This is a genomic window from Ruegeria hyattellae (assembly GCF_041537925.1).
In the GTDB taxonomy this organism is placed as follows: Bacteria; Pseudomonadota; Alphaproteobacteria; order Rhodobacterales; family Rhodobacteraceae; genus Ruegeria_C.
Genome location: NZ_JBGOSH010000002.1, coordinates 171,483 through 228,546, shown reverse-complemented (window position 1 = coordinate 228,546; position 57,064 = coordinate 171,483). Strand labels below are relative to the sequence as shown.

At 59.1% G+C, this 57,064-nt stretch carries 50 protein-coding genes, 5 pseudogenes and 1 riboswitch (2 of these 56 only partly in view); of the genes and pseudogenes, 24 read left to right on the top strand and 31 right to left on the bottom strand.

The annotated features are described in order from the left end of the window. The 6 genes in view from deoC to AB1E33_RS04990 are tightly spaced (at most 37 nt apart) and all read right to left on the bottom strand, a layout consistent with a single transcriptional unit that may run on beyond the window. A protein-coding gene (deoC, locus tag AB1E33_RS05015) for a deoxyribose-phosphate aldolase (RefSeq protein WP_372576617.1) crosses the window boundary here: on the bottom strand, positions 1 to 842 show its 5' portion. It extends 154 nt beyond the left edge of the window; only the first 842 of its 996 coding nucleotides appear in the window; it begins with the start codon at positions 840 to 842; its stop codon lies beyond the left edge, outside the window. A 17-nt stretch (positions 843 to 859) separates the two neighbouring features. Further along, positions 860 to 2,062, bottom strand: coding sequence for a phosphopentomutase (locus tag AB1E33_RS05010; RefSeq protein WP_372576162.1), 1,203 nt, complete (start codon positions 2,060 to 2,062; stop codon positions 860 to 862). Continuing rightward, complete coding sequence (locus tag AB1E33_RS05005; RefSeq protein WP_372576161.1) at positions 2,059 to 3,045, bottom strand: sugar-binding transcriptional regulator; 987 nt, start codon at positions 3,043 to 3,045, stop codon at positions 2,059 to 2,061. Before AB1E33_RS05005 ends, AB1E33_RS05010 begins: the two co-directional genes overlap by 4 nt. 37 nt (positions 3,046 to 3,082) lie before the next feature. Next, complete coding sequence (locus AB1E33_RS05000) at positions 3,083 to 4,048, bottom strand: ABC transporter permease (protein ID WP_372576160.1); 966 nt, start codon at positions 4,046 to 4,048, stop codon at positions 3,083 to 3,085. After that, positions 4,048 to 5,142 (bottom strand): ABC transporter permease, encoded by a 1,095-nt coding sequence (locus AB1E33_RS04995; RefSeq protein WP_372576159.1) that lies wholly within the window; start codon positions 5,140 to 5,142, stop codon positions 4,048 to 4,050. Before AB1E33_RS04995 ends, AB1E33_RS05000 begins: the two co-directional genes overlap by 1 nt. Further along, positions 5,139 to 6,686 (bottom strand): ABC transporter ATP-binding protein, encoded by a 1,548-nt coding sequence (locus AB1E33_RS04990; protein WP_372576158.1) that lies wholly within the window; start codon positions 6,684 to 6,686, stop codon positions 5,139 to 5,141. The genes AB1E33_RS04995 and AB1E33_RS04990 overlap by 4 nt, the downstream gene beginning before the upstream one ends. 286 nt (positions 6,687 to 6,972) lie before the next feature. Here AB1E33_RS04990 and AB1E33_RS04985 point away from each other — a divergent pair, with 286 nt between their 5' ends. After that, complete coding sequence (locus tag AB1E33_RS04985; protein ID WP_372576157.1) at positions 6,973 to 8,250, top strand: MFS transporter; 1,278 nt, start codon at positions 6,973 to 6,975, stop codon at positions 8,248 to 8,250. A 175-nt stretch (positions 8,251 to 8,425) separates the two neighbouring features. Here AB1E33_RS04985 and AB1E33_RS04980 read toward each other — a convergent pair whose 3' ends face one another. Continuing rightward, a complete protein-coding gene (locus tag AB1E33_RS04980; protein WP_372576156.1) occupies positions 8,426 to 8,623 on the bottom strand; it encodes a hypothetical protein in 198 nt (65 codons plus the stop codon). A gap of 39 nt (positions 8,624 to 8,662) precedes the next feature. Continuing rightward, on the bottom strand, positions 8,663 to 8,857 hold the full coding sequence (locus AB1E33_RS04975; protein ID WP_372576155.1) for a hypothetical protein: 195 nt from the start codon (positions 8,855 to 8,857) through the stop codon (positions 8,663 to 8,665). A 299-nt stretch (positions 8,858 to 9,156) separates the two neighbouring features. On the opposite strand from AB1E33_RS04975, the gene AB1E33_RS04970 reads away from it, so the two are divergent. Next, complete coding sequence (locus AB1E33_RS04970) at positions 9,157 to 9,672, top strand: hypothetical protein (protein ID WP_372576154.1); 516 nt, start codon at positions 9,157 to 9,159, stop codon at positions 9,670 to 9,672. An 11-nt stretch (positions 9,673 to 9,683) separates the two neighbouring features. Here the strand turns inward: AB1E33_RS04970 and AB1E33_RS04965 are convergent, their stop codons facing one another. Further along, positions 9,684 to 12,821: an efflux RND transporter permease subunit gene (locus tag AB1E33_RS04965; RefSeq protein WP_372576153.1), complete on the bottom strand. Its 3,138-nt coding sequence runs from the start codon at positions 12,819 to 12,821 to the stop codon at positions 9,684 to 9,686. Beyond that, entirely contained in the window at positions 12,818 to 13,927 is a 1,110-nt protein-coding gene (locus AB1E33_RS04960; RefSeq protein ID WP_372576152.1) for an efflux RND transporter periplasmic adaptor subunit, read from the bottom strand. The genes AB1E33_RS04965 and AB1E33_RS04960 overlap by 4 nt, the downstream gene beginning before the upstream one ends. A gap of 243 nt (positions 13,928 to 14,170) precedes the next feature. Here AB1E33_RS04960 and AB1E33_RS04955 point away from each other — a divergent pair, with 243 nt between their 5' ends. From AB1E33_RS04955 to AB1E33_RS04945, 3 genes are all read left to right on the top strand, one after another. Beyond that, positions 14,171 to 15,901, top strand: coding sequence for a sensor histidine kinase (locus AB1E33_RS04955; RefSeq protein ID WP_372576151.1), 1,731 nt, complete (start codon positions 14,171 to 14,173; stop codon positions 15,899 to 15,901). Then, on the top strand, positions 15,898 to 17,238 hold the full coding sequence (locus tag AB1E33_RS04950; protein WP_372576150.1) for a sigma-54-dependent transcriptional regulator: 1,341 nt from the start codon (positions 15,898 to 15,900) through the stop codon (positions 17,236 to 17,238). Before AB1E33_RS04955 ends, AB1E33_RS04950 begins: the two co-directional genes overlap by 4 nt. Before the next feature lie 674 nt (positions 17,239 to 17,912). Then, the gene (locus AB1E33_RS04945) at positions 17,913 to 18,209 is read left to right on the top strand and encodes a helix-turn-helix domain-containing protein (RefSeq protein WP_372576616.1); all 297 of its coding nucleotides are present in this window, start codon (positions 17,913 to 17,915) and stop codon (positions 18,207 to 18,209) included. 870 nt (positions 18,210 to 19,079) lie between these two features. On the opposite strand, the gene AB1E33_RS04940 is transcribed toward AB1E33_RS04945, so the two are convergent. From AB1E33_RS04940 to AB1E33_RS04905, 8 genes are all read right to left on the bottom strand, one after another. Beyond that, on the bottom strand, positions 19,080 to 19,892 hold the full coding sequence (locus AB1E33_RS04940; RefSeq protein WP_372576149.1) for a citryl-CoA lyase: 813 nt from the start codon (positions 19,890 to 19,892) through the stop codon (positions 19,080 to 19,082). Continuing rightward, the gene (locus AB1E33_RS04935; protein ID WP_372576148.1) at positions 19,889 to 21,082 is read right to left on the bottom strand and encodes a CaiB/BaiF CoA transferase family protein; all 1,194 of its coding nucleotides are present in this window, start codon (positions 21,080 to 21,082) and stop codon (positions 19,889 to 19,891) included. The genes AB1E33_RS04940 and AB1E33_RS04935 overlap by 4 nt, the downstream gene beginning before the upstream one ends. Continuing rightward, complete coding sequence (locus tag AB1E33_RS04930) at positions 21,079 to 22,530, bottom strand: aldehyde dehydrogenase family protein (RefSeq protein WP_372576147.1); 1,452 nt, start codon at positions 22,528 to 22,530, stop codon at positions 21,079 to 21,081. The genes AB1E33_RS04935 and AB1E33_RS04930 overlap by 4 nt, the downstream gene beginning before the upstream one ends. After that, on the bottom strand, positions 22,527 to 23,219 hold the full coding sequence (locus AB1E33_RS04925; protein ID WP_372576146.1) for a hypothetical protein: 693 nt from the start codon (positions 23,217 to 23,219) through the stop codon (positions 22,527 to 22,529). The genes AB1E33_RS04930 and AB1E33_RS04925 overlap by 4 nt, the downstream gene beginning before the upstream one ends. Continuing rightward, positions 23,216 to 24,214, bottom strand: coding sequence for an agmatinase family protein (locus tag AB1E33_RS04920; RefSeq protein WP_372576145.1), 999 nt, complete (start codon positions 24,212 to 24,214; stop codon positions 23,216 to 23,218). Before AB1E33_RS04920 ends, AB1E33_RS04925 begins: the two co-directional genes overlap by 4 nt. After that, a complete protein-coding gene (locus tag AB1E33_RS04915; RefSeq protein WP_372576144.1) occupies positions 24,211 to 25,080 on the bottom strand; it encodes an arginase family protein in 870 nt (289 codons plus the stop codon). The genes AB1E33_RS04920 and AB1E33_RS04915 overlap by 4 nt, the downstream gene beginning before the upstream one ends. Continuing rightward, entirely contained in the window at positions 25,080 to 25,553 is a 474-nt protein-coding gene (locus AB1E33_RS04910; RefSeq protein ID WP_372576143.1) for a hypothetical protein, read from the bottom strand. The genes AB1E33_RS04915 and AB1E33_RS04910 overlap by 1 nt, the downstream gene beginning before the upstream one ends. 187 nt (positions 25,554 to 25,740) lie before the next feature. Then, on the bottom strand, positions 25,741 to 26,514 hold the full coding sequence (locus tag AB1E33_RS04905; RefSeq protein WP_372576142.1) for an arginase family protein: 774 nt from the start codon (positions 26,512 to 26,514) through the stop codon (positions 25,741 to 25,743). Positions 26,515 to 26,599: 85 nt separating this feature from the next. Here AB1E33_RS04905 and AB1E33_RS04900 point away from each other — a divergent pair, with 85 nt between their 5' ends. After that, positions 26,600 to 27,307 (top strand): IclR family transcriptional regulator, encoded by a 708-nt coding sequence (locus AB1E33_RS04900; protein ID WP_372576141.1) that lies wholly within the window; start codon positions 26,600 to 26,602, stop codon positions 27,305 to 27,307. Positions 27,308 to 27,315: 8 nt separating this feature from the next. On the opposite strand, the gene AB1E33_RS04895 is transcribed toward AB1E33_RS04900, so the two are convergent. The 7 genes from AB1E33_RS04895 to AB1E33_RS04865 form a co-directional block, all read right to left on the bottom strand. Continuing rightward, positions 27,316 to 28,119: an ABC transporter permease gene (locus AB1E33_RS04895; protein WP_372576140.1), complete on the bottom strand. Its 804-nt coding sequence runs from the start codon at positions 28,117 to 28,119 to the stop codon at positions 27,316 to 27,318. Positions 28,120 to 28,128: 9 nt separating this feature from the next. Continuing rightward, entirely contained in the window at positions 28,129 to 29,034 is a 906-nt protein-coding gene (locus AB1E33_RS04890) for an ABC transporter permease (RefSeq protein WP_372576139.1), read from the bottom strand. Then, positions 29,031 to 30,113, bottom strand: coding sequence for an ABC transporter ATP-binding protein (locus tag AB1E33_RS04885; RefSeq protein ID WP_372576138.1), 1,083 nt, complete (start codon positions 30,111 to 30,113; stop codon positions 29,031 to 29,033). Before AB1E33_RS04885 ends, AB1E33_RS04890 begins: the two co-directional genes overlap by 4 nt. Positions 30,114 to 30,170: 57 nt before the next feature. Continuing rightward, positions 30,171 to 31,229, bottom strand: a complete 1,059-nt coding sequence (locus AB1E33_RS04880) for an ABC transporter substrate-binding protein (RefSeq protein ID WP_372576137.1) — start codon at positions 31,227 to 31,229, stop codon at positions 30,171 to 30,173. Beyond that, positions 31,226 to 32,044 (bottom strand): alpha/beta fold hydrolase, encoded by an 819-nt coding sequence (locus tag AB1E33_RS04875; protein ID WP_372576136.1) that lies wholly within the window; start codon positions 32,042 to 32,044, stop codon positions 31,226 to 31,228. Before AB1E33_RS04875 ends, AB1E33_RS04880 begins: the two co-directional genes overlap by 4 nt. A gap of 45 nt (positions 32,045 to 32,089) precedes the next feature. Beyond that, on the bottom strand, positions 32,090 to 33,007 hold the full coding sequence (locus AB1E33_RS04870; protein WP_372576135.1) for an ABC transporter substrate-binding protein: 918 nt from the start codon (positions 33,005 to 33,007) through the stop codon (positions 32,090 to 32,092). Positions 33,008 to 34,004: 997 nt separating this feature from the next. Then, positions 34,005 to 34,583, bottom strand: coding sequence for a TetR/AcrR family transcriptional regulator (locus AB1E33_RS04865; protein WP_372576134.1), 579 nt, complete (start codon positions 34,581 to 34,583; stop codon positions 34,005 to 34,007). A gap of 97 nt (positions 34,584 to 34,680) precedes the next feature. On the opposite strand from AB1E33_RS04865, the gene AB1E33_RS04860 reads away from it, so the two are divergent. The 10 genes and pseudogenes from AB1E33_RS04860 to arsB all read left to right on the top strand — a co-directional run bounded on the left by AB1E33_RS04860 (position 34,681) and on the right by arsB (position 43,747). Next, positions 34,681 to 35,787, top strand: coding sequence for an NmrA family NAD(P)-binding protein (locus tag AB1E33_RS04860; protein WP_372576133.1), 1,107 nt, complete (start codon positions 34,681 to 34,683; stop codon positions 35,785 to 35,787). A 45-nt stretch (positions 35,788 to 35,832) separates the two neighbouring features. Continuing rightward, entirely contained in the window at positions 35,833 to 36,405 is a 573-nt protein-coding gene (locus tag AB1E33_RS04855) for a carbonic anhydrase (protein WP_372576132.1), read from the top strand. 60 nt (positions 36,406 to 36,465) lie between these two features. After that, the gene (locus tag AB1E33_RS04850) at positions 36,466 to 36,954 is read left to right on the top strand and encodes a DUF8737 domain-containing protein (protein WP_372576131.1); all 489 of its coding nucleotides are present in this window, start codon (positions 36,466 to 36,468) and stop codon (positions 36,952 to 36,954) included. Between the two features lie 113 nt (positions 36,955 to 37,067). Then, a complete protein-coding gene (locus AB1E33_RS04845; protein WP_372576130.1) occupies positions 37,068 to 37,283 on the top strand; it encodes a hypothetical protein in 216 nt (71 codons plus the stop codon). Positions 37,284 to 37,344: 61 nt separating this feature from the next. Next, positions 37,345 to 38,157 (top strand): annotated as a pseudogene (locus AB1E33_RS04840) (IS5 family transposase). A gap of 92 nt (positions 38,158 to 38,249) precedes the next feature. Then, positions 38,250 to 38,999 (top strand): annotated as a pseudogene (locus AB1E33_RS04835) (IS110 family RNA-guided transposase); the annotation flags it as partial. Positions 39,000 to 39,652: 653 nt separating this feature from the next. Beyond that, positions 39,653 to 40,486, top strand: a complete 834-nt coding sequence (locus AB1E33_RS04830) for an arsenate reductase/protein-tyrosine-phosphatase family protein (RefSeq protein ID WP_372576128.1) — start codon at positions 39,653 to 39,655, stop codon at positions 40,484 to 40,486. Beyond that, on the top strand, positions 40,483 to 41,481 hold the full coding sequence (locus AB1E33_RS04825; protein WP_372576127.1) for an ArsJ-associated glyceraldehyde-3-phosphate dehydrogenase: 999 nt from the start codon (positions 40,483 to 40,485) through the stop codon (positions 41,479 to 41,481). The genes AB1E33_RS04830 and AB1E33_RS04825 overlap by 4 nt, the downstream gene beginning before the upstream one ends. Beyond that, positions 41,478 to 42,743: an organoarsenical effux MFS transporter ArsJ gene (arsJ, locus tag AB1E33_RS04820; RefSeq protein ID WP_372576126.1), complete on the top strand. Its 1,266-nt coding sequence runs from the start codon at positions 41,478 to 41,480 to the stop codon at positions 42,741 to 42,743. Before AB1E33_RS04825 ends, arsJ begins: the two co-directional genes overlap by 4 nt. After that, positions 42,740 to 43,747, top strand: a complete 1,008-nt coding sequence (gene arsB / locus AB1E33_RS04815; RefSeq protein ID WP_372576125.1) for an ACR3 family arsenite efflux transporter — start codon at positions 42,740 to 42,742, stop codon at positions 43,745 to 43,747. Before arsJ ends, arsB begins: the two co-directional genes overlap by 4 nt. A gap of 101 nt (positions 43,748 to 43,848) precedes the next feature. Here the strand turns inward: arsB and AB1E33_RS04810 are convergent. After that, positions 43,849 to 43,989: pseudogene (locus AB1E33_RS04810) on the bottom strand (IS3 family transposase); the annotation flags it as partial. A gap of 31 nt (positions 43,990 to 44,020) precedes the next feature. Continuing rightward, positions 44,021 to 45,168 (bottom strand): annotated as a pseudogene (locus AB1E33_RS04805) (IS3 family transposase). Positions 45,169 to 45,210: 42 nt separating this feature from the next. On the opposite strand from AB1E33_RS04805, the pseudogene AB1E33_RS04800 reads away from it, so the two are divergent. The 7 genes and pseudogenes from AB1E33_RS04800 to AB1E33_RS04770 form a co-directional block, all read left to right on the top strand. Beyond that, positions 45,211 to 45,608: pseudogene (locus AB1E33_RS04800) on the top strand (CobW C-terminal domain-containing protein); the annotation flags it as partial. 3 nt (positions 45,609 to 45,611) lie between these two features. Then, positions 45,612 to 45,848 carry a DUF1826 domain-containing protein gene (locus AB1E33_RS04795; RefSeq protein WP_372576124.1) on the top strand — a complete coding sequence of 79 codons (237 nt, stop codon included), beginning with the start codon at positions 45,612 to 45,614 and terminating at the stop codon, positions 45,846 to 45,848. Between the two features lie 105 nt (positions 45,849 to 45,953). Further along, the gene (locus tag AB1E33_RS04790; RefSeq protein WP_372576123.1) at positions 45,954 to 46,226 is read left to right on the top strand and encodes a DUF6525 family protein; all 273 of its coding nucleotides are present in this window, start codon (positions 45,954 to 45,956) and stop codon (positions 46,224 to 46,226) included. A gap of 166 nt (positions 46,227 to 46,392) precedes the next feature. Then, a riboswitch (cobalamin riboswitch) is annotated at positions 46,393 to 46,597 on the top strand. A 251-nt stretch (positions 46,598 to 46,848) separates the two neighbouring features. After that, positions 46,849 to 47,055: a DUF1636 family protein gene (locus tag AB1E33_RS04785; RefSeq protein ID WP_372576122.1), complete on the top strand. Its 207-nt coding sequence runs from the start codon at positions 46,849 to 46,851 to the stop codon at positions 47,053 to 47,055. Beyond that, positions 47,052 to 47,837 (top strand): ABC transporter ATP-binding protein, encoded by a 786-nt coding sequence (locus AB1E33_RS04780; protein WP_372576121.1) that lies wholly within the window; start codon positions 47,052 to 47,054, stop codon positions 47,835 to 47,837. The genes AB1E33_RS04785 and AB1E33_RS04780 overlap by 4 nt, the downstream gene beginning before the upstream one ends. 18 nt (positions 47,838 to 47,855) lie before the next feature. Then, a complete protein-coding gene (locus AB1E33_RS04775; RefSeq protein WP_372576120.1) occupies positions 47,856 to 48,803 on the top strand; it encodes an ABC transporter substrate-binding protein in 948 nt (315 codons plus the stop codon). A 1-nt stretch (position 48,804) separates the two neighbouring features. Next, positions 48,805 to 49,818: a FecCD family ABC transporter permease gene (locus tag AB1E33_RS04770; protein WP_372576119.1), complete on the top strand. Its 1,014-nt coding sequence runs from the start codon at positions 48,805 to 48,807 to the stop codon at positions 49,816 to 49,818. A gap of 379 nt (positions 49,819 to 50,197) precedes the next feature. On the opposite strand, the gene AB1E33_RS04765 is transcribed toward AB1E33_RS04770, so the two are convergent. Then, positions 50,198 to 51,454 (bottom strand): MFS transporter, encoded by a 1,257-nt coding sequence (locus AB1E33_RS04765; protein WP_372576118.1) that lies wholly within the window; start codon positions 51,452 to 51,454, stop codon positions 50,198 to 50,200. A 241-nt stretch (positions 51,455 to 51,695) separates the two neighbouring features. On the opposite strand from AB1E33_RS04765, the gene AB1E33_RS04760 reads away from it, so the two are divergent. Next, a complete protein-coding gene (locus AB1E33_RS04760) occupies positions 51,696 to 53,858 on the top strand; it encodes a DUF3141 domain-containing protein (protein ID WP_372576117.1) in 2,163 nt (720 codons plus the stop codon). Between the two features lie 72 nt (positions 53,859 to 53,930). Here AB1E33_RS04760 and AB1E33_RS04755 read toward each other — a convergent pair whose 3' ends face one another. The 3 genes from AB1E33_RS04755 to fabI form a co-directional block, all read right to left on the bottom strand. Further along, positions 53,931 to 55,415 (bottom strand): inorganic phosphate transporter, encoded by a 1,485-nt coding sequence (locus tag AB1E33_RS04755; RefSeq protein ID WP_372576116.1) that lies wholly within the window; start codon positions 55,413 to 55,415, stop codon positions 53,931 to 53,933. 219 nt (positions 55,416 to 55,634) lie between these two features. Further along, positions 55,635 to 56,843, bottom strand: coding sequence for an acetate/propionate family kinase (locus tag AB1E33_RS04750; RefSeq protein WP_372576115.1), 1,209 nt, complete (start codon positions 56,841 to 56,843; stop codon positions 55,635 to 55,637). A gap of 29 nt (positions 56,844 to 56,872) precedes the next feature. After that, positions 56,873 to 57,064: the 3' end of an enoyl-ACP reductase FabI gene (gene fabI, locus AB1E33_RS04745; protein ID WP_372576114.1), read on the bottom strand. Its footprint extends 573 nt past the window's final position; only the last 192 of its 765 coding nucleotides appear in the window; its start codon lies beyond the right edge, outside the window; its stop codon occupies positions 56,873 to 56,875.

Below are 57,064 nucleotides of genomic sequence, written 5' to 3'. Positions count from 1 at the left end.
TAGACCAGCGCATCCTTGGCCTTCGAAATACCGCCCGCTGGTTTGAAGCCGATCTTGTATCCGGTGTGCGCCTCATATTCGCGGGTGGTGCGCACCATGGTCAGGCTGACCGGGAGCGTTGCGTTGACGCTTTCCTTGCCGGTCGACGTCTTTATGAAATCGGCCCCCGCCATCATGCAGACATGGGACGCGCGCGCCACATTGCGCAGGGTGCCCAGATTGCCGGTCGAGATGATCGCCTTCACATGCGCCTCGCCACAGGCCTCGCGATATGCGCGCATCTCGTCATAGAGTGCCTGCCAATCGCCGGTCAACACATGTCGGCGCGAGATAACGATGTCGATCTCGGATGCACCCGCCTTGACCGATTCCTCGATTTCCTGCACCCGCAGGTGAAAGGGGCTAAGCGCGTCGGGAAACCCGGTCGAGACGGCGGCGACCGGGATGCCTGTCCCCTCCAGCGCCTCGACCGCCGTGCTGATCATGTCGTGATAGACGCAGACAGCACCCGTGGTGATGTTGAGCTCTTCAACCCCCAGCGCCTCGACAAGATCGTGGCGCAGCGGACGTTTGGCCTTGGCACACAGGCGGCGGACCTTGCCACGCGTGTCGTCGCCATTGAGCGTGGTCAGATCCATCAGTGTGATCGCACGCAGCAGCCAGGCGGCCTGATAGTCCTTTTTGACGCTGCGCCGCGCACCCAGAGATCCGGCGCGGCGTTCCACCGCCGAGGTGTTGACCTGAACCGAGGACACCCAGTCGAGGTCCAGCGGAATACCGGGATTGCGCGGGAACCGCGCGGGGTGGGCGGCGACCGGCAGTTGGTCGGCCGTTTGGGTGATGTCTTTTGTGGAAACAGTCACTGTTTCTCTCCTAGCAGGGGCAGCATGCTGGTGCCATGCGGGGTCGTGGGCACGCCCAGATAATCGGCGATTGTGGCACCGATATCTGCAAAGGGGCGCACGCCCAGACCGGCAGGGTCCAGCGTTTTCGATTTGATGAGAACCGGCACCTGTTCCCTCGTGTGGTCGGTACCGGCCCAGGTGGGGTCATTGCCGTGATCGGCGGTGATGATAAGCAGGTCGCCCGGGGCCATCCTGGCAAACAGTTCGGGCAGGCGCGCGTCGAAGTCTTCCAGCGCCTTGGCATAGCCCAGTGGGTCGCGGGCATGGCCAAACTCGGTATCGAAATCGACAAAGTTGGCGAACATCAATCCGCCTTCTTGCAGGTCGTCCATCGCGGTGAGCGTCAGGTCAAAAAGCGCCATGTTGCCATGGGCCTTACGGGTCTCGGTGATGCCGCGGCCGGCATAGATGTCGCTGATCTTGCCCATGGCCATCACCTGCCGCCCTGCGGCGATCAGGGTGTCGAGTATCGTGTCCTCACCTGGCGGCATGGTGAAATCGCGGCGGTTTCCGGTGCGTTTGAAATCCTGCGCCGTTCCACCGACGAAGGGCCGTGCGATCACTCGGCCCACGCGGTAGTCGTCGCAGATTGCACGCGCGGTGCGGCAGAGTTCATAGAGCCGGTCGAGACCAAAGCTGCCCTCATGTGCGGCGATCTGCAGCACGGAATCGGCTGAAGTGTAGACAATGGGCTTGCCGGTGCGGATATGCTCTTCGCCCAGTTCGCGCAGGACCGGCATGCCGGAGGCGTGTTTGTTGCCGAGGATACCGGGCAGGTCGCCTTGCGCAATCAGCGCGTCGAGCAGCGCTTGAGGAAACGAGCTTTCCAGCGCTTCAAAGACATGCGGCGGCTCCATCACCGGCAGGCCGGTGATTTCCCAATGGCCCGAAGGCGTGTCCTTGCCCCGCCCCACCTCGCGGCCTACCGCCCAAGTTGCGTTCGGTCGCGGCTGCAGATCAGTCCAGGCATTGTCGCTGGAATGGACCAGCGCCTGAAACAGACCCATATCGGCAAGATTCGGCACGGCCAGCCCAGCCTCGCCCCGCGCATCGAGTATATGGCCAACGGTATTCGACCCTGCGTCGCCAAACGCAGACGCATCCGGCGCGCCGCCAATGCCGACGGAATCTATCACGATAAGCAAAGCGCGGGTCATGTGGTGCCTCCAAAGCCAACGGGGGCCTCGGACAGGACAGCGCGGGCTAGGTGTTCGTCCAGAACGATCTCATGGATCAGCCCCGAACGCAGCACCCCCAGCACCGCTTGTGTCTTGCGCAGCCCCGCAGCCATGCCCAGCACGCGGCGACCCGCCAGTTCCTGCCCGCGCATACCCACGGTCTTGCGGCCAAGCTCGGTTTCGACGATCCGGCCGTTGATGTCATAAAAACTGCCCGCGATATCGCCCACCACGCCAGCATCACGCAGGTCGTCCAGTTCCTGCGCGCTGATCTCCTGTGTGCGGGCCAGGTTGCTTTCCGCATCGATCGAGCCGATGCCGACCACAAAAATGTCGGATTGCCGGGCCAGCTCCATCAACTCCTGCACGCTCTGATAGGACTGGAAGCTTTCGCGTTCCGCGACCGAAGAGGCCAGATAAGGCACCGGCAGGAAATAGGCCTCGCCTCCGGTCTTGCGCTGCATCCGCATCACCACATCCAGCGGGTTGGCCGAAAGCTTGCGCAAGAGGCTGCCGGTGATCGAGACGATTTTCAGATCGGCCCGCTGAGCCGTGTGCATCGCGGCCACGGCAGCACTCATGGTTTCGCCCATGCCGACGCCGATCTGCATGATCGCCTTTTTTTCAAGCAGTTGCGACAGGTAGTGCCCGGCGGCTTCGCCAACGCTCTGCAGCAGCGCCTCATGGTCGTCACGGCCCGACATGCCTGCGGATGCCACCGTGCAACGGGCCAGGCCGAAGGTTTGTTTCAGGCGGTTTTCCAGATCCAGCAGCTCTTCCGAACCGCCCTCGATCCGGATTGTCACATAGCCCCGTTCCAGCGCGTGGTTGATCAGCCGGTGCACCTTGGATTGTGACATCTCAAGCTCGCGAGCGATTTGCGACTGCGTCTGCCCGGCGACAAAGGACATCCATGCCGTCTTGGTCGACAGGTATCTGAGATTGTCGGTGCTCTTTTTCATCTCACGACTCTGCAGTCCGAGGCTGATCCCGCAGGGATCAGCGTTCTTTGGAGTAGGGTTCGCCACCGGCCAGCGGCGGCACGGCGCGGCCCACGAGGCCTGCCAGAATCACCACAGTCAGGATATAAGGCAGCGCATCCATAAACTGGACCGGGATCACGAAATTGCCAATCTCGATATTCTGGTAGCGCAGCGCTACAGCCTGCAGCACGCCGAACAGCAGACAGGTCCACATGGCGGGCCAGGGCTTCCACTTGGCAAAGATTAATGCGGCCAGCGCAATAAAGCCACGCCCGGCGGTCATGTCCTTGACGAACCCGGCCTGCAGCGCGGTGGCCAGATAGGCACCCGCCAGTCCGCACAGCACGCCGCAGATGATCACGGCCATATAACGCAGGCGCGTAACCGAAATACCGGCGGTGTCAACGGCGGCGGGGTTTTCACCCACCGCGCGCAGGCGCAGACCGAAGCGAGTGCGATACAGAACCCACCAGGTCAGCGGCACAACCAGCACCGCGATATAGACCAACAGGAATTGGCCCGAAATCAGCTCGAAATAGATCGGACCCAAAACTGGCACATTTTTCAGCGTTTCGGCCAAGGGCAGCGTCACTGACTCGAACCGACCGGCCCCGGTCAACGAAGGCGTGCGACCGCCCTGTTCAAACCAGTGCTGGGCCACCAGCACGGTCACGCCGGCCGCAAGGAAGTTGATCGCCACTCCCGAGATCAGCTGGTTGCCCCGGAAAGTAATCGAGGCTAGACCGTGGATCAGCGCCAGCGCCACCGACGCGGCGATACCTGCCAGCAGTCCGACCCAGACAGAGCCGGACATGTAGGCGATGGCAGCCGAAAAGAACGCCGCGACCAGCATCTTGCCCTCGAGGCCGATGTCAATGACGCCCGCGCGCTCCGAGAACAGCCCCGCGAGGCAGGCCAGCAACAACGGCGTAGCCAGACGCACAGAGGAATCGAGCACTTGAAGAAGGGTCAGGAAATCCATCACGAGTTCCCCCTGCGCATCATGGCAAAGAGCGATTCGAGCGGCATTCGGACCATGTTGTCCAATGCTCCGGTGAACATGATGACCAGCGCCTGAATGACGACGATCAGCTCGCGCGGAATATCGGTCCAGAGCGCCAGTTCCGCGCCGCCCTGATAGAGGAACCCAAACAGAAGCGCCGCCAGCAGCACGCCGAACGGGTGGTTGCGGCCCATCAGCGCCACGGCGATGCCGATGAATCCGGCCCCTTCGACCGAGTTCAGAACCAGCCGTTCGGCCTCGCCCATAGTGGTGTTGATCGACATCAGTCCGGCCAGCGCGCCCGAGATCAGCATCGCGATCACGACGATGCGCTTCGGGTGGATGCCCGCATAGTTCGCCGCCGTTTCCGACTGACCGAAACTGCGGATCTCGTAGCCCAGCTTGGTGCGCCAGATCAGCAGCCAGACCAGCACGCAGGCAAGCAGCGCAAGGAAGAAGGTCACATTCGCGGGCGCCCCCCTGAACATCGGCGTCTCGGCAGTCGAGAACAGGGCCTGGAAGGTGGGCAGATTGGTCGCGTCGGGGAACGGGCCCGAGGCGGGGTCCATTGCGCCTGTCGGGCGCAGCAGGTTGACCAGCACATAGTTCAGCAATGCGGCGGCGATAAAGTTGAACATGATCGTGGTGATCACGATATGGCTGCCACGTTCGGCTTGCAGATAGGCTGGGATAAAGGCCCACAGCGCCCCGAACAGCCCCGCCGCGACCGTCGCCCCTATCAGGGCGATCGACCAATGCGGCCAAGGGATGTAGAGGCAGACCAGCGCAACGCCGAGGCCCGCGACGATCGCCTGTCCCTCACCGCCGATATTGAAGAGCCGCGCGTGAAAGGCAACGGCAACCGCAAGGCCGGTGAAGATGAAATTGGTGGCGTAATAGAGCGTATAGCCCCAGCCCGCCGAGCGCATCAGCGAGCCCTCGACCATCAGCTTGAACGCGGCGATCGGGTTTTCACCGATGGCCAGCACGACCAGCGCCGACAGTAAGCCCGCCAGAAGCAGGCTGATCAATGGGATCAGGACGACATCCGCCCAATGTGGCAAGGTCCTCATGCGGCGTCCTCCCCTGTGACACCCGCCATCAGCAGGCCCAGTTCGCGTTCATCGGTGGCGGCGGCGTCGCGCTCGCCCATGATATGGCCGTCGAACATCACCGCGACCCGGTCGGCCAGCGACAGGATCTCTTCCAGTTCGACACTGACCAACAGTATTGCCTTGCCCTGATCGCGCAGTGCCACGATCTGCTGGTGGATGAATTCGATGGCGCCGATATCGACGCCCCGCGTCGGTTGGCCGATCATCAGCAGATCGGGGTTCCGCTCGATCTCACGGGCCAGCACGATTTTCTGCTGGTTGCCGCCGGAAAAACTTTTGGCGGCCAAGCGCGGATTGGGTGGGCGCACGTCGAAACGTCCCATCATCTGGTGGGCTTCCTCCAGAATAGCGGCGTTCTTCATAAACGGCCCGGAGGTCCAGCGCTCATCATGGTGGTAGCCGAAGACCGCGTTTTCCCAGGCGCTGAAATTCATGATCAGCGCCTCGCGGTGACGGTCTTCGGGCACATGGGCGATGTGCATGGCGCGTCGCGCCCGCCCGTCAGAACCCGCGCCCGACAGCGGCAGATCCTCGCCGTTCAGCCGTACGGTGCCTTCGCCTGGGCGCATGCCGCCCAGAACCTCAAGCAGTTCCGACTGGCCGTTGCCCGCCACCCCGGCGATGCCCACGATCTCTCCGGCGCGCACGGTCAGGTCGATTCCCTTGACTCGCTCGACACCGCTGCCATCGACAACCCGCAGGCCTTCCACCTCGAGGATGGGCTTGCCCGGCTTGGCGGGGGTCTTGTCGACCCGCAGCAAAACCTTGCGGCCTACCATCAACTCGGCCAGATGCTCGGGACTGGTTTCAGAAGTCTTGACGGTTGCGGTCATCTCGCCGCGCCGCATCACGCTGACCGTGTCGGTATATTCCATGATCTCGCGCAGTTTATGCGTAATCAGGATAATGGTTTTGCCCTCTGACCGCAGGCGGTCGAGGATGCGGAATAGCTGATCTGCCTCAGAGGGCGTCAGCACGCCGGTGGGCTCGTCGAGGATCAGGATTTGTGCCTGCCTGTAAAGCGCCTTGAGGATCTCCACCCGCTGCTGGTGGCCAACGCTTAGGTTCTCGGTGACCGCATCGGGATCGACATTCAGTTCATATTCCCTGGCCAGATGCTCCAGCTCGCCCCTTGCCTTGGCAAGCGACGGGCGCAGCAAACTCCCTTCTTCGGCGCCCAGCACGATGTTTTCCAGCACGGTGAAGTTCTCGACCAGCTTGAAATGCTGGAACACCATGCCGATGCCAGCGGCGATGGCGGCCTGGCTGTCGGGGATGTCGGTTTTGGTGCCGTTGATCCAGACCTCGCCCTTGTCGGCCTTGTAGAAGCCGTAAAGGATGCTCATCAGAGTGGATTTGCCAGCGCCGTTTTCGCCGATGATTCCGTGGATCGAACCGGGCCGAACCGAGATCGAGATATCCTTGTTGGCCTGAACCGGCCCAAAGGCCTTGGAAATACCCTTAAGCTCGATGGCGGGGGGCTTTGTGTCACTGGCTGCCATGTCAGATACAGCCCTTCCGCGTTGCGATCACTGTCATAATGTCCTCACTGTTGCCCCGTGGACTCCATTATGACTGGCATTCCTACGTCGCACGACGATTCGGCGCAATGAATTTTAATTCATCATCGGCATATTTCTTCATTTTGCACGAAATTACCGACCACTCGCCCGTCATGAAGGCTGTTTCAGACGCAGTACAGCCGGATTTAAGCGCTAACGCTTCTTTTGACCCGGCAAGGCTGATAGGACATGGTTTGCGGAACAGAACACCTACAGGCGGATATGAATGACGGACGATCTGGCAAAGGTTGAAAAGCGCAACTTCCCGATCATCACTGGTCAGAGCACGGTGGCACAGGTGGCCTGGACCATGGCCAGCCCATCTATCGTACTGACCTTTTTGGCGGTGGCGCTGGACCTGCCGGTGCTGTTTGTCGGCGCGCTGGTAACCATCCGGCAGGTGGCGGGCACGTTGACAGATATCTTTTTGTACGATCCGATATCGCGCATCAGGAACCGCAAGCTGGCCCTGTCGCTGACTGATATCGCGCTGGGGGTCTGTTTTGTGCTGGCCATCGCGGCGGCGCTGCTTGGGACGCCGCCGGTGATCATGGTGGTCTTTGCGGTGGTGATTTTCGTTCTTGGCCTGATCGACGAAAGCCAGACCTTGCTGCTGACCGATTTCATCAGCGACAACCTGCAATCCCGGTCACGGATGCGGATGAAATACGCCCAACTGGCCCTTGGCGGTGGCATTGCCATTGCGCTGACCCTGACCGCCCATGAAATGACCAAAGAGATGCCCCCGCTGCACCGGCATTCAATTGTGATTACCATCGCGATCCTGTGCTTCATGGTGGCCGGTTTCGTAACTCTAGCTGTGCGTGACACAGGTGCCAGCATCAAACACGGCACCGCCCCGACCCGGTCACCCATCGCGGCGCTGAAGGATTACATCCTCAATGCCTTTGACATGCTGAAACACCCTTGGTTCCGCAAATACATGAGCATCCGGCTGCTCTATGTCGTAACCATCCTGTCGGTGCCTTTCTTTGCGCTGATCTCGGCCGAGACCCACAAGCATTCCGACAAGGGGCTGACCGCGCTGATCGTTTCAACGGCGGCGGGCGCGGTGGTGTCGGGCCCCCTCTGGCGGACGCTGAACAACCGGTCGCACCGCACGGTCATGGTCTCGAGCTGCCTGTTGGTGGCAGTGACGGGGATGGTTTTGGTGGGTGCGCATTTTCTGCATCTGGACAACAACGTGCATCTTCATGCGGTGTCGATGTTCGTCATCACCGTGGCAGTGAATGGGCTGGTGACGGTGCGGGGCCTCTATTACATGGACCTCGCACCGAAAGAGGAACGGGTGCGCGGCGTGGCCGTATCGCGCAGCCTGAGCCGGCTGACCGCGATCGTGGTCTCTGCCTCGCTGGCGGCGATCGCGCATCTTCATGAGACCGTCTGGGCACTGGTGATGATCGTCGGTTTTTCGATCCTGTCGGCGCTGTTCAGCTATATCGTCGCAAAGCCCGAACCGTCGGCGCAGCCCACCTCGGCCTGAGACCCAGGGCCCATTCAGATACGGGTCCCGTCCTCGCGCGAAAAGAAGTGCGCAGCGTCAGGGTTGATGCCCACCGGGATGGAGCCGTTTCGGGCCTCGTGGTCCCTTTTCACGCTGACCGAAAACGCCTGCCCGCCCAACATACCATGCCGCAGGTGCTGCACATCGGGCGAGGTCAGGAGGTTGAAAATTCGGTAGTCGCCTTGTTTCCCTCATCTGACTTGCCTGCCATCGCAAACAGCGCCGCACCGCCGATAAAGGTCTGCTTGTGGTCGACATTCAGACCCTCCCGATAGGGCAGCATGGTGGCCAAAAACGGAAAGTCGACCTTTTGGATCAGACCACCAAACGAGCACGACGAGCCCAGCCACATGGCAACCTTGCCCTCTTCGAAGGGCTTGGCACTATCGCCTCAGCGGGTGCCGTACCATTTGAACAGCCCCTGATCCTGCCAGTGTTTTAGAGAGTTGAAATGGGCCTTGATGGCGCCGTTTTTGACCAGGATTTGGGTATCCGCGCCGTCATAGCCGTCATTTTTTGAGACAAAGGGTGGGTCGTGGCGTGCGTGGAAGCTTGCGTTGCTACGGTTGGCGTCGAGTGACCCCACCGACTTGCATCCGCGACCAGTTAGGGAGATTGTTTGACGATTCTGTGAAACAAAGAGCGTGACCAACGATTTAGTTCGTTGGTTCTGACGTCGGACGGTTCATATATTCCAAGCAGGAACCAGCGGGAAATACATGCATCTTTTCAACGTGATGAAGGATCGTTGCAAATGCCGCCCTGCCCAAGTTGCCCACACTTGGCCCGCAATGCAGAAGGCCCTTGGATATGTTACGCAAGTGTAGTCGAAACCCTGCTAAGCTCCGCTGAATTGCCAATCCAAACCCCAAGGACCTGCCCCTCGTGTCTGACCATTATTCCCTCTGGCTCACTTTTCCGCAGCCTCTTGAGGAACAACTGAGCGAGCACGTTGTAGCGCTCGCCAAGATGACCAATGGGCCGGTCTTCCAGCCGCATGTAACACTTGTGGGTGACCTGCCCCAGGATCAGGTGCGCGAGATTTTCACCTCGGAGCGGATCGGGCCGATCGCCCCGCGCCTTCAGGGCCGGTTCGGGCAACTGACCCATGGCGAAACCTATTTTCAGTCCCTCTTTCTTGAGGTCGCCCTGCCCGTCCAGGTTGCACATGCGCGGCAACAATTGCTGGATGAGCTTGATCTCGATCCGGCCTACCCGCCTCATGTCAGCCTGGCCTATGGCAGTCTTGCCGGAGAGGTTCCGAAACCGCTTCTCGACCGGATCACCGCCACGTTTTGTGACCAACCCGCACCGCTGGCCTTTTTGGATCTGGTTGCCTCTGCGGAAACCCGGCCAGTGGAGAGTTGGAAGATCATCGAACGGCTGCCGCTGAACGTCTGACCGGGTTGTGCTCAGCTACCGTCAACGCTCTGCCTGCCGCGCATCCAGGACAGCGTCCGCTCGCGCAGCGACTGGAAGGTCAGGTAAAGTACCGGGATCATCAGCAGGCCGATCGTGCTGTCAAAGATCATGCCGATCAGCACCGGATAGCCGATGGAGACCCGCCCCGCTGCTCCCGCCCCTGTGGCCAACACCAGTGGCAGCACGCCGATAATGAAGCACAGCCCCGTCATCGTGACCGGGCGAAACCGAAGCTCGGCCGCTTTCAACGCCGCGTCGCGGACCGGCGTGCCACTCGTGCGTTCGTCATTTGCAAACTCGACCACCATGATCGCCTTCTTGGCAGCCAGACCGATCAGCAAAACCATCCCCACCTGCGCAAAGATGTTGTTGGTGAGATGCGGGAACATCGCCAGCGGCACCAACGCGCCAAAGATCGCAAATACCGTCGAGGTCATCACCGCCAGCGGCAGCATCCAGCTTTCGTAAAGGGCCACCAAAAAGAGATAGGACAGAACCACCGCGCCCATCAGGATGTAGGTCACCAGCCCACCCGCCGCGACTTCCTGCTGGGTCACGCCGGACCACTCGATGTCAAAGTCATCCGGCAGGCTGGTATCGGCGACGGTTTGCATGGCGGCGATGGCCTGACCTGAGCTAATTCCCTCTGCAAGCTGCGCATTGATCGAGGCCGCGGTATAAAGGTTGTGGCGCGGGATGCTGTCTGGCCCCAGCACCGGCTCATAGCGGACCAGCACACGCAGAGGGAACGAGTCGCCATCGGCATTCTTGACATAGATGTTGCCGATATCGTCCAGCGACTGCCGGAAATCTGCATCCGCGGATATCACGATCCAGTGGACCTTGTTGCGTTTGATGAAATTGCCAACGTAGTAAGAACTCAGGCTCGCCTGCAGCGCCGAGAAGATGTCGATCACCTCCACACCCAGGGTCTCGGCCCGGTCGCGGTCGACCGACAGCAGGTATTGCGGCACGCTGGCCGAGAAGCTGCTATGCACATGGCTGAATTCGGAGGCGGCGTTCAGCGCGGTCAGGAAGGCGGTCTTGGCGGCATCCAGCTTGTCGACATCACCATCAGCAAGATCGACCAGTTCTGCCGACACGCCGCCGCCGATGCCCAAACCATGGATCGAGGGCAGTGGGAACACGAAAGAAGTTGCCTCGGGCAAGGTCGCCAGTTTTTCATTGGCCGCCCCCATGATCGAATACCATTGCAACTCGGACGATGTGCGCTGGTCCCAAGGATCAAGCGCGATCACCACCATGCCGGTGCTGGGCTTGGTGCCGCTCATCATACTGAATCCTGATATGGTGGTGACGCTGTGTACTCCCGGCATCGCCCGGATCATGCTATCGACCTGGGTCATCACTGCCTCGGTCCGTGCAAGCGAGGCCCCGTCGGGCAGGTCGATGCCCGCCAGCAGGATGCCGCTGTCTTCGGGGGGGATGAACCCGGTGGGCACGGTTTTGAACAGATAGATCGTGCCGCCCACGAAACTGGCGAAGACCAGCAGGCTCAGCGCCAGATAGCGCAGCATTACTTGGACCAGCCGCATATAGAGCCCGCGCACCCGGGCGATCAGCGCAGGCACCAGCCGCAGCGGGCCGCGCGGTCGGACGCCCTGTCGCAGCAGCAGAGCGCAGAGCGCCGGGCCAAGGGTCAGCGCATTCACCGCCGAGAGCATGAAGGCAAAGATGATGGTCAGCGCAAACTGCAGATAGATTTTGCCGGTGATGCCGGGAAAGAAGCAGACCGGCACAAAGACCGCGGCCAGCACAAAAGTGGTGGCGATGATCGGGCGTGTGACCTGATCCATGGCTTTCTCGGTGGCGGCGCGCGGTTCAAGCCCCTCATCCTCCATGATGCGTTCGGCATTTTCGATAATGACGATGGCGTCATCGACCACAAGAGTGATTGCTAGCACCAGGGCCAGCAGGGTGATCATGTTGGCGCTGAACCCGATCAGAAAGATCAGCGCCACCGCCCCCAGCAGCGAGACCGGAATCGCGATGGCGGGCACGATGGTGGCGCGCCAGCTTGCCAGGAACAGGAAGGTGACGAGGACAACCAGACCAGCGGTCAGGCCCAGCGTGAACAGAATGTCGCGGATCGATAACCGCACAGCGGTGGTGATGTCATAGGGGATTTCGTAGCTCACGCCGTCGGGAAATTTCTGCGCCAGATGATCCAGCTCGGCCAAAACGGCATTGGCGATATCAAGCGCGTTGGCGGTGGCCTCCTGATGGATGGCGATCGCTGCCGAGCCCTTGCCGTTAAAGCGCGACGCACCCGAATAGCTTTCCGCCCCGAGCTCGACCCGAGCCACGTCGCCCAGCCGCACCAGCGAGCCGTCGGTGTTTGAGGCGACGATGATCCGCTCGAACTCCTCAGCTTCGCGCAACAAGCCGCGTGCCTGCAGCTTGAACTGGAAATCCGAGGTTTTGCTGCCAAAGGGCGGCGCGCCCAACTGGCCTGCGGCAGCCTCGACATTCTGGTTCTGGATCGCTTCGGCTATTTCGGTGGCGGTGATGTTCAGCGCCGCCATCTTGTCGGGTCGGGTCCAGACCCGCATGCTGTATTGCAGTGGCCCGAACTGGCTGATCGCGCTGACGCCTGCGATCCGAGCCAGCGGATCCTGCACAAAATCGGCAGCGTAGTTGCTGAGAAACAGCTCATCGCGCGATCCGTCAGGCGAGGTCAGGTTGATTACCATCATCATCCCACCCGAGCGCTTCGAGACATTGATCCCCTGCTGGATCACCGGGGGTGGCAGCACCGGTTCAGCCAGCGCGACACGGTTCTGCACATCGATTGCCGCGATATCGGGATCGGTGCCGATCTCGAATGTCACGGTCAGCTCATAGGTTCCGCTGTTCGAGCTGCCCGACGACATATACAGCATGCCATCCACGCCATTGACCTGCTCTTCGATCGGGGTTGCCACGGCCTCCTGGATCAGTGCCGCATCGGCACCGGGATAGCTGGTGGTCACATATACCTGCGGAGGCGTGATCTCGGGGTATTGCGCGATCGGGATCAGGCGGACGCCCAATAACCCGGCCAGCACCATCAGAATTGCAATGACGATCGCGAAATTCGGACGCTCGATGAAGTAGCGCGGGATCATTGCGTCGGTTGACCGCTCGCATCCACCGGGGTGACCGACGCGCCGTCATGGATTTTCTGCAACCCCTGCACCACCACCACCTGACCTGCATTCAGGCCCGAGGTGATCTGCCACGCCCCGGCGATCTGCTGGCCGGTATCGACCTGCTGGCGGTGAACCACGTTTTTGTCGTCGAGCACAAAGACGAAGTGCCCGTCCTTGTCCAGTTGCAGCGCCGATTGCGGCACCGTCAGACTGGGCGTGGCATCGGTGTCCTCGAGATAGGCCGAGACGAACTGGCCAGGCAGCAGCGCGCCATCGGGGTTGGCGAAACTGGCCCGCAGCTCGATCGTGTCGGTGTCCTGCCGGACCTGCGTACTGATATAGATCACCTGCCCGCTGGCGCCGTAATCGCTGCCATCCGACAGGTGAAGGCGCGCCTTCAGCTTGATCTCATGGTCGGCGATCAGGCCCTTTTTGCGTAGGTCGATCAGGGTCCCTTCGCTGACAAAAAAGCTGACGAAGATCGGATCGACGCTGGTGACGGTGACCAGTACGCCGCTGTCAGAACTGATGACGTTGCCGGCATCCACCGACGACCAGCTGATGCGGCCATCCAGCGGGCTGGTGATGTCGGTATAACCCAGGTTGATCTGCGCCAGCTTCAGCGCAGCTTTGGCCTGATCCACCGCGGCAAGGTCCTGACCGTAATCGGCCAGCGCCCCGTCCACCACCGATTGCGGCACATCGCCTTTTTCCAGCAGGTTCTGGTTTCGTTTGAGCACCACATCCGAACCTTTGGCGGTTGCTTCGGCTCCGGCGACAGAGGCTTTGGCACTCGCGACATTGGCTTCGTAGACATCCTGTTCAATCCGGAACAGTACGTCGCCCTTGGACACTAGGCTGCCAGGGGTGAAGTTGATCTCCTGCAAAATACCCTCGACCCGCGCCTGCAGATCGACACGCTGCTGCGCGATCACGCGACCCACATAGGCGTCGGCATTCTGAACGACCGCGCTGGTGACGGTGGCCACAACCACGCCCGGCACCGGATCATCCTGGGTTTGTGCAGCGGTGGTGCCACCCAGGCAAAGTGCAAAAAGACAATGGGTTACGAGTCTTTGCATCGGCACATTAGTCCTCGGATCAAGGCTATTGGCATTGCCCGCACTATGAGCCGGTTGCAGCAACCAAACAACCTTTATGAGCGATCGGAGATAGCGCGCGCCTTGGAGGGCGCAACCGCCCGGTGCTGCCCGAACCGGCGCAAGCCCCGGGTCGGCGATGCTCCGCCGCTTGGCCGTTCCATCTGCCGCCGACAGGCCAGCCGCTTCTTGCCTTTGGGTCGAATACCGGCCAAGCACCCGCATATGCGTCGTCTGTCCGTCTTGATCTTCGTCATTGCCACCCTGCTTGCCGCGGTTGGTGTGTTTCAACTGTCCTACAGCTATTTTCGTGCCGAAGAGCTGTCGCGTGCCGAGGGGCGGTTGTCGCTCTACCGCAGTTCGGTCACCGCCGAGCTTGCGCGGTTCTCGCACCTAACACACGTGCTGGCCCGCGACACCTATGTGGTCGATACTGCCGCCGGAGCGTCGACCGGGGCGCTGAACCAACGGCTGGAGGGGTTTGCCGACCAGGCGGGTCTTGATGCAATCTATCTGATGGGACCCGAAGGGCTGACCGTGGCGGCCTCGAACTTTCGCGCGTCCTCAAGCTTTGTCGGACAGAGCTATGCGTTCCGCCCCTATTTCCGGCAGGCGCTGGAAGGGCGGCAGGGGCGGTTCTACGGGATCGGCACCACCACCGGCCTGCCCGGCTATTTCATCGCCGACGCGGTGCGGAATTCAGCCGGTCAAGTGGATGGCGTGATCGCGATCAAGATCGATTTTACGCAGCTCGAAGACAGCTGGCGCAACGCGGGTGAGCAAGTGTTTCTGGCCAATGAAGATGGTGTCATCCTGCTGGCCTCGGACCCGGACTGGCGTTACCGCGTCCTGAAAGCACTGAGTGCCGACCAGCGCGCGCGCATCGAGGCGGCGCGGCAGTTCCCCGGCCAGAAGCTGGCGGTTCTTGACTGGTCAGACCTGCCCAATCAGCGCGCCCGTCTCACCGGGGCCGAGCGGTTGCATCTGACCTCGGCCGACTTGCCGCATGGCTGGGAGCTGCATTATTTTACCAGCGACGACCGAGCGGTAGATCGCGCCTGGCTGGTATCAGTCTCGGTCGTACTGCTGGCCGGGCTGGGGTTCATCCTGCTTCAGGTACAACGTGCGCGCCGCATGGGTGCGGCGCTGCGGCGCTCGGAAGAGGAAGAGGTGCAGCTGCGTCAGGCCAATGAACGGCTCGCGGTCGAGATCAGCGAGCGCCGCACAGCCGAGCGCCAGTTGCAACGCACCCAGAACGAACTGGAACGCGCCAGCCGTCTTGCCGCGCTGGGGCAACTGGCAGCGTCGGTCACTCATGAGCTCGGCCAGCCGATCGCCGCCATGCGCAACCACTTGGCCGCAGCCGAGATGGCGATGCGCGAGTCCCCAGGCCTCACTAACAAGATCGGCGCGCTTGTCCAACGGATGGAAGGCATCACGCGCCAGCTCAAGTTCTTTGCGCGTTCGGATGTCGAGGAGTTCACCGAGCTCGATCTACGCGACGCGATGGAGGCGGCGCTGGCACTGGTATCGCCCAATGTGGCAGAGATCGGCGCAACCCTGCAAATCAGCCTGTCAGAGGCTCCGGTCATCCTGCGCGGCAGCAAGCTGCGGATTGAACAGGTTATGACCAACCTGCTGCGCAATGCACTGGATGCGGTGGAAGAGGCCGAGACGCCGACGGTCTCAGTACGTCTGGGTGCCTCGGACAGCGAAAACTGGTTCGAGATTCGAGACAATGGCCACGGCTTGGGCGCTGCCACGCTGGCCGAGTTGCAGGAACCTTTCGTGACCACGCGGGAAAGCGGGCGCGGCATGGGACTGGGACTGGCGATCTCGGCCAGTATCGTCAAGGATCATGGCGGCGTGATGACCGCCCGCAACGCCCGCACGGTGGGCGCGGTGTTCCGGGTAAGTTTTCCAAAGGTCGAAGCAGAGGAAAGCGGGACAGCATGACGGACAGACCTGCGTTCAACATTCTGGTTGTCGATGACGACCGGTCCATGCGCCAGTCGCTGATCGAACTGATCGAGGCCGCGGGCTGGCAGGCCGAGGCGGTGTCGCGCGCCGAACGCGTGAATGCGCATCTGGCGACGACGCAGCCCGACGTGATCCTGTCAGATGTGCGGATGCCAGGCATGTCGGGGCTGGACCTGCTGGCCAGTCTCGATACCGGTAATGGCCCACCCGTTGTGCTGATTTCGGCCCATGGCGACATTCCGATGGCAGTCGAGGCGATACACAATGGCGCCTACAGCTTCGTCGAAAAGCCTTATGAGCCGCGCCGTCTGCTAACCATCCTGCGCCACGCCGCCGAACAGAACCGCATGAAGCAGCGCAACCGGCGGCTGACTGACCGGCTGTACAAGCTGTCCGGACTGGACCGCATCCTGCTGGGCCAGAGCAACGAGGTGGTTGCGCTGCGCCGAGACATAATCGACCTGGCAGACACCGATGCGGCGATCCTCATCGAGGGCGAAACCGGCACCGGCAAGGAGCTGACCGCACGCGCACTGCATGACTTGGGCACCGCGCCGGACAGCCCTTTCGTGGCGCTGAACTGCGCAGCGCTCACCCCGGACCGGTTCGAGGCCGAGATGTTCGGTGTTGTGGGCGAAACCGGCGGCAGGCTGCGTGCGGCGGCCGAGGGCACCTTGTTTCTGGATGAGGTCTGCTCCTGCCCGCCACAGGTGCAGGCCAAGCTGCTGCGTGTGATCGAGGACAAGCAGGTGTTGCCGGTGGGGGCCTCGGCGCCGGTGCCGGTCAGGTTCCGAGTGATCTCGGCCACCAACGAGGATGTGAGCCTGGCGGTCTCAGAAAACCGGCTGCGCCAGGACCTGTTGTTCCGGCTGAACACCGTGGTGCTGTCTCTGCCGCCCCTGCGCAGCCGTCGCGGGGACCTGACCATGCTGATGGTGCACTTTCTGGATCACTACGCTCAGACCTACGAGATCGCCGCACCTGACCTGATTGCCGATGATCTGGCGGCGCTGATGGCACATGACTGGCCCGGCAACGTGCGCGAGCTGCGCAGTGTTGCGGAACGCCGGGTGCTGGCGGCGCGGCGTGGGGGCGGTTCGGTATCGCAGGCGCTGCAAAGCGCAGTACAGACAGAAGAGGTGCCCGACACCTTGCGCGAGGCGGTCGCCGCCTTTGAACGCGAGTTGATCGGCAAGGCGATCAGAACCCATCAGGGCCGCATGGACGCCGCTGCCGAAGCGCTTGGCATCGGACGACGTACACTGAACGAAAAGATCGTGAAGCTGGGGCTCGACAAGGAAGCACTGCTGTGATCGGGCCGGATTAAGGCAGTAGTTTGAGGTCTTATGCCTGAGTCCAACACTGCAACCCGGACCCCCTCAACGAAATGGGCGAGTATGTATTAATCGACGCAAACTGCCCCGAACCTACTCTCGCGAACATTTGCAAACGGCAACCCGACGCCGGGCCTGTCGGCAACATACAACCGACTGGAACAGTTTTGCGCTTTCGTTGACCAGCTTTTGCTCCGATTCCAGGACGCTGGAAGCTTAGATTGATCCTACGTCTCTGGATGGTTGGACTAGGTGTGAAGGATAGATCATGCGATCTGCTCCCATGATGGCGTGGAGGAGTTTGGGGTCTGGCCGCGGGTTGAAGCCTCGATGATGGGCACCGCGACACCGCATCTGGGTAACTTCTGGTGCGAGTCTCGTTCATGTGCATCGACGAACCCGTCTTTGCCGACAGTCCCATCCGACTCTGGCTGGGTATCAATCAGACGCCTAATCGTCCTGGTCCGGTCATGGTGTATGCCATTTGCGACGATGCCGTTTGTGGATCAAGAAGCAGCGGATGAACTCGTCTATAGGCAGAGAATGCACTCGGAGCGGAGATTCCCGCGAGATCATCGAAGCGCAGTTTCGGATCCTTTGCGGTACAGGGCGAAATGACATTCTAAGGGTTTAGCGACAAACAAAGAGCGGGGATTGGCGCCGCCAAGGAAAGAAGCGCCAATCGTGGCAGACGAAAGCAAATAGATGACCAACAAATTCGATCTCTTGAGGCTAGCGGCTTATCCAATGCGAAGATCGCGCGCGATCTGGGCGTGTCTCGGATGACCGTCTATCGTGTGCTCGGCGCACCGGCTGGCGACAGAAAACTGACGGCCCGACAGACGTGGAAAACAAGTTTTAGAGGCATTCCAGCAAGGAAAAGCAAAAACCGTTTCCTTGTAGTTCGGCCTTATTGGCTCGGAGACTCAATCCTAGGATCGATCTTGTGAATTTCGCTCCAGCGAAGGTACTTGGCGAATAGTCGCCCTATCGGAAGCACCTGCGGCGCACTCCGCTTCGGTTTCTTTATCAGGCGCGAGTTTTCCCTTTGCAATTTCTAGTGCTTCTTGTGCACCTCTAATGACGCTATCGCCAATTTCAATCATCGTTCCCTGCCAACTGTTTGATCAGAAAAGATATCATACCTTGTGGTGCATATCTGCTTTGCGAGATACGGTTTTCTCCAGGTCACAATTCGTCGCAACGGCGAAAGGCTCATTTGTTGCCGAGCTCAATCAAGTGGTCAGGATGTTTAACGTTCCTAACCACCCTGTCCTCACGCTTTTTCGTTTAACGCCCTGAGCCTCCCCCAAAGAATTGGTCAGCCCCTATGTTTAGGAAAGCGGAGGACCATTGGGGCATTTCATCGACGCCCCAAGCCCACCGTTGGTCAGGCCGAATTTGTTCGAACAGTTCCTCGGTCAGAACAACGAAGGGAACCCTTCCTCTATGACTAAGCCAAGGCGGCCCCTTGGAAGCCTGCTTGGTAAAACTAAAAGCTGTATTTTAGCACGTCTCGACGTCAAAACGTCTGCCTTGGATTGGTGGTAACTCTGGATGCTTCATTGGTCTTCCTTTCAATTCGCACAACATCAGGCACGGAAAAATCCGTGTTGAGTGCGACTAGATGGAAAATACTCAAGTATGACTTCAGCTAAAATAAACTTGGTCCTGTCAGCAAAGTTGTTTGATGGCACGAACTGGTCGTACGTCAGGCTTGATTAGAATGTCTGCAACGCAGACATAGCGTGAAGTTTCCGCGCGCTCTCCAATGGCAGTCCACTGTGCTTCGCTGACACGGGACCAGCTTGAGGGTCGTGTCATTGCTCACTTTGCTTGAGATAGGTCCAAAGACTACCCTTAGGTAAAGGCCCTTTGTTGCGGCCACCTTGTTGGGTTTGCTCCCAGGCATGCGCTAGGATACCGACCGACCGCGACAGGCAAAACAACCCGCGGGCTAGCGGGGCGTCGAAGCCGAGTTCGGCGTAGATCACTGCAGTTGCGCCATCGATGTTCATTGGGATCGGGCGGTCTTTGGTTTCGGACAGATACGCCTCGATTCTCAAAGCGATGTCCCGCACCCTGCCTTCAACCACACCTTCTTTTTGCTCCGAGTGCACCAACTCCATCAGGCGCGGCGAGCGCGGGTCACGAGTGTGGAAGCGATGTCCGAAACCGGGCATATATCTCCCGTGCTCTATGGTCCAGCGCGCGACTGCCCCTTCTGCGGCCCGGTCGGGCGTGTCGCCGTCATCAACAAATGACAAGGCCAGCCGAAACAACGAGACTGCTTGCTCACCAGCGCCACCATGCACATCGCCCAGCATATTCAGCCCTGTGGCCATGGCGCTGTTCAGGCCGACACCGCAAGTCGCAGCCATGCGGGCGGCAGCGATGGACGGGGCCTGTGGGCCGTGATCGACCCCTGCTGTCAGCGCAGCCTCAAGCAGCCTGACCTGACCTCGGGATGGCAGGTCGCCGCGCAGGCAAAGCCAGATCATGTCCACGAAACCGACTTTGCCGATCAATTCCTCGATCGGATGGCCGCGGATGTCGATCTGGTTGGGTTCCATCCTGATAAGGGCGGTCTGCCACCAATCTTCGACCTCTTTGCACGATGCTGGATCTTTCATATCGCACCTTCCTTTTGCAGGGCCGAGATCTGGCCCGGATCATACCCAAGCTCGGTCAGGATTTCGCGGGTGTGTGCGCCCAGTGTCGGTGGTGGCGTGTTCACTCTAGGGGCCGCGCCGTCAAGCTTGGCGCCGATTCCGACAAGTTGCAGATCCTGCCCTCCAATCTGGTGAGTCTGCAAAAGGCCCCGGCTGGCAAGTTGCGGATGTGTCAGCGCCTCGGGTACAGACCAGACCGGGCCTGCCGGAACACCACGAGCAGTCAGTCTTTGCACCCAATCTTCAGTCGAGGCGGCGGCAAAGGCCGCTTCCAAGTCCGCACTCAGCGCGGCACGATTGGCCAATCGGTTCTTTCGGTCCGCAAAGCGCGGATCCCGCGCCAATGCAGGGCTGCCGATGATCTCGCACAGCACCTCGAATTGTTCCTGCTTGTTGGCCGCGATGTTCATCACGCCATCGGCGGTTTTGAACGTGCCTGAAGGGCTGGCGGTGAAATTGTCATTGCCGTTCGGGCTGGGCGCCTGTCCGGCGACAAGATGGTTCGAGACTACCCAGCCCATCGTTGCGATCACCGCTTCCAGCATCGAGACATCAATGAAGGTACCTCGATCTTCGGTTTTGTTGGCAAGAGCAGCGGCGACGGCAAAAGCCGCGGTCATGCCGCCGATTGTATCCGCCATCGGATAACCCACCCGGTAGGGCGCTGTATCGGCATCCCCGGTAATCGACATCACGCCGCTCATGCCCTGAACGATCTGGTCGTAAGCGGGCAATTTCGCCAGCGGCCCGTCCTGGCCGAAGCCCGAGATGGCGCAATAGACAAGGCCGGGATTGTCCTGACAGAGCGCCTCGTAACTCAGGTTCAGGCGCGCCATGACACCGGGACGGAAATTTTCGACCAGCGCATCGGATTTTTGCACCAGCTCCCTGATGATGCGTTTGCCAGGTGCGGATTTCAGGTTCAGGGTGATCGACCGTTTGCCCGGGTTTTGCGCTAGAAAGGACACGCCCATTAGATCGGCGTTGCGCGCGGGATCGGCCCCCAGCTGGCGGGCAAGGTCACCGGTCCCGGGGGTTTCAACCTTGATCACCTCGGCACCCATGTGGGCCAGTTGGTGACAGCAGTACGGACCAGCCAGCACGTTGGTCAGGTCGAGTATGCGAAACCCTTTCAGCGGCGTTTGTGTCATCGCCCACCCCTCGCCGCATGCACAACCCGGGCCGCAGTAAAGAACTCGCGGCAGTAGCTGCCTTTTTCCGGCGCGCCATAGGAGGACCCTTTGCGGCCTGTAAAGGGCGCATGGAAATCCATACCCGCCGTGGGTAGGTTGACCTGTATCATTCCCACCTCGGCATGCTGCATGAAGTGTTCAATCCTTGCTTGATCCTGTGAGACGATACCCGCTGATAAGCCGAAATCGCTGTCGTTGGCAGCGGTCAGGGCGGCCTCATAATCCGGCACACGCAGAACGGCTGCAATCGGGCCGAAGATTTCGTCCCGCGCCACCGCAGCATCCGCTTGTACTTCGGTAAAAAGCGCCGGGGCGAAATAGTGCCCTGGCGTGTTTGACGAAATCTTGCCGCCGCCCGCGGCAAGTGTCGCGCCGTCGGCCATGGCGCGCGCAGCGTATTGCTGGTTGATCGCCAGTTGCGCCGCACTGGCGACAGGGCCGATTTGTGTGTCCGGCGCGCGGGCATCACCGACCGACAGGGTTTTCATGGCAGCACAAAGCCGGTCGACGAAGGCGTCATGTATCTCATCGGTCACGATCAGCCGGGACGACGCGGTGCATCGCTGGCCGGTCGAATAGAAACTGCCCTGAATAGCGCAGTGGACCGCCAGATCCAGATCCGCATCCTCCAGCACGATCAGTGGGTTCTTGCCCCCCATTTCCAGCTGCATCTTCGCGCCGCGCGCAAAAAGCGCCGCGCCGATCCTGCGACCCACCGGAGTGGAACCGGTGAAGGTAATTCCCGAGACTTCGGGATGGTTGACAATGGTTTCGCCGACCTCGGCGCCCGCGCCCATCACGAGGTTGAACACCCCCTCGGGCAGACCCGCGCGGGCGATTATGTCCGACAACATCCAGGCCGATCCGGGCACCAATTCGGCGGGTTTGAACACAACCGTGTTGCCATAGGCCAAAGCGGGCGCAATTTTCCACGCCGGTATCGCCAATGGGAAATTCCAAGGCGTGATAACGCCGACAACGCCGATCGGATCCCGCCGCACGTCAAGCGTTACGCCCTCCCGCAAGGACTGATAGGCGTCACCGGTCGCACGATAGGCCTCGGCTGCGAAATACTTGAAGAGATGCCCGGCGCGATGCGCCTCTGCGGTGGCCTCGGGCAGGGTTTTGCCTTCTTCGCGGGCCAGCATGTCGCCCAGTTCATCCACCCGGGCGAGGATTTCCGAACCGATCCGATCCAGCGCTTCGAACCGGACCAACGGGGATGTCGTGCGCCATTTCGGAAAGGCGGCGGCGGCGGCCTCGATTGCCTCGGCGGTCTGGGCGGCGCTGGCCTGCGTGTAGTGGCCGATGGTGTCGTTCAGGTCGGAGGGGTTGATATTGGGCGTCGCATCGCCGCCCGCGATCCATGCGCCCGCAATGTGGTTGGCAAAGGTATCTTGGCTCACAACATCTCCTCCAGTACCGGGCGCCAGCCGATGTCTTCGTGCCGGTGATCGACGGTGTTGACGTAGAAATAGGTTGGTCCGTGATACCCGCGGCACACCCGCCCGTCGGCGCGGCTGGCCACCGGCTCGGCTGTCCAGCTGACCGCCCCGAACCAGTTCCACAAATGGTTATGGGCCGACATCAGGTGATCCGGCCCGAGCGGGGCGACATGATCGGCGGCCGTGGGCATGGGAGCGTCGGAGGCGGCGCCACCCACCAGCATGTCCCACTCATTGGGTCCGGCCGCGCCCAGATAGGGGTCATTTCGGGGTGTATCGCCGCCTGTCAGCAACCGGCAGCGAAACGTTTCGCCATCCATCACGACCGTGGCGCCCATAACATACCCCGCTTCATCCAGATCCTGCCAGCTGACACGGGTCAGCAGCATCCGGTCAGCGACCATCAGCCGTGTTTTATCGTCCTGAAACACATGCCAGTTCAGGCGTCGCGACGGGTCCGCGGGGCTGTCTGTGAGCGTCCAATTGCCCCAATCCGGATCGGTTTCGAATTCCGGGATGTCGCCTGGCGTCAGCCCTTCGAACGGACAAAGCGCGGACAGATCGGTGATCCAGGGCCGGGTCGCCGGCGCGACTGTTTCCCCGGCATGGGAAAATCCGCCCATCCGCCGGGGGCCGATATATTCCATCATGCCGCCGCCACCGGTCGTGTGCGGAACCGGCGCAAGACACGAAACAGCATTTCGGCCGCCAGAAACTCGGTGCGCTCGGACGGGTCGAGAGGGGGTGAGACCTCGACAATGTCCAGTCCGCCCAAGGGAGCCTCGGCCAATCCGTCCAGAAGGTCGTAATATTGCCGCGGCGTGATCCCACTGTGTACGATTGACCCGGTGCCGGGCAGATAACCGGCATCCATCGCGTCGATGTCGATTGACAGGTAAAGCTCATCGCAGCCCTGCATGGCGTGAGCAAGTGCCTGACGCATCACCTCGGACGCGCCTAGCTTATGCACGTCGCCAGCCGAGAATACGCGGCCGCCCTGCTGTTCGATCAAGGCCAAATCGCCGCCATCGACCCAACCAGTGATGCCGACCCAGACCATATTGGCCACATCCACATTGGGTAGTTCCGAAATCCGCCGGGCGTTGGTGGCGTGGTTGTGAGTGCCCCAGGCGCCCAGGCGATCCGAGAAATCCAGATGCCCGTCAATCTGGATATAGCCGAAGCGCGCCCCGGGCGCGCGCCGGATCAGCCCCCGGGAATAGCCAAGGCAGGCTGGAAAACTGTTGTAATGATCGCCTCCAAGGGCCAGCGGTATCGCTCCGCCGACGGTCAGCGCCTCGGTCATCGCAGCGATCGCCTGGGTTGTCGCATCGACATCCTGCGGCGTAATCGGGGCATCGCCACAATCAACCACCCAGTCCGCAGCCAGCCTGCTGCAATACCCGGTGTCAGGATCAACGCTGGCCGCCTGTGGACGCGTGGCGTGCAGCAGGGTGGTCGCCTTGCGCAGCGCCACGGGGCCAAACCGGGTACCAAGGCGGCTGGAATGGGTCCAGTCGCTCGGCATTCCCACTACGCCGATCTGACCCGTACCTACCTCGGCCACATCGCCTGCCGGGCCATCGAACAGGCGGAACCCCGGTTGAGAAAAGGGCGGCTGGAATATCGTGAGTGGCGCGGTCATGTCAGTTCAGTTTCCTCTGCAATCACTTGCTTCGCGTACGGGGCGAGAAACCCCAGCCGTGCATAGACAAAGGCCAGCAGGGCCGTAACCATCAGCCGCTGACCGACCTTCACCACGCCCATGCCGGGCCGGCTCGGGTTGAGACCAGTCAGCATGATGGCGCTGACCCGGTGCTGTCCAAGGATGCCCAGCCATTGCGACACCGTTTCCAGATCGCATCCACCCAAACGGGGACGGTCACAAAGCGCGCTGAGCGATGTTCTAAAAACAGACAGATCAAAGCGCACGAAAAGTGGTTTTGACCCATCCCTCCACAATGCGAACTCTGCCAGCGACGCACCAGCGCTTGGGGAACAGCCCGTGCCATGCGGCAAGGGGGCAACGTGAAAATCCCGTGCAACCTGTAGCGTTCCGCCAAACTGCACCGCCTGGCAGCCCGGCAGCGCTTTCTGAACGGTCCTGGACAGTTGATCCGAACCGCCAAGTAGAATCGCGCAGGCTTCAGCACGAAAGATTTGTAGGGTCGCCTCCCTCAGGGCGGCATGGATCCGATCCTCTGATACGGGCGCAAGATCCCCGAGATCTCCCAACTTTGCGTGCAAGCCGTCGGTGCATATTTCCTGACGTGCATCGATATCGACGGGGTGACTGAACTGTGGATTCGCATGCCAACCGAAATAGACCGAGGTTTCGCGTAGCGCGCGTGGCGCAAGCGATTGCCCGGCAAATGGGGCGCCCGTGTCCTCGAACGGCAGACCCAGCACTGCCAAATCGCCGGGTCGCAGGTCGCGGATCGTTTTGGGTTGAGCGCGCATGAACGAAAGGTGCCCTGCCATGCGCGGCAAAGGGGCCGAACGCAGAGGCATCAGTTCGCTCCTTTTCCGAGCCGGTCCGTGACCGCCCGAACGATCGCGAGCGCCGCGCGGGTCTCGGTTGTGCCGCGACTGTCCAACGCCGGTGCCAGCCCAAAGACGGCGGCCGCAATGACATTTCCGCGTATGGCTTCGATCCGCGCGATCATCTGTACCGGTGTCAGCCCAGCCAGATGGCGCGGCCGCGATAGCCAGTTGCCCGCAAGTTCTTCCAGGTCCACACAAAGGACGATGGGAGATGTGCCAGAGGAGCAATTAACCCCTGTTGCCGACACCTCGTGAACATCTCGGTCGGCAATTTGCTGCGCGGCGGTGACAAGCGCCTTTGCTCCGCTGGTATCGCCACCAACCAGCACCAGTCGTGCGCCGCGCTGTAGAACAGATTTGCATTGCGACACGACCGCAGCGATATGCTTGTCCGGCTCAAGCGGAAAGACGTTCGCGTCGCCCAGATCAAGGGTGTTCATGAGTATGTCATCGGGCCGCGAGACGTACCGCAGCTGGCGCGCGAGATATCGTTGCCCGGCTGCAGGGCGACCGAGGTTGTCGCAAAAATATCCAGCCAGCGCGACCTGGCCAGGGGTAAGATCCTCCAGGTCCCCCACGGGAGTTCCCAGAAAACTTGGGATCGCATCAAACAGGGGCTGCACAGCATCACCCATGGCGAAATGCAGCGGTCAGCGTTTCAAGCGCTGCCAGCTCCGACAGGCCCCTTGTGTCGCGCGCAGGCGCAAGCCCGGTTATCACTATGACCTGCCATTCACACGCCATCGCCTCGACTGTCGCGACCAGCGTTTCGGGTTTCATACCTCCGGGATTAAGGCCGACGACACCTGCCGCATGACCCAGGTCGATGACCGACACATCAAGCCAAAGACCGCCGCGTTCAGGTATCTTGGAAATATTCGCAATGCCACCCTCATCAAGCTGCCGAGCAGTGCGCCACAGCATCGAGCGCTGGCTGATCTTGCCCCAGACCTCGGCGGGCTGTGCGCCGTTCAGACCCAACCAGACTGTGTTCACCTCACGCGCGACCAGATCTTCCCGAATCCGTGGCATCGCTGCGACAACGGGCAGTTCCGGCAAGGCGCCCAGGACCGCCGTGGCGACATCCTCGGCGCCGCCCAGAACGACCGGCACGACACCGAGATGCGCCATCTGCGACACAAGCTGCCCCACCGCACCGGACCAATCGCCCGTCGGCTCGATATTCCCGAGATCCCGGCCCGGTGCGGGAAATTCAGTGCCGACCCGTTCGGCCATCGCCCGCAGCGCGTCGGGGGCCAATGCGGCGCCAAACCGCGGGCCCTTCTCGACCTCACACGGAACCCCCAGAATGCCGACCTCGCCCACGGCACATTCGGAAACCGGGCCGAACGGCAACCCCGCAAACCCGGTCACTACTTGCAGTTTCTGGGCGTTACTCACTGCCTGACACCTCATTTGATTGCGATTTCCAATCGCGCCCGAACTGGCTACAAACAGCCAGGCAAGTGCATCGAAAGGACTGCCCATGCCCGACACGCGCAAAGTTCAGGACACGACCGGCGGTGTCGAAGCCGTCGAACGCGCTCTGCGTGTGCTGGACAGCTTTGCCCCCGGTGACACGGGCCTTTCGTTGAAAGAGATCGCCGACCGCAGCGGAGTCAACAAGGCCACGATCCTGCGCCTCAGTGTCTCGCTTGAGAAATTCGGGCATATTACCCGCGATGCCGAAGGGCTGTTTCATCTGGGTCCTTCGCTGTGGCGACTGGGCTCGGTGTTTCGCCAAAACCTTCGCATGGGTCCCATCGTGCGCCCAGTGCTGGCCAGTCTGGTGCGGGCGACCGGGGAAAGCGCGTCGTTCTACGTGCGGCGCGGTACCTCGGGCGTATGTCTCTACCGGGTCAATTCGCAACGCCTCGCGCGCGACCATGTCGAAGAGGGAGAGATCATTCCGCTGGGCCTGGGGGCCTCGGGTCAGGTTCTGGATGCCTTTTCCATGCGTCAGGGCAAACACGCGACCGCCATCCAGGAGGCCGGCTACTACCTCAGTCTTGGGGAACGTGACCCCGATGTCGCTGGCCTTTCGGTTCCCGTTCTTGGCATCGAAGACGAGCTTCTGGGCGCGGTCAGTCTGTCTGGCTTGCGCGTCCGGTTCAGCGAGACTGTAATAGAAACCTACCGCGATGCGGTCCTTGATGCGGCGCGCCAGATCCGGGTTGCCTTCGGCGAAAAATAACGGACGTTTCATTTTACCTTGTCCTTTCTCCGGCCAATCAACTGAACCCCGATCAGTGCCGCGACGGACACGACGATCAGGCAGGTAGAAATCGCGGCAATTGTCGGATCAAGTTGGTCGCGCAGCGAATTGAACATCCGGCGGGTGATCGTGGCATTGTCACCGCCTGAGACCAGCATCGAGATCACCACCTCGTCGAGTGAAGTGATGAAGGCCAGAAAGGCCCCTGTCTGGATCGAAAACTTGACCTGTGGCACCGTCACCGTCCACAGCGCATAAGCCCGGGACGCGCCAAGGCTGCGGGCCGCCAGTTCCTGATCGAAATCATAGTTCTGCAGGCCCGACATGACCGTCACGATCACGAAAGGCAGCGCTAGGGCAGTGTGGGCGATCACCACACCGGTCAACGTGTAGTTCAGGCCCAGCTTGGCATAGAGGCTGAATACACCAACTGCGATCAAAATCACCGGCACGATGATCGGCATGATCACCAGGATCTGAGCCGCGTTTCTGATTCGCGGGGTAGAGCAATGCAGCCCATAGGCACAAAGCGATCCCAGGGGCGTGGCAATCGCGGTGGTCAGAACGGCGGCGATCAGTGACGTGCGCGTTGCACTCATCCACTCGTCCGAGCCGAAGTATTCCCGGTACCAGCGAAAGGAAAGTGAGGTCGGCGGAAATTCCAGAAAGGACGCCCCCGAAAATGACATCGGGATAACGATCAGTGTGGGAAGGATCAGAAAGAAGAGAACTGCGATCCCAACTGTACTGAGCCACAATCCGTCAATCCTGCGCTGTCCGACTTGTTCCATTTCAGATCCTCAGCGCATGAACAGTTTGTCGAGGCCAAAGACCCGGTGCATCAGCCAGATCATCGCGAGCGCCAGAAACAGAAGCACGACGCCCAGGGCCGAGGCCGCGCCCCAATTTGCATAGACGGTAATGGTGCTTTCAATCCTCTGTGCCAGCATCTGCACGCGACCGCCACCCAGCAGCGCCGGCGTGACGAAGAACCCAAGCGACAGAATAAAAACCAGCACAATCCCGGCAAAAAGCCCCGGCAGCGACATCGGGAGAAATACCCTCCAGAAAGCGCCTCTGGGAGTGGAACCGAGACCAACCGCTGCCCGCACCAGATCGGTATCGATACTGCGCATGGTCGCATAAAGCGGCAGGATCAGGAACGGCAGCATAATATGCACCATGCCGATGATTGACCCGGTCAAGTTATGCGCCAGCTGTAGCGGCTCGTCGATGATGCCGATCGACATCAGCGAGGAATTAATGATCCCATTTCGCTGCAACAGCACAAGCCAGGCATAGGTTCGCACCAGAACCGAGGTCCAGAACGGGACCAGCACGAAGACCATCAGGATTCCCGCCCTTCTGTCCGGCAGCCGAGTCAGCCAGTAACACAGCGGATATCCCAGCAGCACGCAGATTACGGTTACGGCGATGCTGATCTGAAAGGTCACAACAAAGGTGCGCCGGTAAAGTGCACTGTTGAAGATGCGCGCGTAATTCTCGGTGCTTGCCTCGCCCGCCGCGTTGAAGAAGGAAAGCGACGACAGCCAGAAAATCGGCAAGAAAACGACGATCAGGATCAACAGGACCGCAGGTGTGGAAAGCCCAAGGAACGCCTGATTTTCACGGCGTTCTTCGGACTTGAGTATGTCTGCGTTCTGGCGCGTCCCGACGCTTCTATTGCTGAACTCGGCAACGCTCATGACGCGTGATCCGGTACGATGATCGTATCCTGCGGATGCAGCGACAGGCCGATCCGTTCGCATTTCGACGGCAGCCCCATCTGCCCGGCCCTGTTGGCGGGCACACGCACGTTGATCTCACCGGCGCTGTCGTGATTGACGATCACCAGCACGCTGTCACCCTGATAGATGATCTCGTGCACTTCGCCCGAAAGATCATTAGCCGCCTCCGGCACGGCGCCCGGCGTGACCTCCAGCAATTCGGGCCGGATCACCAACCGGTGGCCGCCCCCCGGCGCAATCGGCAAGTCGGATTTCAACACCCGCCCGGCCAGTTGCGCTGTATTACCCGCCACATCGACCGGCAGCGAGACAGATTCCCCGACAAAATCCGCGACAAAGAAGCTGCTGGGCTGGCGGTAAAGCCGTTCGGGCGTCTCGACCTGTTCGATCCGCCCGTGATTGACCACCGCGATCCGGTCCGACATGGTGAGCGCCTCGCGCTGGTCATGGGTCACGTAGACCACGGTCGCGTCCAGCTTGTGATGCAGCGCCTTCAACTCGATCTGCATATGTTCGCGGAGCTTCTTGTCCAGCGCCGAAAGCGGTTCATCCATAAGAATGATCTGTGGTTCGAACACCATCGCGCGGGCCAGCGCCACGCGCTGCCTTTGCCCGCCTGAAAGTTGGGTGATACGTCGGTCGCCGAAGCCTCCCAACTGCACGGTATCCAGAGCGCGCTCGGCCTGTGTGCTCTGATCGGATTTCGAAACACCGCGGATCTTCAGCGGATAGGCCACGTTTTCGGCCACCGTCATGAAGGGAAACAGGGCATAGCTTTGGAACACCATGCCCAAGCCGCGCTGATGCGGCGGGGTGGCAATCATTTCCTGCCCACCAAACCGGATTGACCCGCAATCGGGCCGAACAAAACCCGCAAGCGCCATCAGCAGCGTTGTCTTGCCCGATCCCGACGGTCCCAGCAGCGTCAGGAACTCACCGGCGGGAATATTTAGTGACACATCATCCAGCGCTTTCACTGACCCGTAAGATTTGCATAGGTTCGAGATGTCGATGGGCAGGGATTGGGTTGCAGACATGATTGATCCTTGTGGATACGGGCGGGCGCGGTTCCAATTGGGCCGCGCCCGAATTTTTTATTGCTGGATCAGTGTATCAAACTCTTCTGTCAGCTCACCCAGCTGTCCGATATAAAAATTCGGATCGACCAGCAGTTGCTTGTCATAGTTCGCGGGATGGGTGTTGACCTTGACCGCCATCTCTTCCGAGATAATCCCGGTATCGAACGCACCCGTATTGACCGGTCCCAACGGCATCGTCACTGCCAGCCGCGCCTGTGCCGCGGCCGTTAGCAATTCGTTGATCAGTCGCATGGCGTTGTCTTTGTTCGGAGAACCCTTGGGTACAAGCAGACAGTCGATATCCATGGTGCCACCATCGAAGGCATAGCCAACTTCAATGCCGGAGGAGATAACGCTTTCCACTCGGTTATGGCCCATGTGGATCACATCTACCTCACCGTCGCGCAATAGCTGTGCAGATTGCGAGCCGCCGCGGTACCAAACCGTTACTTCTGGTGCGATCTCGGCCAGTTTGGCCCACGCGCGCGCCTTGCCCGCTTCTGTGGCCAGCAAGTCATAAACTTTTTCCTTTGCAACGCCATCGGCCATAAGCGCAGCCTCTAGGTTATAATTCACCTTGCCGTGCATCCCTCGTTTGCCGGGGAATTTCTCCAGATCCCAGAAGTCGGCCCAATTTGACGGACCGTTGTCGCCAAAGGCATCCTTGCGATAGGCGATCACCTTGGTGAAGTTGATGAACCCGATGTAGTGGCTGTTGATCAGCTCCTCGGGGATGCCTGTCGTGTCGACGATCGAATAATCGATCGGCTCAAGATTCCCTTCGCGTTTGAGCGTTTCACAAGACGGCAGATCCTGCTCTGTCACATCCCACGCGACCGCCCCAGCGGTGATCTGCGCACGCACGTCCTGAATGCCGTTGGTCGTGTCTTCCTTGACGGAAATATCCAAAGCCTCGCCTGCCGGTTCGAGCATGGCACTGCGCAAAGCGTCCTGAAAGGACCCGCCCCAGGATGCAAAAACAACTTCGCCTTCGGCGAGAGCAGGCGCAGCCACCGCCAGGCTGCCCGCGACAAGACCGGCTGCGAGTGTCAATTTTCTTGTTTTTTTCTTCATGTCAGATTCCACCTTGATTTTTGTTTGGTTTTTTGGCCGAAACTCCCGCAATGGTCTCCTCTGTCGGTTTGCGGTATCTTCTGTATCCAACTGGCAACCATCTGCGGACATTCGAGCATCACAAAATGACCGACATCCGGAACCAGCCGGATCTCTGCCAGCGATACCCGGGCGCGAATGACATCCAGCCAGTTCGACGACGGATGCGCGATCACTGACCGACGGGTCTCGTGTTCATCCAACGACGTTGACTGCAAAACCGTTACGGGGCAGGTGATGCGGTCGAGGGCCGGAATGAAGTCTCCCTGATCCCATGCTGCCATCGCATAATAATAGGCCAATAGAGTGTTGGTCGGATGCTGGGCAACCCGGGTCACAAGATGCCACCTCTGGTCCGGATCCAGATTATTGACCATCATTGATTCGATAGCAGTTTCTGCGCAGCCCCGACGACCAAACTGCTCAAGCTGGCCCGCCAACCGGCTGGTTGCTTGATCCGGATCTTCGGGAACGTTGCTGCCATCAATTAGAAGCAGCCGGGATACACGTCGCGGCCAATTCGCCGCCAGTTCAAGAGCAATCCGTGCGCCCATGCTGTGCCCCACGAGAGCAAAGTTATCGAAATCCAGATTATCGGCTTCTGACAACACATGGGCCGCGCAGTCGTTCAGACTGATCGCGCCTTCCAAAGGGAATGCTCCGGGGCTTCCGGGAAGCTTTGCAAGTCCAACCTTCACATTGACAGGCAAAAGAGAGGTGACACTGGTCCAATCCTGCCATCCGCAGGCCCAGCCATGAATGAAAACAACATTCATGGTTTCGCGGCATCAACAAAGGAGGCGGAAGGCGCCATTTTGCGTCTACTGCTGCACCAGAGCGTCAAACCGCTCCTGCAGCACCGCAAAATTTTCGACATAGAAATCCGAAGCTATCACTAGTTGGGTTTTCATGTTCTCAGGGGCAGCGTTGTTTTTGGCAGCGAGCTCAGGCGGGATAATTCCGGTTTCGAATGCCTTTGCGTTTACGGGACCATAAGAAATTGCCACCGCCATGCGCGCCTGTGCTTTGGCCGACAGCATCTCGTTGATCACGTGCATGGCATTTTCGCGATTTGGTGCCCCCTTGGGGACCAGCAGACAATCCGCGTCGGTCGTGGCCTGGTTCCAGGTGAATCCAACGGATATTTCATCGCTATTGAGGGCATCAGCACGGCCGTTGCCTATCTGGATGATGTCGATTTCGTCATCGGCCATCAACTGCGCCGCCTGCGAGCCCCCTCTATACCAGACCGTAATATCTGGCGCGATCTCCTCGAGCTTGCCAAAAGCCCGGTCAATGCCACCTTCACCACGCAACACGGAGTAGACTTCGGTCGGGTCCACACCATCTGCCATGAGCGCCGCTTCCAGTGCATGCGAGACAGAATTAAACATCGCGCGGGTTCCCGGGAACGTTTCTGTATCCCAGAAATCCTCCCAGGACTGCGGCCCGGCGTCACCGAACTTCTCGGCTTGCCAGCCGATCACAAGTGAATAGGTCATCATGCCGATCCAGTGGCTGTCCTGAAGACTGGCCGGGATGCCATCAGCAGAAACGACGTCATAGTCGATCGGTTCCAACGCACCCTCTTGTTTCAACCGGGCACAGTCGGACAAGGCCTGTTCGGTAATGTCCCAGGCTACCGCACCTGCGCTGATCTGTGTGCGAACGTCCTGAATGCCGTTTGTGGTGTCTTCCTTGATGGTCACGCCGAGCGATTGCGCCGCCGGGTCCAGCATGGAGTCCCGTAGTGCATCTTGGAACGAACCTCCCCAGGAAGAAAACACTACCTCACCTTCCGCATATGCCGGCCCGAAGGTCGTCCCCAAGGCAACTGCGCTGCAAAGCATTGTTTTTTTATGAATGCATTTGATCTGGCCATTGGTGACATGTGCTTCTCCCAGTGCTGATTGCGTTTTGTTCTACGAAACGCGATTTCATTTTCATATGAATAGCAATGTTCACAGTCAACGATTCTTTTCAATCCGTGAATTGGAGGAAGCCTCTGTTTCGGCGTTTCACCTCAATGCTGCAGCTAGTCAAAAGTGCCTGCTTGCCCATCTTTGAAATGTATTGTGCCGCCGTTTGATCGAAGGGGTGTATCTCGCTTTGTTCTTGCCAATTACAGGCAGAGCATGCACCCAGACCCTAAGCCAGTTTTGCCGCATTTTATGGAGTAACCGCTGTTGAGCTTGTCCAACTAGACTTGCGATGACATCAACAACGACCGGCCAATTGTTCGCGCGAAAATCGAATGAACTATGTGCGGAGCATGACCGTATTCACATGATCGAGAAGAAAATCTAATAGGCGCAGTTCATTGGGGCGTCTGTGATTGGCTGACCTGAAAGGCGGCTTTCAATAGTCCTCTCCCTTTCTTACAGACCGCTGCATCCGTCGCTTTGGACTCTTCGCGACCATTCTCTGCGCGTTAAGCGCAGGGCTGCTTCTCGATAGTTCAGCTAGGAAAGTATGAATTCTAGAGTCTCAGAAAATCGAAACCCTAAGTACTTGATTTTATTGCAACCGCCGTTTCACCAATTGGGTGACCCAACAGCTATGCCGGAGTAGGTAAATAATGAGACCGAATTATTGAGACTCGTATCCCTCAATTTTCAAGGGCGTAAGAATTTTAGGTTCTTCAGCGAGATTTGCAATTCATTCATAGTGAGAACTGTTTCCCACAGCATCCAGGCAAAAAACAGCCGCAAATCACTCTGGAAACTCTACGGCCGCCTAGAGCCGGTCTTTTGGCCACTGATCCTGCAGCAATCCCATGGCGGTGTGTCCTGCCTCCAGTGCTCGGTCCGCCTCGCCTTCGGATTCCGCCAGGCGGGCCAGAGTAATCGTGCCCACCAAGAGCGCCATCGCGGCCAGGCCCCGGTCCGAGCCGACATCCGAAGCGTCCCGCAAAAGGGCCGCCATGCGAACTGACGCCTGCGCGCCCGCTTGCCGGGGTGCTCCCTCGGTGCGGGCAAGCTCGGTTCCCATCGCCGCAAGCGGGCAACCCTGGCCTCTGTCTTGGACATGAGCTTGGGATAGGTACTTCGCAATGTAGTCTTGGCGCTCCTTCTCTCGCCCTTCACTGATCCCCTCACATTCCATGTTGGAAACGACATTGTCGACGGCATGGCGGAACGCTGCCGCGATCAAATCCTCTTTCGATGCGAAGTGCCGGTAGAATCCCCCATGTGTCATTCCGGCTGCTTTCATAACGTCAACAACGCTTGTCGCTTCGACCCCGCGTTCGCGGAACAACAGCGCTGCAGCATCCAGTATCCTATTGTGGCTGCGCTGTTTTTCCGCTTCCGACATTCTCGGCATTCCTGTGCTCCCAGGTGGGGTTGACAATTAAGATTATATGTATCATCTAATTTATAGATTGCAACTATCATCTAAATGGAGTGTGGCCGTGCCTGCCAAGCCAAAAATCCTCGTCTCAAGCGCAAGCGGCAAGACCGGGCTGCAAGTTTCTCTTCAACTCAGAGCCAAGGCTTATCCTGTCCGCGCGTTCGTACGGCGGAAAGATCATCGTTCTGACATACTTGAGCGCGCAGGCGCCGAACTCTTTGTAGGAGACCAGTATTCCCTGAGCGAAATGCGCAATGCTATGCAAGGCGTGCAACGGGCCTATCAATGCGCCCCGACAGCACCCAATGGGCTGCACTTCAACGCAGTGTTCACCGCTGCGGCGTACGAAGCGAAGGTCGAACACATCGTGACGCTTAGCCAATGGCTTTCAAGCGTAGATCACCCCTCGCTGTTTACGCGCGAAGTATTCCTGAGCGACATTCTGATCGGCATGCGCCCTGAGATGTCCGTGACCACTGTGAATGTCGGCTGGTTTGCTGAAAACTACCTGATGGTGCTGGACACGGCGGCCCATCTCGGGCTGTTCACGATGCCACTTGGCGACGGGGGCGTGAAGAAAAATGCAGCACCCTCGAACGAAGACATCGCGCGCGTGGTGGTCGGCGCCCTGACGGACCCGGCACACCATATCGGCAAGACGTATCGCCCTACGGGCCCGACGCTGCTTTCACCCGACGAGATAGCCGAAGCCATGGGCCGCGCGCTGGGGCGGCGGGTGCGTTACGTCGACATTTCCGAACGTATGATGATTAAGTCCCTGAAAACTCTGCGCCCCGCACACTATTCGGAAGCGGCAGTCACTCAATTGGCAATCTATTCAGAAGAGTATAGGCGAGGCACCTTCGCCGTGAACGCCCCAACTGATGACGTGTTGCAAGTAGGCGGGTGCGAACCTGAAGCCCTCGAGAGCATCGTGCGCCGCAGAGTCGCTGATCAACCGGGCCTGGCACGCAGTTTGCCCGGCAGCGTCAGCGCGATCGGCAGGTTCCTGAAGATCCTTGCGACGCGCTCGTTCGATCTCGATCACGCCCAGATGCAACGCGACTACGTGCGGCTTTCGTCCCCGTTGTACTGCCAGGAAGATGCGGCGTGGTTAGAGAGGCATCAGACCCGCGCCCTGCAGACCGATCCGGTGCGCATCGCCTGAGACCGGGGAAGGCGGTTTTCATCACCCAGAAGAAAGGACCTCCACATGGACGTTCAAGACGAACTCATCACCAGAAATCAAGAATTCGCGGCAGGTTTCAACGGCGCTGACCTGCCGATGCTGCCAAAGCTGCGGACGGTTCTTCTAACCTGCGGCGATGCCCGGGCCGATCCCGCGCACATCCTCGGTTTGGAGCTTGGCGACGCGGTTGTAATCCGAAACAACGGCGGACGGGTTACACGCGCCGTAATCGAAGAAATCGCCACCCTCGCCGTTCTGGTGAGTGCCCTGACGGAGGGCCGCGAACCCGGTTTCAACGTTGTCCTGATGCAGCACACACAGTGTGGAGCCCAGCGACTCTCCAATCCGGGCCTCCGGGGCATGCTACTGGATAAGCTAGGGATCGACGTGTCCGAGTACGCGATAACGGACCAAGAAAGCGATCTTTTGACGGATATCGGCCGCTTTGCCGCAGCGCCGGAAGTGCCGGATGCGATCGTTGTCTCAGCTCTACTTTACGACGTCACCACTGGAACGGCCCGAGAAATCGCTCCGGCTGCTTCGCTGGGGGCTGTGCGGACCACATCTGGAAGATCGCGAACTGTGGCGGAACGGTAAATATCGGCCTAACCGGCCTGCACATCACATCAACCGAAGTATCTCGAGAGGATCGTTCAGATGACTCCAACTACCATATTCCTTCTTCAGTTTGCTATGAGTCTCTTTGTCTTCGCTCTTATCGCCGCGTGGTACGTTGCGCCTTGGCTCGCAAGGCTTTCGGCGTCGGCTGCGCTTTCCGTCCTTTTGTTGCCACATGCTTTCCGGCACATCGGAATGAGCTTCATGGTGCCAAATCTCAACAGCGGAGGGCTTCCCGAGGCCTTCGCGACCAGTGCCAGCTATGGAGATCTGCTCGCGGCGATTCTGGCAATAGCAGCGCTTCTAACCCTGCGTTGGAAATCGATGGCCGCCCTTCCCTTGGTGTGGGGCTTCAACATCTTGGGAACGGTCGATCTACTGAACGCCCTACGCCAAGCCGAGGCAATCGACTACTTTGGTCCCACTTGGTTCATCCCGACATTCTTTGTACCGGCGCTCTTGGTGACACATGTGATGATATTTGCACGACTGCTGAAGGCAGATGGGCCCCAAATAGCATCGGCGTGAGAGGACAGGTGTCCTTCCAGGGCAGGCTGCGCTTATGTCTGCCCCACTGGGGCTCACGACCCAATCCTGAACTGTAAAGATCCTTTTGCGACGGTCCGCTTTCGTCGCTAGGTATGGCGAAAATAATCCCAGATGCCGTGATCTCGCTCAGGTACGGGCTTTGTTCAGATGTAATCGAATGCCCATTCGTTGTTGCCCTGTTCGCAGCGGTACCAGATCACCTAATCGGTGCCACTTTCCCCGTGGTTCTGGCGTTGTTCATCAGCTTTCCCCATGGCATCGCAGACGATCGCCCGGCGTTTCTGGCTGAGAACGATATCGCGGGTTAGTTCGGCCTCATTCCATTTCTGGACAATCTCCGCGCGGAAGCGGGATGTGAGTTCTTCTTGAGTGGAGTTAGGGCGAGGTTCACGCGTTTATTCGGACCTGCAATGGCTTGTTGAACGACAAGGGGAGAAACGCCCTGATTGACGAAAACGGTCATGCCCGGCTCGACAAAAATGACCTCGTCGCGCATGGCCGTTTTCATCAATCGCAATGGGTTGAGAAGGTCTGATGCGCGACGTGAATATGGACCGCCAAAGACGCTGTACAACCGTTGGAAGCGGTGGAGCGATATGGGTGTGTTCGCTCGGATCATGAATGGGCTGGCTGCGGAGGGAACCGATCATAAGACCATCATGACTGACACGGCTTATCTCAAAGCGCACCGCACGGCTTCCAGCCTGCGGTTGAAAAGGGGGCGTAGCAGGCTGATCACTGCCCGGCAGTCGCTGCTTGCAGCGATGAGAGGGAGGGCGCACCAAGGGTGGCATGAATACGAAACTGCATGCCGTTACTGACAGCCTCGGACGCCCCATCCGCTTATTCATATACGCTGGGCAGGTTAGCGATTACACGGGGGTCAGGGCTTTGGTAAACAGTCTGCCATGGGCTGATTGGCTACTGGGTGATCGCGGCTATGACGCCGACTGGTTCCGCGAAGCCCTTAAGGACAAGGGAACAAAGCCCTGTATCCCAGGTCGAAATTCACGCGACAAGCCTGTCCGGTACGACAAGCGTCGCTACAAACGCCGTAACAGGGTCGAGATTATGTTTGGACGTCTGAAGGACTGGCGACGTGTCGCAACTCGCTGTGACAGATGCCCCAAGGTGTTCCTGTCGGCCATCGCCCTCGCGGCAACCGTCATATTCTGGTTATGAGATGCCGTAGCGGGGCCTGCGTCACGCACCGCCGTCGCCACTTGTCAGATCAGCGCCGTGCTGCCGCCATTCCCGTATTGACCCCATATGGAGGACGACGGGATGCTGAGGGGATTGCACGTCTGCTTCACCTTGGCTGGTTCCGCCCGGTTCACTGCAAATCCGTCTCGGTTCAGGAAACTCGTGCTGTACTCGGTGCTCGGAAAGCCATTCAACAGAACATGATCGCTTTGGAAATGTCGCTGAGAGGATTGCTCCGGAACTTTGGCCTCAAGGTGGGTGCCATCTCACGCGGCAGGTTCGAGGCCCGCATCCGGGAGTTGGCGGATGGCAATCCCATGCTGGAAATAGCAACACGACCGATGCTTCGTGCCAGAGGTTCTCTGCGACAGGAGCTTGCAGCCCTCGAAAAGCAGGTGCGCCAGCTCGCACTGGCAGATCCGATTTGCTGTCGCTTGATGACGATGCCAGGGATCGGCGCGGTCGTGGCATTGACCTTGCGTGCAGCCGTCGATGACCCGACGCGCTTCCGGTCTTCAAAGAGGGTTGGTCCCTGGGTCGGTCTGACACCTTCGCGTAACCAGTCAGGCGAATGTGATGTCTCGGGCGGCATCACCAAGGCCGGTAACGTCAACCTGCGGCAGGCGTTATGCCAGGCTGCGACCGTAATGATGAACCGCAGCCGGTCGACATGGCTACTGATATGGGGGGCTCAACTCGCACAACGCCGTGGCCGGAAAACTGCGATGGTTGCTCTGGCGCGCCGTATCGCCGTCATACTCCATCGGATTTGGGTCGATGGCACAGACTTCCAACCGGATGTGGCACCAAATACGGCCTGACCGAGTATCGCTCTACCCATCGCCGGCCTGGTCGCAGGCCTTCGAGGTCCCGCAGGGACGCGGTTCCGGTGATGCCCCTCTCATGGTTTGCTTTGCAAAACACTGCCGGGCAGCGGAGGTCTGGACCGTTGCTGATTTTTCAAGCACGCCAATGAGATGGGCACATCGGAATGGCATCGAACCAGCATCATGTCGACAACCAAAGCGTTGATCACGAACCGAAGCATGTACCTGAAGGAACTCAGCCAAAAGCCGCGTTAAAGGCAGGACACACACGAACTGAACTAAAAACACCGCTTCGGCGGATCAACCATTGTGCGTGAAACCGCTTGACTGAAAAGACCCCGCTACCGAAGTCCTGAGCCTAGAGAACATTCCAATCCTTATGTGAACAAACTCGGCAGATGGTGCGCAGACGAATTTCCGGTTGACTGAGATCATCTGCGTATGGAGATGCGGCCCAGATTTCGAATTGCAAGCGGGTAGTGTCCCAAAGATCTTCAACACTTGTTAGGTTTGATGCCGGTGGAGCAGGAGCAATTTGCCACGTCCGGTAGGACAAACCGGTATCATGTTCCAAAATGCCGTTGAGATATCCCGTGCGCGCTACTCAACAATTGACGATAGTAGATTTATTCTATATTTCATGAAATATGGAACAACAAATCTTGGAACAGTTAACTACTCTTGGCCATCCTCAGCGCATTTCAGTGTTTCGCATGCTGATGCGGCGCTATCCTGACGTGATCCCAGCAGGAGAACTGGCGTCGGAGCTTGGCATCAAGGCCAGCACAATGTCGAACTACCTCAACGCGTTACAACGGTCTGGGCTTGTCTCACAGAAAAGGTCCGGAACATCAGTTCTTTATTCGATTGAAATGAACAACGTGCAGGCGATGCTCGACTATCTGGTCATGGATTGCTGTCGAGGTCGACCTGACATCTGCATACCTTTTTCTAAAGGAAATGACACGATGACTGACCGGAAGTTCAATGTACTTTTCATCTGTGTGGGCAATTCCGCGCGGTCGATTTTCGCCGAGTCTTTGTTGCGTGAGATCGGCGGAGACAAATTCAATGTCTACTCCGCTGGCACCAAGCCGATTTCAGACTTAAATCCGTTCGCGGTGCAAGTGCTGAGGGACAAAGGTCACGATACGTCGGTTCTCAGATCCAAGAATGTCGCGGAGTTTTCCGGGCCGGACGCGCCGGACCTGGACTTCGTTTTTACGGTTTGCAACCAGGCAGCCAACGAAGATTGCCCCGCATGGGAAGGCCAGCCCATTAGTGGCCACTGGGGCATGGTTGACCCTGTAAAGACCGAAGGCACCGACGCTGAAAAAAGTCTGGCCTTCCAGAACGCCTATGGCGCCCTGAAGCGCCGGATCGAGGCTTTTACTTCTTTGCCAGCCGAAAGTCTGGATCGCATTGCATTGCAATCTGCCGTTGATGAAATCGGCAGGGCCCCAATCGAGGACCTGAAATGACAACCTATGCTGTGAACGGCCTGGGCCGCATCGGAAAGCTGGCCTTGAAACCGTTGCTGGACAAAGGCGCCAAGATTGCCTGGATCAACGACGCGGTCGGTGACCCCGAAATGCACGCACATCTACTGGAGTTCGACACAGTTCACGGTCGTTGGGACGCCAAAATCGAGCATGATGACGATAGCGTCACGATCAATGGAACACGAATTCCGTTTATCGGCACCAAAGAACTGGGCGCGTTGCCGCTGGACGGCGTTGACGTTGTGATCGACTGCACTGGCGTTTTTAAGACCGAGGCCAAGCTGGCCCCGTTTTTCGAAGCCGGTGTTAAAAAGGTTGTTGTGTCTGCTCCGGTGAAGGACGGACCGACCGCGAATATCGTCTATGGTGTCAATGAAGGGACCTATGACCCGGCACTGCATCGTATTGTGACGGCAGCATCGTGCACAACCAACTGTCTGGCCCCCGTGGTGAAGGTCATTCACGAAAACCTCGGCATCCGCCACGGATCGATGACCACGATCCACGATGTGACCAACACACAGACGATCGTAGACCGCCCGGCCAAAGACTTGCGCCGGGCCCGCTCGGCTTTGAACTCATTGATCCCCACGACCACAGGGTCGGCAACGGCAATCACTTTGATCTACCCAGAACTAGAGGGGCGCCTGAACGGCCATGCCGTGCGCGTTCCATTGCTGAATGCCTCACTGACCGATTGTGTTTTCGAGGTTGAACGGGAAACAACGGTCAACGAGGTCAACGGATATTTCAAAGCTGCAGCCGAAGGTGAGTTGGATGGTATTCTCGGCTATGAAACACGTCCGCTGGTATCGACCGATTACACCAACGATGAGCGTTCGTCGATTGTAGACGCACCCTCGACCATGGTGGTGAACGGAACGCAGGTGAAAATCTACGCCTGGTACGATAACGAAATGGGGTATGCGCATCGTCTGGTCGATGTGGCCATGATGGTTGGAAACGCGCTGTGACCCAAAAGCCCAAAGGACTGTCGGCCTATGTTGCGGTCACGGCGGCTTATTGGGCTTTCATGCTGACCGACGGGGCGCTCAGGATGCTGGTGCTACTGCACTTTCATACGCTGGGTTTCTCGCCGGTGCAGTTGGCTTATCTGTTTGTGTTTTATGAGATTGCGGGCATGGTGACCAATCTGGCCGCAGGCTGGATTGCCGCGCGTTTTGGTCTGACATCAACACTCTATGCCGGGCTGGGGCTTCAGGTTGTGGCGCTGTTGGCGTTGACCCAGCTTGATACAAGCTGGACGATTGGGGTTTCGGTTGCCTTTGTGATGATCGTTCAGGGTGCCAGCGGGGTCGCCAAGGATCTGGCAAAGATGTCCTCGAAATCCGCAGTGAAACTGCTGGCGCCCACCGAAAACGGAGGATTGTTCCGCTGGGTTGCCGTTCTGACCGGATCGAAGAACGCCGTGAAAGGGTTGGGGTTCCTGCTGGGGGCGGTTCTGCTGGCAATGCTTGGCTTTACCCGGTCCGTCTTAATTATGGCGGTCGTGCTGGCGGTGGTGTTGGCGGCCGTCATCCTGTTCATGCCGAACGGCCTGCCCAAGGGGCGCAAGGGTGCGAAATTCTCTGAGGTCTTCTCGAAATCGGCCAATGTGAACTGGCTGTCAGCTGCACGTGTGTTCCTGTTCGGGGCGCGGGACGTTTGGTTCGTTGTGGGCATCCCGATCTACTTCTACGCTGTCTTGTCTGACGGCACCGAAGAAGGAAATCGCGCCACGTTTTTCATGATCGGTGCATTTATGGCCGTATGGGTGATCCTGTACGGTGCGGTTCAGGCCAGCGCACCCAAAATCCTGCGCGCCTCGGACCGAACCGAAGGTGACCTGATCCGAGCTGCGCACAGCTGGGCGGCGGGATTGTTCTTTGTACCTGCCGCCCTGACCACAGCCGTACTGATGTCAACCGGGCCAGAAACCTGGCTGACCATCACACTGGTAATCGGGCTGTTGGTCTTTGGAGCGGTCTTCGCGGTGAATTCGTCGCTTCATTCTTACCTGATCCTGGCGTTTACCAAATCCGAACGGGTCACGATGGATGTCGGATTCTACTATATGGCCAATGCCAGCGGTCGATTGCTTGGAACCGTACTATCCGGTCTGACCTATCAGATTGGGGGGCTGCCGCTCGTACTGGCTACAGCCTCACTCATGGTTGCCCTGGCAGCACTGACGTCCGGTAAGCTGAACGCACACATAACCGAGGCAACTTCATGAGCATTTTCGAGCGTTATCTGACTGTCTGGGTCGCCCTTGCCATGGTCGCGGGCATTCTGATCGGGCTTGTGGCACCTGGCCTCGTAAGGTTGGTCGCTGCGGCCGAAGTTGCCAGCGTCAACCTGGTTGTAGCCGTGCTGATATGGGCGATGGTGTATCCGATGATGGTCGGTGTCGATTTCGGATCAGTTGCAGGTGTGGCTCGGCAGCCGCGCGGACTGATCGTTACACTGGTGGTTAACTGGCTGATTAAACCGTTCACCATGGCGTTGCTGGCCGTGTTGTTTTTTGACTATGTCTTCGCCCCGTGGATCGCGCCCGAGGACGCCGCACAATACACTGCTGGCTTAATTTTGTTGGGCGCGGCCCCCTGTACGGCGATGGTTTTTGTTTGGTCGCAGCTGACCAAGGGTGACCCGACCTATACACTTGTTCAGGTTTCTGTGAACGACTTGATTATGGTTGTGGCCTTCGCGCCAATTGTTGCGTTTTTGCTGGGTGTCACTGACATCTCGGTGCCATGGCAGACTCTGGTGCTGGCAACTATACTCTATGTAGTCTTGCCTCTAATTGCAGGCCTGATCACCCGACGGAGGCTTGGATCGCAAGAGATGATCGATGCATTCTCTGCGCGGGTGAAGCCTTGGTCTGTGATGGGTCTGATTGCCACGGTCGTCATCCTGTTCGGTCTGCAAGGTCAGACGATTCTCGCAAGACCTGTGGTAATTGTCCTGATCGCCGTGCCAATACTGATCCAAAGCTACGGCATTTTTGTGCTGGCTTACGGTGCGGCCTATGCGCTTAAGGTCCCTCACCGCATCGCCGCACCGTGCGCCATGATCGGAACGTCCAATTTCTTTGAATTGGCGGTAGCTGTTGCAATCAGCTTGTTTGGTCTGCATTCAGGCGCCGCTTTGGCCACAGTTGTTGGCGTTCTGGTTGAAGTTCCAGTCATGCTGTCCCTCGTGGCCTTTGCAAACCGTACGCGGTCTCGTTTTGCATAGTGATTGGTGCGACCAAGTGCCAAACCCTGTCCGTCTTCCGAGTTTCTGGGTCCAAATGCCGCTTAAGCAGAAAGAGAGTTTAGCTCATCTGGTTGGTTTGATTATGCGGCGCGTTGTCTGTGATCCAAGCGGCGCGCTTCGAGCGTCTTTTGTTTGATCCGTTCTCGTTGCTGTAGAATGGTTTTGTCCCTGCCGGAGTAGACGTCGGCGGGTGTGACGGTGTTCAGACTCTCGTTGAACCTGTTCCACTTATGTGCCGCCCCATGTGCTCGTTTAGGCGACTTTCCGTTCAAGAGCGACAGGGCTTTTCCAACCCAATGCTAAGTGCTGTCGTTGCGGATTGTAGAAGCCATTGATGTATTCGAAGATCGCCATTTCAGCCTGCCGCCTTGTTTCCCATGACCGTCGCAAGATCAGCTCTGCATTGATGGTTTGAAGAAGGACTCGACGGCCGCATTATCATAGCAATTTCCCTTGCCGCTCATCGATACCTTGAAGCCATGTTGCCGCAGCCGTTTCTGATAGTCGTGCAAACAATATTGGCTGCCACGATCCGTGTGATGGATGCAGCCTTTCGACGGTGATCGGAATGCGATAGCCACCTTCAATGCACGGATCGCCAGATCACGTTTCATGCGGTTGCTTACCGTCCAGCCGATGACACGACGAGAATGCAGGTCGAGGATGACGGCGAGATACAACTAGCCCTCATGGGTCCAGATATGGCTGATATCACCGGCCCATTTCTGGTTTGGCTGATCAGCCATGAAGGTGCGATCCTGCAGGTTCGGTGCAATGTTGAACGTGTGATCACTGTACGTCGTGACCTTGTGCTTGCGGGTTTTGACGGCGGATATGCCGTTCTGACGCATCAATCTGCCAACGCAGTGGTGCCCCACATCCAGACCAATCTCCTTCAACTCTTCGGTCATGCGTGGCCTACCAAGGCCGCCCAGGCTGAGACGCGCCTGTTCTTTGATATGTGCCAAGGTCACAATATCAGAACTCTGTCTGCGGCTGGCCGGACGGGTTCGGAAGGCCCGCAATCCACGCGTACTGACACCAACAACATGGCATAAGCGTTTGGCCGGAAAACTGTCACGGTGTTCTTCGATGAACCCAAATCTCATTGCTTTAGGCCCGCGAAGAACTGGGTGGCTTTTTAGGATGCCCCTCTCCTCCTTGAGAATGCGCACCTCACGTCGAAGGCGTTCATTCTCCTGAGCGAGGCTCAATTCCTCTTTCGAAACCACATCGGTGTCTCAATGAGCCGTGATCCACTTGTTCAGCCTCGACAACCCGGCGCCCAAATCTGTCGCCACCCGCTTACGCGTCAGTCCACTGGTCAGCGCAATCCGAACAGCGTCTTGGCGGAATTCGTCCGACCGTTTCAGTCCCCTAGTTCGTCTCCTTTGCCGCAATAAATGCTATCAAAGGAGCCGCATCAAACCGTGACAGATCCACTCAATATCTATCTGCCAAGTGTGACCCGAGCCAAAGGCCACTTTTGGATATCGACACGGCCCGAATGGGTGGCTGAGTTTTCGCTCGCAGGGGCGCTGTCCAGTGTCAAACCCTCGGCAAATGGTGGGCATCGGTGCCGGAAGAGCAGCGTCCCACCAACGAAAGCGCCCGCGCCTAAATGCAGGCCCAATGGCAAGAGCCTTGGGGTGACCGTCGTAAGGAAATCGTATCCATCGGAGCGGGCAGCGATTGACCAACTTTGAAGGCGCGATTGGATACCTGCCTCGTTCCCGCAGTTGCGGCCCCAGAGCCGGGCAACTTGCCGGACTATCAAGACTCATTTCCAATCTGGCGCCGGGTGGAGGATGCCGCAAGAACTTCGCGAGAAGGGCCGTGAAAGATGCAAAAAATCGGCGTCGCCGCCGGACATGATGCGGCTTCGCTCAATACGTTCCTGCAACCGGGCTGTGTTGCATCCGTCTGGCGTCGACAATCCCCACCGGATGTGCAGACTTGGCTTGATCGCCTCAGTCCGGAAGTTCTGCCACGCGGCCGCGTTATTCTGCCGCTGAACGCGGTCAAGACCTCCATGCGGCACGTCTGTGATATGTCTGGTTTGATTGCTGGTCGCGAATGAGAGTGGCTTCAGAATGATATTGTATCTCTGGCCTCCAATCGGAGGCACGGAAGAGACCCGGCGCGTCCTGGTGCTGGACCCTGCGTTTGATCCGGACGACGAGGCATGAGCCGCAATCTGGGTCAAAGCAGCCTGCGTCGGAAACGGCGCTCTGGCAATTCCATAGCCGCGTTTGACTGCCTACCAACCCCATTGAGGCAGTTGTTGTCTGAAGCTGCGCTACGGAGGTCCCCGGCATCCGCGCGGAGCATTTGGTCAAAGTTGCAGGCCAAAGGACTGACGCCGGACGAAACACTCATACCGCTGAGCCAGGCCAAGGCCAAAACGCTCGCCCGCGACCGGAAATCAACCGTTTTCATAGCCAATGCTCAAACTTGAAGGAAAACCCATGTTTCTTCCATTGCAGCTTGCCATTGCTACCCTTGTTGCTCTTGGCTCCGCTCTCCCAGCGACTGCTCAAGAGAAAGCCTAAAGACTCTGAGCGCTTAAGCTTTGATTAAAGGGCTGTTGCTTCAAGTCTCGATTGACATGGCGCTCGGTCTAAGACAACCAAGGATCAGATGGTTCCCGATGGTTCGCCAATGGGATGAAAAGGGAATACGGTGAGGTCTGCCAATTGGCACCAAGTCCGTTACTGCCCCCGCAACTGTAAGCGGTAAGCGATGCCAAAAACCACTGGCCAAAAGCCGGGAAGGATGGCCAAGCTTCGACCCGCAAGTCAGGAGACCTGCCATCATGTTTTTAACCAACCAGGGGCGGGGCGTCCCGGAAGGGGGCTTTGATGGCACGTCTGATACGTGTTTACATGATCGGCACCTTCTGGCCTCGCTTGGCTTCAAGCGGAGCGGGCAATGCCAGATGCACATGACCATTTCCTTCTGATCTGTTCGACCTGTAGCGGCACAGTGCCTGTTGATGCCATACGCAATACGTTGACAGACAAGTTGCCTGCGGGGTTCGTTGTTCGTAGCGTTGCCGCATGGCCGGTTGCGCACGTCCGATGTCCGTCGGGTTTCAGGCCGTCGGCAAAGCGCAGTACCTGTTTGGTGACATTGAGAGCGCAGAAGACATCGAGGCGCTGGCCGAATTCGCGCAACAATACCACGATAGCTCGGATGGCTGGACCCGCGCCACCGACCGACCGGAAACATTATTCACAAAAACTCTTTCTCGCTTGCCCCGAATCCAGTTGGAGGAGCCAACATGACGACCTCGACCTTTTTGGTTGCACGTGATCTTGAGTACCATGCGCTCAACGGCGATGCCCTGTTGCAAGGCGCCTCGTTTGAGTTGCACGAGGGCGCGATTTTGGCAATCGCCGGCCCGAACGGGGCCGGAAAAACGACGCTGCTGAATCTTTTATGCGGGACGGCTGCAGTGGTTCTGGGCAATGTGCTGGTCAAAGGCCGCAGCCTGAAGCAGATGCCCGCCAAAGAGCGCGCCCGAATGATCGCCGTTGTCAGCCAGCAAGAGCTTCCGGATGGCAGGCTACTCTTGCGGGACTACGTCGCACTCGGTCAGATTCCGATCTGGTCCGATCGCTCACCGGATGAACACGCCGGGGAACTAAGCAGGATCCTGGAGATGACAGGCCTTGGTGCGCTCGCCGACAAGCGGATGGCGGTGCTGTCCGGGGGCGAGCGTCAACGCGCCCATATCGCCCGGGCATTGGCACAGAATCCCTCTTTGCTGTTTCTGGACGAACCAACCAATAACCTCGACCCGGATGCCAAAGGCCGGATGCTGTCTCTGGTCGCCGATCTGGGGATCACGGTCGTGATGATCGTCCACGATCTGGTGATGATCCCAGAATTCGCCACCCATGTGGCGTTGATGAAATCCACACGGTTGACCGGCTTTGGCCCGGTGGCTGAAGTGCTGACCCCTGACCGGGTTCGCGACACGTTCGGCGTCGATTACCTGTGCTTTCACCACGAAGGCCGCGTGATCCCGGCGCTGGATATCCGAAAAACCATAGTTTCAACTTAAACCGAGGAACATTCACCAATGAAACACATCTGGTCCGTGGCGCTGGCAACAGCCATGGCAAGCGGTGCCTCTGCGCATGAGGTCATCGTTGACAATTGCGGCGAACCGCTTGTCTTTGAGACCCAGCCGGAGCGGTTGGTCGTGCACGACATGAACATGACTGACATGGCTTTCGCACTTGGCCTTCAGGAAAAGATCGTTGGCCTGACCGGCATCACAGGCTGGTACAGGACCAGCCCGGAATTCGACACGCTACGCGGCGATATTCAAGAGCTAGCACCGAAGTACCCTACCGTTGAAAACCTCGTAGCTGTGGAAACCGACCTGTTCTTCGCAGGCTGGTATTACGGCATGAAACCCGGTGGCGACGTCACTCCCGACACACTCGCCCCGTTTGGCATAAAGACTATGATTCTGACCGAAAGCTGCGTGCATCTGGACAAGGGCCGTCCCGAGGCCAGCATGGACCTGCTGTTCGACGACGTTATGCGTCTGGGCAAAGTGATGCATGTGGAAGAAAAGGCGGAGGAATTGGTTTCGGGCTGGAAAGTGAAACTGACTGCGATCGAAACCCAGACTGCTGATTTGCCCAAACCGCGCGTCTTCCTGCTGGATGGGCCGGCGGACGCGCCGTTTACGGCTGGCAAGTTTGCCATCCCCGACGCGATGATCGCCGCCGCAGGGGGTGAGAACGTAACCCATGACATGGAAACAAGCTGGGGCCGAACGTCGTGGGAGTCCGTAGCTGCAGCGAACCCGGAATTCCTGGTGCTGCTGGACTACCAGACTGGAAATGGTGCCGAGGATACGTTCAAGTTTCTGCAGGAACACCCGGTAATGTCCCAGACTGATGCCGTGAAGAACGAGCGCTGGATTGGTCTGCGGTACGAGGAACTGACCCCCGGACCGGCAAATATCGAAGCGATCTCGAAAATGGCCAAAGCTATGCATTCGGGTCTGAACTGATATGGGCCGACATGGCCTGACACTTTTGATGGGGGCGGTCGTTCTAGCCGCTCTCTTGTTGATTTCGACCATCTATGGCACCACGTCTATTCCCGTCTCCGACACGGTCACCGCCATTCTGCTGGGGACCGGTCTGAGCGACGGGGACATGTCACCGCTGCACCGGATCGTGTTTGATCTGCGCCTGCCGCGCGCCCTTTTTGCCGCCGTGATTGGGGCTGGCTTGGGCATCGTCGGCGTTGCCTTGCAAACCACAACGCGCAATGACCTGGCGGACCCGTTCCTGTTTGGCCTATCTTCGGGGGCTGCCGCCGGGGCAGTGTTCGTCATAACGGTGACCGGGGATATTCTGGGCTTCTGGACCTTACCGCTGGCCGCATTCTGTGGGGGGCTTGTGGCGTCGGGCATCGTGCTGGCGCTGGTTCATGGGTTGCATACGAGCGCACCCGAAAAGCTGATATTAGCCGGTCTGGCCGTGTCCTTCCTGTTCTCGGCCATCACCAACTATCTGATTTTTGCTGGTGACAGTCGCGCCGCGCATTCGGTGATCTTCTGGATGCTGGGCGGCCTGGGTTTGGCCCGGTGGGAGACATTCCCGCTGGTCTGTGCGGGATTAGCCCTGATCCTGACCTATTCGCTCTATCGCAGTCGCTGGCTGGATGCGCTGCTGACTGGGGATTTGACCGCCGCGACGCTTGGAGTGCCCGTGCAGGGCTTACGGTTCAGCATGTTCTTCGCCGCTGCTCTTGCGACGGCGGTGTTCGTTTCGGTGGCGGGAGTGATAGGCTTTGTCGGCCTGATGGTACCCCACATTGCCCGTGGGATTGCGGGGCCATTGCACCGCCAGCTCTTGCCGACTGCGGCGATTGTGGGCGCGGCCTTGCTGACCGGCTCAGATATCATCAGTCGGCTGCTGATTGCCCCACAGGAACTGCCCGTCGGGATCGTCACCACCTCAATTGGCTCTGTTTTCGTGTTCTTGCTGCTATTCAGAACGGCAAAAAGTCGGAGGTAGCGTTCAACGCGATGCCATGAACCGGATGTATTCGAAAGCAAACATTCAAGTGCATTTGAGAAAGGGCATCTTTGTCCCGCGACCCAGTCATTGCCTCTAGCAAAATGCTGCGCATTGCATGAATGGCGTGTTTGGTGAAGCTGCATTGGGGCGAAGAGAGGTGCTACCTCACCAACTAGGCACTCCAACACACATTCTAAACTGGGTTGTGACAAATTCCCTATCTTTCCGAAAAGCAAGGAGAACGGACATGACCCACACAGAGCTGGATTTGCGTGAGAGACGCGCAATCTAGTATGGCCTCATAACCGATTGAAGTAATTTGACAAAGCAGAAAGAGCGCTTCAGCTTGAGTTTGAAAAAAGTGGATTGATAAAATTCAGCCCCCATCTGCCTGTATCTGTCGCGTGTCGATGGCTTGCACATCGCTGCCACGCCAGAGCGTGGCAATGAGGGCAAGCGCAATGCCGCAGCACAGTATGCCCATCACGAAGGGCAGATGCACGTTGATGCCGATCAACGCGCCTCCGGCCAGCGACACCAGCCCTGAGCCAAGGGTGAAGAGCGCGATCGAGATGCCCATGACCCAGCCTTGCTCGGCCTTGCCCGCACTGGCCGAGAACAGCGTCAATATGGTCGGGTATCCCACGGCAAAGCCCACAACGATCGGGATCACCAGAACGTAGGACAGGCTGGCCATCGGATTCAGTGTGAACACGATCAGCGACAGCATCATCACCAGCGTGGCCACGGTGACAATCGGGATCTTGCGATAGCGCTGGCCCAAAGGACCGACCAAAATACCACTAGCCAGCGCCATGGTCAGGCCAAAGACCACCAACAGGACACTGTTCTGCAACGTGTCGAAGCCGAACCGCTGCAGCGAATAGTCGTTGAGATAGATGAAGAAGGAATTCAGACCCAGTTCAAAGAAAAAGAACACAAGCCCCAGCTTCAGCACCACCGGTCGGCTGCGCACGCGCCAGAGGTTGACGAAGACCTCGGAAATTCCGAAATCAATCTTGCGCCGGTCGGTGCGGGTGTCGTGGAAGAACATCAGGATCAGAACCAGCGTGAGCGCGATCAGCCCGGCCGCCACGACGAAGGGCAGTTGCAGCGTGGCATAATCGCCGAGAATACGGGTATCGCTCAGCAGTCCGGCGATCAGCGGCCCGGCGACCAGGCCAAGAGCGGCGGCGACCACGACGCGGCCCATATTGCGGGTGCGTTCGTCATCGTCGCGACTGACATCCACCAGTGCGGCCTGCGCGATCGGTTGGTTGCCGGCGGTGAACCCGGAAATCGCGCGGCCCAATAGCAGCAGGTAATAATTCGACATCTCGACCGCGACCACGGTCAGGATATAGCCCGCCAGCGCCCCGATCAGACAGATCACGATCCCGTTCTTGCGCCCGATGTAGTCCGATAGTTTCGAGATATAGGCGGCGCCAAAGAACCAGAAGATATAGAAGGTCGACAGCAGCGCGCCATACATCAGGTTGCGGGTAGCGTGACCGGTGTCCGGGGCCAGAAACGTGCTGTCGGGGCTGATCAGCAGCGTGCTGATGATCGGCAGGATCAGACCCTGCCCCATCACATCGACAAACACCACCAACATCAGGGAAAGGCGCAGCATGACCATGTTCGTGTCCCTCCAAGAGTGTCGTGCCTTCAGCATCGAGCCAAGCCTCTTAAAAAACAACATTCTCGCGAAAATACCGAGGAATGAGGCCCATTCCCTGCCACGGGGCCTGCGCCGGGCTGTGCATCGGCAAAATGTCGCGACCCCTTGAAACTCAGTATGACACCGGCCTAATTGCTGCTACGCAGAAACCACAAGAAGATGACTCGACGTTGCCAGTGAGAAGGAGGCGAACATGCCTGAGTCCAATCCCTGGATCGACTACGTGGTTGATGCCAGCCAGCGAACCGCCCTGTTTCTGGATATCATGCGGGAGCGCGGCAACCAGTATAACGCCCATATCGCTGCCACGGCACCCAATGTTCTGGGTTTCGCGTATGACGTGGTGATGGATGGCCGAGATCTGCCGGACCGGGTCAACTACGTGCTGACCCGTATCAAACCGCCCAAGGCCGTCACTATCGACCCGCGCAAACGTCCCTTTGTCGTCATCGATCCGCGCGCAGGCCATGGCCCCGGCATCGGCGGCTTTAAGGCCGACAGCGAGATTGGCGTGGCGCTGGCCGCCGGGCACCCCTGCTATTTCATTGGCTTTCTGCCCGAACCCGAGCCGGGCCAGACCATCGAGAAGGTTATGCGCGCTGAGGTGGCCTTTATCGAACATGTCGTTGAGGCTCATCCGCAGGCAGACGGCAAACCGGCGGTGATCGGCAATTGCCAGGCTGGCTGGGCAGTGGCGATGCTGGCCTCTTACAGGCCCGATCTGTGCGGCCCGATCATTCTGGCGGGCGCGCCGCTCAGCTATTGGGCGGGTGTGCATGGCAAGAACCCTATGCGCTACAGCGGCGGATTGCTGGGTGGAGGCTGGCTGACCGCGCTGACCGGCGATCTGGGCGCGGGCAAGTTCGATGGCGCCTGGCTGGTGCAGAATTTCGAGAACATGAACCCCGCCAACACGCTCTGGTCCAAGCAGCATAACGTTTTTGCTAAGGTCGATACCGAGCGCGATCGCTATCTCGACTTCGAGCGTTGGTGGGGCGGCCACGTGATCCTGAACGCCGAAGAGATGCAGTTCATCGTCGACAACCTCTTTGTGGGTAACAAACTGCCCACCGGCGGAGTGGTGACCAGTGATGGAGTCCGGCTGGATTTCCGCCGCATCAAGTCTCCGATCATCTGTTTCTGTTCCAAAGGCGACGACATCACCCCGCCTCAGCAGGCGCTGGGATGGATCACTGATCTCTACGAAAGCGTCGATGCGATCCGCTCTCACGGGCAGACAATCGTCTACGCGGTGCATGACAAGGTGGGTCACCTGGGCATTTTTGTCTCGGGTAGCGTCGCCAGGAAGGAACATCGCGAGTTCGCCTCGAATATCGATTTCATCGACTGCCTGCCTCCGGGTCTCTACGAGGCGGTGCTGACCCCCAAGACCGGGGACGAGCCCGACGCCGATCTGGACCCGACTGATTACATCACACGCTTCGAGGCGCGCGATCTCGACGATATCCGCGCACTTGGTCACAACGATCTGGAGGACGAGCGCCGCTTCGCCGCCGTGGCCCGTCTGTCCGAGATCAACACCGGGCTCTACAAGACCTTCGTGCATCCCTGGATGGAGGCGCTGGTGACGCCGCAAATGGCCAAAGCCGCACGCGAGATGCACCCCTTGCGGCTGGGCTACAAACTGGCCTCAGACGTAAACCCGCTGATGAACAGCGTCAGGCTCTGGGCAGACCATGCGCGCGAGAACCGCAAGCCGGTTGATCCCAACAACCCGTTCTGGATGATGCAGGAACAGGTCTCGGACGGGATCACCACGGCGCTAGAAACCTATGGCCAACTGCGCGATCAGGCGACCGAAGCGATGTTCATGGCGACCTACAGTAGCCCGCTCCTGCAGGCGATGCTGGGACTCAGCGCAAGCGATGAGTCGCCACGACCGCATCCCGGCCTCGACCCTGAACACCGCGCTTTTGTCGAGCAACGGATCACCGAGCTGACGGCAAAGATGGCGGAAGGCGGGGTCAAAGAGGCGGCAGTACGCGCCCTGCTCTATGTGCTCTGGCCCAACCGCGCCGCTGACGAACGCCGTTTCGAGATCGTCGATCGCCTGCGCGAAGACGACGAACAATCGCTGCAGGATTTCAAGGAAATGCTGCGTGAGCAGTTCCTGATGCTGCTGATCGACGAGGATCGCGCCATCGAGACCCTGGCAGGCCTGATGACCGGGCAGGCGAAGGAACGGGACGAGGTGCTCGCCATGATCCGCCTGATCGCCGGAACGGGTGGGGCGCTCAGCCCGGACTCGGAGGATCGTCTGGCACGGATCGAAAAGCTGCTGGATACGCCACAACTCGCCAGTTCCGAAAAGCGAAAGCGCAAGGAGAACGCTTAGGGCGTGCCGCACCAGATAGCCTGACTTGCGCGCTTTGTTGCGGAAGGCCCAGACCCGAGCCGGGTCTTCGAACTACGCCAGAACCGCGCTGATCAGGTAGAATATGATCCCCGACAGGATCGCGGCCGCGGGAACGGTAATGACCCAAGCTGCAAGGATAGTCATGAAATGGGACCTGCGCACCAGTTTGCGTCGCCTGCGCTCTTCTGGCGGATAGTTCGTGCGATCGGGCATTTTGAGGCGCGCATTCCGGATGCGCCGCTCGGCATCCCATTCCCGGAAGAAGCCGACGCCAAATACACCCCCGACAGCAATATGGGTTGAACTGACGGGCAGGCCAAGCCAACTGGCCACGATCACCGTGATCGCGGCCGACAGAGCCACACAATAGGCGCGCATCGGGTTGAGCTTCGTGATCTGGCCACCGACCATGCGGATCAGTTTCGGCCCGAACAGCAACAGGCCAAAGGATATTCCGAACGCGCCGATGATCATCACCCAGAGCGGAATGCTGATCGCGTCCGTGAAGCTGCCCGATTGAGAGGCCTGCACAATTGCGGCAAGGGGGCCGACGGCGTTTGCCACATCATTTGCCCCATGGGCGAAACTCAGTAGCGCCGCCGACACCACCAACGGAATGCCAAACAGCACCTTGAGCGACTTGTTCCGGTTCTCCAGCCCTTGTGATTGCTTGCGGATCACCGGGATCATCACAATCCAGACCAGCGCACCGATTGCCGCGCCGATCATCAACGCCGTTGTCAGGTCGATCTTGATGATCTTTTTCAGGCCCTTCAGGGCAAGGTAGGATGCGAACGCACCGGCCATGATGCCGACGAGGATGGGCACCCACTTGCGCGCGGCAGCGATTTTGTCGTCGCGGTAGATGATCCGCGACTTGATCAACCACAGGAACATGGCGGCGATGGCCCCACCCAGAACCGGCGAGATCACCCAACTTGCCGCGATCTTGCCCATGGTTGACCAGCTGACGGCGGCAAAACCGGCCGCCGCAATGCCAGCACCCATGACGCCGCCAACCACCGAATGGGTCGTTGAAACGGGTGCTCCGATCCATGTTGCCAGATTGACCCACAGAGCTGCCGACAAAAGCGCGGCCATCATGGCCCAGATAAAGACCGAGGCTGTGCCCATGCTTTCAGGCGCAATGATGCCTTTGGCGACAGTGGACACCACGTCTCCGCCCGCGATCAGCGCGCCCGCGCTTTCAAAGACGACCGCAATGGCGATGGCCCCGCCCATCGAAAGCGCATTCGCCCCCACTGCAGGGCCCATGTTGTTGGCCACATCGTTGGCACCAATGTTCAGCGCCATATAGGCCCCGAGACAGGCCGCAATGATCACGATGAACGAGTTGTTTTCCTGCCCGAAGAGAGACATGGCAGCGATGCCAGCCAGCAGAACAAAGACCAGCGACACTCCTACGCCGACCATTGGGCGTGACACATAGCCAGTTGCCGTTTCAAGCCTGGAGAACCGCGCAAGGTCCCGGTCGAGTGTTTCCAGATGGCGCGGATCGCCTTGTTGTTCTGTCATAGGTGTCGTCCCCACAGTTGGGAAAGACGCTTAGCGCTGTCAGAACTCCAATTGCAACCTGTCAATGATGGCGAATGGTTTTTTTCGCTGGTTGAAGAATACCGGAAGCAAGTCAGCGTCATTCGCCAATTCTCCAAAGCAAAGCATATGCAGCAACTCGCACCCAAGATTACTCTTCATGCGGATCATCCCGTTTCAGCTGAAAATCAGCTTTTGCAGTCAGTATTCGACCGCCGCACGCTCGTTCAGTGCGCGCGAGGCGGCCCGGGCGATGATGCGTTCCTCGTCGGTGGGGATGACCAGCACCTTGGTTCTGCCGATGCCGATGCTCATCTCATTTGCGGCATTGGCGCGCGCATCCAACGTGATTCCCATCCAGTCCATACCGTTGCAGATCCGCGCCCGGATCGCGGCCGAGTTTTCCCCAATCCCGCCGCAGAACACCACCCCGTCAATACCATGCAGGCTGGCCGCCAGCGCGCCCAGTTCGCGACGCGCGCGGAAGGTGTAATATTCGATGGCCATTTCCGCCTCGGGGTTTTGCGATACCTCCAACGCCCGCATGTCGCTTGTAACGCCCGACAGCCCCTTGAGCCCACTTTCATTGTAAAGCAGCTTGGTAAGTTCGCTGGCCGACAGTCCCTCCTGATCCATCAGATAGAGCACCACGCCCGGATCGAGTTGACCGCAACGGGTGCCCATCGGCAGGCCGTCCAGTGCTGAGAACCCCATGGTCGAGGCGATCGAGCGCCCGTTCAGCACCCCGCACATCGACGCGCCGTTGCCCAGATGCGCAATCACCACCCGGCCCGAGGCCAATTCGGGGTCGATCCGGGCAAGCGTGCCGGTGATGTAGTCATAAGACAGTCCGTGAAAGCCATAGCGGCGCACGCCCCGGTCGTAATATTTCAGCGGCAGGCCAAACGTGTCGTTGACCCAGGGGTGATTGCGGTGAAAGGCGGTGTCAAAACAGCCGACCTGCAGCGCTGCTGGAAAGGCCTCTATCGAGGCGCGCACGGCGGCGAGGTTATGCGGCTGGTGCAGCGGCGCCAGCGGTTCGAGCAGGGCCAGCTTTTCCATCACTTCCGGCGTCAGAAGCTGCGGAGCCTTGTAATCGACTCCGCCATGAGCGATGCGGTGCCCGATACAGGCGGGCGCGCTGCCTTGCAGGACGGTTTCGCATTTTTTGAGAATGGCCCGCAGCGCCACGCGGTGATTGGCCGAGCCCAGATCATCCTCGATCTGTTCCAGCCCGATTCGGGCTTTGAAACGGGCGTTCGGGCCAAGACTTTCAACCTGACCCACGGCGATTTCGCGCGGCTCGTCACCAGCCTCGTAAAGCGAGAATTTCAGGGACGACGATCCGGCGTTGAGCGACAGGATGAACTCTGCCGCTGCGCCGTCTGCCCCAGTCATACCATGATCCATCTGCCGCCTCCGTGCTGTCTCGGGGATCGTCACCCCATGATGTGATACCCACCATCAATCGGGTGTATTCCGCCTGTCAGGTTGGACGCCGCGTCACTGGCCAGAAACGCCGCATAGGCGCCTACATCCTGCAGGCTGGCTAACATGTGCGTCGGGGTGCGCGCGGCATTCTCGGCCATGAGATCGTCGAAATGCGCGATGCCGCTCGCCGCGCGGGTGTT

What these genes read in the sequence shown, in the direction of transcription:
- AB1E33_RS05010 (WP_372576162.1), bottom strand. Translation starts at nt 2,062, where the DNA reads ATGACCCGCGCTTTGCTTATCGTGATAGATTCCGTCGGCATTGGCGGC.
- AB1E33_RS05005 (WP_372576161.1), bottom strand. Translation starts at nt 3,045, where the DNA reads ATGAAAAAGAGCACCGACAATCTCAGATACCTGTCGACCAAGACGGCA.
- AB1E33_RS05000 (WP_372576160.1), bottom strand. Translation starts at nt 4,048, where the DNA reads ATGGATTTCCTGACCCTTCTTCAAGTGCTCGATTCCTCTGTGCGTCTG.
- AB1E33_RS04995 (WP_372576159.1), bottom strand. Translation starts at nt 5,142, where the DNA reads ATGAGGACCTTGCCACATTGGGCGGATGTCGTCCTGATCCCATTGATC.
- AB1E33_RS04990 (WP_372576158.1), bottom strand. Translation starts at nt 6,686, where the DNA reads ATGGCAGCCAGTGACACAAAGCCCCCCGCCATCGAGCTTAAGGGTATT.
- AB1E33_RS04985 (WP_372576157.1), top strand. Translation starts at nt 6,973, where the DNA reads ATGACGGACGATCTGGCAAAGGTTGAAAAGCGCAACTTCCCGATCATC.
- AB1E33_RS04980 (WP_372576156.1), bottom strand. Translation starts at nt 8,623, where the DNA reads ATGTGGCTGGGCTCGTCGTGCTCGTTTGGTGGTCTGATCCAAAAGGTC.
- AB1E33_RS04965 (WP_372576153.1), bottom strand. Translation starts at nt 12,821, where the DNA reads ATGATCCCGCGCTACTTCATCGAGCGTCCGAATTTCGCGATCGTCATT.
- AB1E33_RS04960 (WP_372576152.1), bottom strand. Translation starts at nt 13,927, where the DNA reads ATGCAAAGACTCGTAACCCATTGTCTTTTTGCACTTTGCCTGGGTGGC.
- AB1E33_RS04955 (WP_372576151.1), top strand. Translation starts at nt 14,171, where the DNA reads ATGCGTCGTCTGTCCGTCTTGATCTTCGTCATTGCCACCCTGCTTGCC.
- AB1E33_RS04950 (WP_372576150.1), top strand. Translation starts at nt 15,898, where the DNA reads ATGACGGACAGACCTGCGTTCAACATTCTGGTTGTCGATGACGACCGG.
- AB1E33_RS04940 (WP_372576149.1), bottom strand. Translation starts at nt 19,892, where the DNA reads ATGAAAGATCCAGCATCGTGCAAAGAGGTCGAAGATTGGTGGCAGACC.
- AB1E33_RS04935 (WP_372576148.1), bottom strand. Translation starts at nt 21,082, where the DNA reads ATGACACAAACGCCGCTGAAAGGGTTTCGCATACTCGACCTGACCAAC.
- AB1E33_RS04925 (WP_372576146.1), bottom strand. Translation starts at nt 23,219, where the DNA reads ATGATGGAATATATCGGCCCCCGGCGGATGGGCGGATTTTCCCATGCC.
- AB1E33_RS04920 (WP_372576145.1), bottom strand. Translation starts at nt 24,214, where the DNA reads ATGACCGCGCCACTCACGATATTCCAGCCGCCCTTTTCTCAACCGGGG.
- AB1E33_RS04915 (WP_372576144.1), bottom strand. Translation starts at nt 25,080, where the DNA reads ATGCCTCTGCGTTCGGCCCCTTTGCCGCGCATGGCAGGGCACCTTTCG.
- AB1E33_RS04910 (WP_372576143.1), bottom strand. Translation starts at nt 25,553, where the DNA reads ATGAACACCCTTGATCTGGGCGACGCGAACGTCTTTCCGCTTGAGCCG.
- AB1E33_RS04900 (WP_372576141.1), top strand. Translation starts at nt 26,600, where the DNA reads ATGCCCGACACGCGCAAAGTTCAGGACACGACCGGCGGTGTCGAAGCC.
- AB1E33_RS04895 (WP_372576140.1), bottom strand. Translation starts at nt 28,119, where the DNA reads ATGGAACAAGTCGGACAGCGCAGGATTGACGGATTGTGGCTCAGTACA.
- AB1E33_RS04890 (WP_372576139.1), bottom strand. Translation starts at nt 29,034, where the DNA reads ATGAGCGTTGCCGAGTTCAGCAATAGAAGCGTCGGGACGCGCCAGAAC.
- AB1E33_RS04885 (WP_372576138.1), bottom strand. Translation starts at nt 30,113, where the DNA reads ATGTCTGCAACCCAATCCCTGCCCATCGACATCTCGAACCTATGCAAA.
- AB1E33_RS04880 (WP_372576137.1), bottom strand. Translation starts at nt 31,229, where the DNA reads ATGAAGAAAAAAACAAGAAAATTGACACTCGCAGCCGGTCTTGTCGCG.
- AB1E33_RS04875 (WP_372576136.1), bottom strand. Translation starts at nt 32,044, where the DNA reads ATGAATGTTGTTTTCATTCATGGCTGGGCCTGCGGATGGCAGGATTGG.
- AB1E33_RS04870 (WP_372576135.1), bottom strand. Translation starts at nt 33,007, where the DNA reads ATGCTGGACCCGGCGGCGCAATCGCTCGGCGTGACCATCAAGGAAGAC.
- AB1E33_RS04865 (WP_372576134.1), bottom strand. Translation starts at nt 34,583, where the DNA reads ATGTCGGAAGCGGAAAAACAGCGCAGCCACAATAGGATACTGGATGCT.
- AB1E33_RS04855 (WP_372576132.1), top strand. Translation starts at nt 35,833, where the DNA reads ATGGACGTTCAAGACGAACTCATCACCAGAAATCAAGAATTCGCGGCA.
- AB1E33_RS04850 (WP_372576131.1), top strand. Translation starts at nt 36,466, where the DNA reads ATGACTCCAACTACCATATTCCTTCTTCAGTTTGCTATGAGTCTCTTT.
- AB1E33_RS04845 (WP_372576130.1), top strand. Translation starts at nt 37,068, where the DNA reads ATGGCGAAAATAATCCCAGATGCCGTGATCTCGCTCAGGTACGGGCTT.
- AB1E33_RS04830 (WP_372576128.1), top strand. Translation starts at nt 39,653, where the DNA reads ATGGAACAACAAATCTTGGAACAGTTAACTACTCTTGGCCATCCTCAG.
- AB1E33_RS04825 (WP_372576127.1), top strand. Translation starts at nt 40,483, where the DNA reads ATGACAACCTATGCTGTGAACGGCCTGGGCCGCATCGGAAAGCTGGCC.
- arsB (WP_372576125.1), top strand. Translation starts at nt 42,740, where the DNA reads ATGAGCATTTTCGAGCGTTATCTGACTGTCTGGGTCGCCCTTGCCATG.
- AB1E33_RS04795 (WP_372576124.1), top strand. Translation starts at nt 45,612, where the DNA reads ATGCAAAAAATCGGCGTCGCCGCCGGACATGATGCGGCTTCGCTCAAT.
- AB1E33_RS04790 (WP_372576123.1), top strand. Translation starts at nt 45,954, where the DNA reads ATGAGCCGCAATCTGGGTCAAAGCAGCCTGCGTCGGAAACGGCGCTCT.
- AB1E33_RS04785 (WP_372576122.1), top strand. Translation starts at nt 46,849, where the DNA reads ATGTCCGTCGGGTTTCAGGCCGTCGGCAAAGCGCAGTACCTGTTTGGT.
- AB1E33_RS04780 (WP_372576121.1), top strand. Translation starts at nt 47,052, where the DNA reads ATGACGACCTCGACCTTTTTGGTTGCACGTGATCTTGAGTACCATGCG.
- AB1E33_RS04775 (WP_372576120.1), top strand. Translation starts at nt 47,856, where the DNA reads ATGAAACACATCTGGTCCGTGGCGCTGGCAACAGCCATGGCAAGCGGT.
- AB1E33_RS04770 (WP_372576119.1), top strand. Translation starts at nt 48,805, where the DNA reads ATGGGCCGACATGGCCTGACACTTTTGATGGGGGCGGTCGTTCTAGCC.
- AB1E33_RS04765 (WP_372576118.1), bottom strand. Translation starts at nt 51,454, where the DNA reads ATGCTGCGCCTTTCCCTGATGTTGGTGGTGTTTGTCGATGTGATGGGG.
- AB1E33_RS04760 (WP_372576117.1), top strand. Translation starts at nt 51,696, where the DNA reads ATGCCTGAGTCCAATCCCTGGATCGACTACGTGGTTGATGCCAGCCAG.
- AB1E33_RS04755 (WP_372576116.1), bottom strand. Translation starts at nt 55,415, where the DNA reads ATGACAGAACAACAAGGCGATCCGCGCCATCTGGAAACACTCGACCGG.
- AB1E33_RS04750 (WP_372576115.1), bottom strand. Translation starts at nt 56,843, where the DNA reads ATGGATCATGGTATGACTGGGGCAGACGGCGCAGCGGCAGAGTTCATC.